Here is a 57,671-nt window from a genome sequence, read left to right on the forward strand (position 1 = left end):
GGCGTACAACGCTTGATACAAGCCCATGGCTGTAGCTCTCCCCGACTTGTCGACATCGCGAATGGCCATGCCGAGCAAAAGCGGCATGTGAAGTCCTTGCGCCAGACCGTTTAAGGCTTGCGTCGCGTAAAGCCATTCGATGGAGGGCGCCATGACCATTGCCGCGGTGCATATGCCGCTGATGATGAAGCCGGCCGCGATCGTCCTCCAGTAACCGAAGCGGGGCACAAGCCAAGCCGGGCTGCTGAACGAAGCAACGGCGTGCGGAAGCATGAAGGAGAACACAAGAATCGTCAGCTCCGTGCCGGTCGCCCCAAATTCTTGCGCTTTGAGCGGGGTAAAGCCGAACATGGTGATAAACAATACGCCATGAGCCAGTACAGACAACAAGGATACCCGCAGCAATGTTGCATTGCGCACTACAGTGGCGATCTGGACGAACGACATCCCCGTTTGTCCATGCCCGCCGGTGTCCGATTCGCGAAGAAGGAAGGCAAGCGCCAGACCGACCGCGGCAACAACGGCGCCAAAAATGAAAGGCGCGGAAGAGCTGAAGCCGTCGTTTAACCAGCCGCTGAGCAGCATGCCCAGCATCTGGCCGGATACGGTCATCAGGCTGATGTTGCCCATCGCCCGGCTCGTGCCGCCGCTACCGAAGTAACCTGCATACATTACCGTAAAGGCGACCCAAGTGGATGCGCACACGCCGGCAATGACACGACCTGCCAGGGGCCACATCCAGGAGCCGGGAACCAGGAACAGGAGACAGCTGGCAATGGCGGTCAGCATTCCGAGCAAAATGAATGGCTTGCGGCGTCCCCAGCGGTCGGAGAGGATGCCCAGCGGGAAACGTACGAGCATCTGCACGAAGCCGTAGCTGCCGAGCACGATGCCGATGAACTGCAGGGAATAGCCGCTGTCCTTTAGATAGGGAGACAGGGTAGGAACATAGATGTACATCGAAGTCCAGTACAGGACAGTAACCGTCATAAATAAGCCGCGTTGCGCGGCGCTAATCGTCGTCATGTCGAAAAGCTCCTCTCTGATATCCAATGGTAGCGGAAGGGAGTCGCATTGGCAATATGCAAGAGTTATGCAAAGGAGGCTGAATCTATGTTTCGCGTGCTGCTTGTCGATGATGAAGCGTACTTCAGGCAAGGGTTGATCGAGCTGATCGGTTGGGAGAAATGCGGGTTTACCGTATGCGGCGAATCCGATAATGGAGAGGATGCTCTAGAGATGATTGTTCAGGATCCGCCGGATCTGGTCATTACGGATATCCGCATGCCAGTCATGGACGGGCTCGCCCTCGTTCAGAAAGCGGTGCAAGTCCATCAACTGCCGACGAAGTTTATTATTGTAAGCGGTTACGATGAATTCAAATACGCCCAGCAAGCCGTCAAATACGGCGTATGCGATTTCATTCTTAAGCCCATCGACGAGACGGTCATGGAAGCGACGCTGCTCGAACTAAAGGAAAAGCTGGAACTGGAAGCCGCCGTCGCTAACCAGCAGCAGCATCGGCTCGGCAGCGAACGAATCGCAGCTTTAATCAAAGGGGAGTGTTCCGTGGAAGAAGCCGAACAGTGGCGAGCGTCGATGGAGCTTCCGAAAGTCGGTCACCTATACTATATGTTTGTGGAAATAAACGATAGCGATTCAGCTCTTTTAAACCCGGGCAGCTCATCCGTCCTGGACGTGCGGCAGCTCACGCTTGCAACGCTGAAGGAGATCGCTCCTTCCATGCCCGCGCTTCACACCTACGAGCATAGGGGGAGATTGGGGGTTGTCGTGGCAGAGGCGTCTCTTCCGGAGTATTGGACCATAGAGAGACTTGCCAAGTCGCTTCAGAGCAGACTGCAAACGGCGGCCGGAAGTCCCGTCTGCGTGTTTGTCGGCCATGCGGTAACGCACCTTTCCGATCTCAAGGAGGCATATATCAGCGCAAGAGAAGCCATGTTGTACAAATACATGGACGAGAGGAGACTCGTGTTCCTGCATGAAGAGCTGCGCTCCAAGCCCCTGCAGTACATGATCATGGATCATACGTTATTCCAAGGTCTAAAGGAAGGCATGGAGGAAAATAACGAAGCGGCGATCCGGCAGGCGGTGGAAGACATCTTCTTGCAGTTCCGGGATCGATGTTATGTACCGGAGGCAGTGAGGACCAGCCTTCATCGGTTCGTATCCGAAGCGTTGTCGACGCTGGAAGGCATGGAAGCCGATGTTGAGACAATGACGTACAGGGAACCGATGATTTCCTGGTATGATCGCAACGTAACGGCGGCGACGCTCAAGTCGCTGATCCAAAGCTTCGTGCTGGAATGCTCGCAGCTTGCCGCGCGTCAACGCAAGGAGATGGCGGGAGGCGGCGTGCAGAAAATAAAAGGTTATATTGATGCGAACTTTGCCACGAACATTAATTTAAAGTCGATCGCGGCGAAATATTATATGAACCCGGTCTATCTCGGACAGCTTTTCAAAAAAACGTACGGCACCTATTTCAACGACTACGTCCTGCAGCTAAGAGTCGGCGAAGCGAAGCGGCTGCTCAGGCTGACTGATCTTCGCGTCTACGAAATCGCGGAACGGGTCGGCTTCAATAATGCCGAATACTTCGTGTCGCAATTCGAGAAGCTCGAACGCATGACGCCGACGGAGTATCGCAACAGCTTGCGCTGAACAGAAGGAGGAGCATGGCGATGATAGCCAAATGGCTAAACGGAAACAAGATCGGCATTCACCATATCAGGCTTCGCAATAAAATGATGATCGTGTACATCTTTTGCGTATTTCTGCCCATCCTCATCACGAACATCGTGTTCTATCAAGTGACGAGCGAAAACGTAAAGAGGCAGAACCTGGAGGATACGACCCGGGCGCTGGAGCAAATAAAAAATCAATTGCTGACGGAGCTGGACGGCGCGATTAACGTCTCTTCCGGATTTTTTACCGACAACAAGCTGAACGAGCTGCTGGAGAACGAATATAAGCGGCCGGCCGACTATATCGAAGCCTACGATTCCTACTTTCGCCGCATATTGAACAGCTACACGCCGATCTACGCTTCGGTGCAGAATATCAAAATCTATCTTGACAACCCGACGCTGCTGCATTCCGGCGGTATCGGGTATTTGTCTCCCGAGATCAAGGAAAGCGAGTGGTACCTCGCATTAGGCGGACCGACATCGAATGCAACCGCTTTCGTTCGTTCGCCGCGCGAGGATCTGTTGATTGCCAGCGGCGAAGGCGTCGCCGTGGACACCTTTAGTCTGGTGAGAAGAATGAATTATTTCGACTCGTTAAACAATTGGGAGAAGGTGCTCAAAATCGAGCTCAAGATGTCTTCGATCCATACGATTTTCTCCAATCTGAACGTGCAGGGAGACGTTTACCTCGTCAACGGGGAAGGCGAAGTAGCCTACTCCAACAATACCGACGCGGATTGGTTCTCCGTTCGTCAACCGTTTGATCAGCTTCAGTTCCCTTCAGAATCGGTGCTTCTTCGGACAAGCTACCCGGCGGGCAGCCTGCTGGGCGATTGGCAGATGATCGCGGTCGTGTCGGAGAAGGACATCTTCAGCGAGCTGCGCAAGTCCCGGGAGTTCGTTTATTGGATGTCCGGCATCAATCTAATCGTGCCTACTCTCATTATCGGCTGGATTGCCAGATCCATTACGGCCAGGCTGGGCAATATTCTCCGTTATATGAAGCGGGTAAAAAATCAGCACTTCGATACGATGCATCAGGAGGAGAGCAACGACGAGATTGGCCAGTTGACGGGCGAATTCAATCGGATGACGCTGCAGATCCGGAGTCTGATCAACGACGTATACGTCGCCGACATCCGGCAGAAGAGCCTGGAGCTGGAGCGGCGAAAGGCGCAGCTGAACGCGCTGCAGAGCCAGATCAACCCGCATTTCCTGTTTAATGCGCTGGAGACGATCCGAATGCGGAGCGTCATCAAAAAAGAAACGGAAACGGCTAAAATCATTCATAACATGGCCAAGCTGTTCCGCAGCGCCTTAACGTGGAAGCGCGATATGGTTACGGTCAGAGAGGAGCTGGAGTTCGTCAATTGCTTCCTGGAAATTCAACAATACAGGTTCGGCGATCGCCTGACCTTCGATTTTGACGTTGACCCAGCTGCCGGAGAGCTGCTTATCCCCAAATTTATTTATTTGCCGTTCGTCGAAAATGCCTGCATTCATGGCGTAGAGCAAGTGAAAAAAGGCGGCCATATCGATCTTCGCATTCATTCGGAAGAGGGGATGGTGCACTTCTCCATCCAGGACAACGGCGGCGGCATGCCTCCAGAGCAGATGGACAAAATACGCTCCTATCTGGCGGAGGAGGAGGAGCTTGGCGAGCGAATCGGCGTTCAAAATGTTATTTATCGGCTTAAGCTCATCTACGGCCAAGAGTTCCAGTTCAACATGGACAGCGAAGCCGGGCATGGAACATCCGTGCGAATCGGTATTCCGGTAGCACGAAAAATGAACCTCTAAGTGCAAGTTCAAAAAGTTCGGTTTTCAGCACCGAAAATTTCTAAGATTTTTATAGTAGGAACTAAAGTTATGGGGGTCATCAACGCTCCCCTTCGAAGTTACAATGAAAGTGCTTTCAAATATTCGTACAGGGGGCAACACGATGAAGAAACGATTTCTCGTATCGGCAGTAAGCGTACTTACGTTAACCTCGCTCGTCGCATCGGCTTGTTCGGACGGCAATTCGAAGTCGGAACCGACCAAAGCGCCGGCAAACAATGCGGGCGGACAGGCAACGGAAACGGAGAAGCCGCTGGATAAGGTGACATTTACGTACTTCAATGGCGCCGGTGCCGCCAAGGACATTAATACGAACGAAACGACGATCGGCAAAATGCTGGAGGATCAGACCGGCGTCAACTTCAAAATCGAAAACTTGGTCGGGGATCTCAATACCAAAATCGGAACGATGATTGCCTCCAACAAATATCCGGACGTCATGATCCCGGATGCCGCGATCGACGAGGTTCTGGGCGCAGGAGCATTTATCGATCTGACGGACTTGATCGAGCAGCACGGACCGAACATTAAGCGCGTATACGGACCTTACTTTAATCAGATGAAAGCGGAAGACGGCAAAATTTATTTCCTGCCTTTCTCCAACGTAGTCGGCGAATACGTGCCGGATCCCAACATTAACCAAGGCGCGTTCTGGGTGCAGCGCAGGGTATTGAAGGAAGCCGGTTACCCGCAGATCAAGACGTTGGACGAATACTTTAATTTGATTCGCGATTACGCGTCCAAGCATAGCGGAGAGGATTTGACGGGATTCGTATCGCTGACGCACGACTGGAGATTTTTTGCAACGTCCAACCCGCCGATGCATCTGCAAGGGTACCCCAATGACGGCGAAGTCATCGTGGACATGAACACGTTCGAGGCCAAAACCTATTCCGCGACGGACGCAACGAAAACCTGGCTCTCCGAGCTGAACAAATTAAATGCGGAAGGTTTGTTCGACAAAGCTTCCTTCGTCGACAATTACGACCAATACCTGGCGAAGCTGTCCTCGGGCAAAGTGCTTGGATTTTTTGATTACGGCTGGCAGATCGGCAACGCTCAGAACGTGCTCAAGGATGCCGCCAAAGCGGATCCGGCCAAAGACGACTTTGTGTACTTCCCGCTGCCGGTTACCTTCGACGGGCAGAAGGATCAATACCTGGATCCGCCTGGCTTCGTAAAAAACCGCGGCATGGGTATTACGGTCAGCGCAAAGGATCCTGAACGAATCATCCAATATCTTGATAATCTGCTTACGGAAGAAAACCAGACGTTGAAAAGCTGGGGGATTCAAGGCGAAACCTATGAGATAGACGCCAACGGAAGATACTACCGTACCGCAGAGCAGATCAAAAAAATCGATGAAGCGTTCCGCGAGAAATTCGGCTTCAAGTACTACGATTGGAACTGGCCGCAATACGGTACGAACTCCACGCTCGCGAACGGCAATGCATTTGCGCCAGGTCTGCAGCCTGAAGTGTTCCAGATGAGCCTCACCGATGAAGATAAAGCCATTTTGGAGAAATACGGCGCTCAGACATATGCGGAAATGTTCGCCGCTCCGGACGACCGTCCATGGTTTCCGGCATGGGGCATTCCGAAGGAACAGGGCTCCGCACCGCAGATTTATGAAACAAAGAAAACTGAGTTGACCAAAAAGTATTTCCCTAAGCTTGTTCTCGCGAAGCCTGCCGAGTTCGAAGGGATTTGGAACGAATATTTGGGCGAATTCGGCAAGCTCGATACGGCCGAATACGAAGGGTTCGTCACGGCTGAAGTGAAAAAGCTGATCGAAGCCGCCAAGTAACCTAACCCGAGATATTTGGGCCGCGATGCATGGAGAGGCCGGCTTGGCGCTTGCCGCGCAGGCTCGGCCTCTCGCGCGTCCGAACACCATGCAAGCCGGAAGGAGAGATACAGGATGGAGAAACACGCAGCGGGCTTGGCGTCCGGTGCGGTGCCGGGCAAAGCGCCGAATGGGTTCAAATCGTTTTTTATAAAGTTAGGAAGGCAACATCCGCTTGTTATGATGTCCGTCCCGTTTCTGATCTGGTTGTTTATCTTCAAATACGTACCGATATGGGGATGGACGATCGCATTTCAGAAGTACAAGCCGGCGCTCGGTTTTTGGGATCAGGAATGGGTTGGGCTCCAGCATTTCCGTTTTCTGTTCGAAGACGAACGTTTTCTTCGCGTCCTTCGCAACACGCTCGCGATGAGCGGCATCAACCTGGTGTTGGGATTCGCCACCGCCATTATACTTGCGCTGCTGTTAAACGAGCTGAGGCAAGTCGCCTTTAAGCGGCTTGTACAAACCGTAAGTTACTTGCCGCACTTTATCTCGTGGGTGGTCGCGGCCGGCATCATCCAGACAACCTTATCGCCGGACGGCATCATTAACGAGCTGCTGATGAAGGCAGGCTGGATCAAGGAAGAAATATTGTTTCTCGGCATTCCGGAATATTTCTGGAGCATCTTCGGCGCCGGGACGGTGTGGAAGGACGTCGGCTGGAATACGATCGTCTATCTAGCCGCGATGACGATGATCGATCCCGCCCAATACGAGGCGGCGGAGATGGACGGTGCGGGCCGCTTCAAGCGGATGTGGCATGTGACGCTTCCGGGCATCAAGCCCGTCATCGTCGTCTTGCTTATTATGAATATCGGCTATCTGATGGAATCCGGGTTCGAGCCGCAATATTTGCTGGGCAACGGAATGAATGTCGACTACTCGGAAAATCTTGATATATTCGTATTGAAATACGGCATCGCGCAAAGCAACTTCTCGCTCTCCATCGCGGCGGGAATGTTTAAGACGATCGTCAGCTTTATCCTGTTGTTCGCTGCGAACAACATCGCAAAGCGGCTTGGCGAAGCCAGATTGTATTAGAAGGAGGGAGCCGGATGGCCGGAATGACAATCAAGAGGTTCAAAAAACGGAGCAGAAGGCCGATGTCGATGGGCGACCGATTGTTCGAATACGGCAACTTCATCTTTCTTACGCTGCTGATGGTCGTGACCTTGTACCCGTTTCTAAATACGCTGGCCGTATCGCTGAACAACGCAAACGATTCTATTCGCGGAGGCATCTATATGCTGCCCCGGATCTGGACGCTGGAAAATTACAAATACGTGCTGGGCGAAGCGACGATCTTCCACGCCACGATGATCTCCGTATTGCGCACCGTCATCGGCACCGTGTTGACGGTATTCTGTTCCGCGATGGTGGCGTATACCGTAAGCAGACAGGAATTCGTGCTTCGGAAATTCGTGACGGTCGCTTTCATACTTACCATGTATATCAACGGCGGTCTTATTCCGAATTTCTTGCTTATCCGGGATCTGGGACTGATCGACAGCTTCTGGGTCTATATCTTCCCCGGCTTGATCGGCGTATTCAATCTTATCATCATTCGATCCTTTATCGAGGGCCTGCCGGAGAGCATTCTGGAATCGGCTCGCATCGACGGAGCGGGCGAGTACCGCAACTTCTTCAGCATTGTGCTGCCGCTTAGCACTCCCGTGCTGGCAACCGTTGCGCTCTTTAGCGGCGTCTATCAATGGAATCAATGGTTCGACGTCTTTCTATATAATTCGTCCAATATCGAGCTAAGCACCTTGCAATATGAACTGCAAAAAATATTGCAAAATTCCAATGCATCGATGACGTCGAAGTCGGCAAGCGACGCGTTCGCCAACGCGGGTCAGCACGGATCAGGCGTTACGCCGTTTTCCATCCGCGCGACGATGACGATCGTGGCTTCGCTGCCGATCATCATGGTATATCCGTTTCTGCAGAAGTACTTTGTAAAAGGCATGATGGTGGGCGGCGTGAAAGGCTGAAGAGGTTATGAGGCTGCAAGCGGAATCCAGCTGCTGCGAACAGGAGGAACTACAGAATGACTGAGGGACAAGGCGCTTATTACACGGGGAAATACCGCAATTTGTTCGATGAATGCGGTTATGGGCCGAATGAGATTGAGAACAGGCTTGCGGATGTCTGGGAAGCGTTGTTCGGCGATAACGAAGAGACGCGTATTTATTACCCCATGGGCGAGACGCAAGGCTATTTGCTGGACACGGGCAATCTGGACGTCCGCTCGGAAGGCATGTCATACGGGATGATGATGGCGGTGCAATACGGACGCAAGGATTTGTTTGACCGAATATGGAATTGGACGTATTCCTTTATGTATATGAAGGAAGGGGTCCACAAGGGGTATTTCGCTTGGTCGTGCAAGCCCGACGGGACGCGTTTGTCGAACGGGCCGGCGCCTGACGGGGAGGAATATTTCGCCTTGGCGCTGCTGTTTGCTTCCCACCGATGGGGGGATGGCGAAGCGCCTTATGATTATGGCAAGCAGGCTCGCGATCTGTTGCGCACATGCATCCATCAAGGCGAGGACGGAATCGGGTATCCGATGTGGAACCAAGACAACAAGCTGATCAAGTTCGTGCCGGAGGTCGAGTTCTCGGATCCGTCCTATCATTTGCCCCACTTTTACGAGCTGTTCGCGTTATGGGCTTACCCCGAAGACCGAAGCTTCTGGGAAGAGGCTGCTTCGGCAAGCCGGGATTATATCCAGCTTGCGAGTCATCCCGAGACGGGACTGACGCCGGAGTATGCCTATTATGACGGAACGCCGAACGATACTCGCGGCTATGGACATTTTTTTAGCGATGCTTACCGCGTCGCGGCGAATATCGGCTTGGACTGGGAGTGGTTTCGGAAGGACGGGAGGCAGCGGAGTCTTGCAAATCGCATACAATCCTTCTTCGCAGGCAAACGGCCGGAGGATTACCGCAGGTACCGGATTAACGGAGAACCTTTCGAGGAGAAGGCGTTGCATCCCGTCGGCTTGCTGGCCTCCAATGCCGCAGCTTCGCTTGCCGCGGACGGACCGCATGCCGAGGACAACGTCAGGCTTCTGTGGGAAACATCCGTAAGAACGGGAGACCGCCGCTATTACGACAATTGTTTGTATCTGTTCGCGATGCTGGCGCTAAGCGGGCGATACCGGATTTGGTTTCCTTCGGGAAACTAACAAATTTAAAAAATGGAAAAAGCAGTCTCCGGCTTGTTGTTGCTTGCCCGGGACTGTTTTTTGTCATTTCCAAACGATAGACCGGCCAGAACAGGAAACTTTCGCCAACGACTTTCGTATAACGTATAGGTTTTGGGCATATTCGCCATATCGCGCAATCATTCGAAACTTGAGGAGAGACATGCAAATGGAAAATAACAAGGAAAAGCTCGAATCCGGTAATCGCGGGTGGACGAGCAATTGGATGAAAGAGCTGAGAGACTGGACTTTATCGTTAGGCGTTGCGATTACTTTGGCCATGTTGTTTCAGACATACGCTTATGCCCAGACGGAAGTACATAACGTGTCCATGCAAAATACGCTCGTCGAAGGAGAACGGCTGATCGAAGATAAGTGGTCGTACCGGGTAAGCGAGCCGAAGCAAGGAGATATCGTCATCATTAACGGACCGGAGCATGAACTTCGTCTTGTAAAGAGAGTCATCGCGCTGGAAGGTCAAACGGTCGACATCGCTGATGGAGCTGTATTCGTGGACGGAATCAGGCTTGAGGAGCCTTATGCGAAAGGAGAGACGTTTCCGGGCAGTCTGGATGTCCCCTTCGTCGTTCCGTCCGGACATGTGCTTGTTTTAGGCGATAATCGCGAAAGAAGCCAGGACAGCCGCGACTTCGGACCTGTCGCGTTATCCAGCTTGGAAGGCAAGGCGGTGTTCCGAATTTGGCCAGTCGACCGGATCGGCAGTTTGAAATAACTTTCGTAACGTAATAAATTTGTAATATTTGATTACAATTTCGTTTAGAATTAGCCTTTATGATAAACGATAGATGAAACATCCTAACCCGGGAACGGAGCGTGATGCATGTCCATTCGCTTGAAACTGTATATGTCTTATCTGGCGATGGCCGTCGTCCCGGTCATCCTGTTAATTCTGTTCATCATGATCATATTCGCCAGCAGCGGCAAGCAGGACATTAGGGATCTGACAGAGGCGAAGCAAGACGAGAACTTCAATCAGGCCTTAGTTTATGGTGAACTCATGTATGTGCTTCGGGAAGATACGGGCCAACTTCAGAATCCGGAATTCCTGACGGATCTGCAGGAGCGGCTTAGCGAGCAGTGGGCGGGCCTCATTATTTCCAAGGATGACAGGGTTACCGATGTTTCTCCCTTTCTGAGCTCGTTATCGGAGGAAGAGGATTGGCAAGAACTTGCGGAAGAGCCCAACGAAAGATTATTTTTCCGCAATTATCGTTTTACCTCTCATGAGCTCGACTTTCAATACCCGGATGGAGGAAAAGGAAAGGCGCTGTTGCTCTATCGGGTAGAACAAATTCCGTTCTTCTGGCATCCCCTGACCATGATTCTAATGTTGTTGTCGATCGTGCTGTCAAGCATGCTGCTCACCTACTTCGTATCCCGAAGCATTATCAAGCCGCTTCAGTCGCTCCGGTCTGCAGCACTGCAGATCAAGGAAGGCAATCTGGCAGAGCCGGTCACTCCGAGAAGAAGGACGTTCAAGAAGAAAGTGGGCAGCGGAGACGAAGTGGCCCAGCTTGGCGCCGCCTTCGAAGAAATGCGGGCGAGGCTGAAGCATTCCATTGACCAAAGCCTTCAATATGAAGAGAACCGCAAGCTGCTGCTGTCCCATATTTCGCATGATCTAAAAACGCCGATATCTGCAATTAAAGGATATGTCGAAGGGATCATGGATGGCATCGCCAATACGGATGAAAAGCGAAGCCGCTATATGGGCACGATCTACCGCAAAGCGTCGGAGATGGATCACTTGATCGACGAGCTGTTCCTATTCTCCAAGCTGGATCTGCAGAAGGTGGTTTACGACTTCAAGACGGTGGATATCGCGAGATATGTGGATGACTATCTCGAGGAGCAGCGCTTCGAGCTCGAGAAGGATGGCATCGTGCTTCGGCTTCATAATAAGGCGATGCAGGCGGGACTGCTGGTGGCAGCCGATCCGGACAAGCTGAACCGGGTGTTTGCCAACATCTTGTCCAATGGGATCAAGTATATGAATCAGCAGTCCGAACGGAGTGAGGCTACTATCGTCGTTACGGTACAAAAGTCCGAAGGAGATGCTCTTATCACCTTCCAGGATACGGGTCCGGGAATCGAAGAAGAGGATTTGCCCCATATATTCGAAGGTTTCTACCGCGCGGAGCAATCCCGTAATTCCGAGACAGGAGGCAACGGGCTTGGACTAGCCATCGTAAAGCAGATCGTAGAAGGACACGGAGGCACTGTATGGGCGGAGAACGCGGCGGAGGGCGGAGCGATATTTTGCCTGAGGCTGCCAGCAATAAAGGCGGTGAACGAAATATGAAGAACATCCTGATTATAGAAGACGAGAAGTCCATTGCCGAATTGGAAAGAGATTACCTGGAAAGCCACGGCTATTCGGTAGAGATCGAAAGCCGCGGCGATGTTGGGCTGCAGCGAGCATTGGAAGGCGGTCATGATCTTATCATCCTGGACGTCATGCTGCCCAAGGTTGACGGCTATGAAATATGTCGTCAAATTCGCGGCAAACATAATATGCCCATCCTGATGGTTACCTCAAAAAAGGAAGACATCGACAAGATTCGAGGGCTTGGACTCGGGGCAGATGATTATATTACGAAACCTTTTAGCCCAAGCGAGCTTGTGGCCAGGGTCAAAGCGCATCTCGCCAGGTTCGACAGGCTGACCGCGGATAAAATCAATCCTGGCAATATCGTTCAGATTAGAGGCTTGATGATCGATAAATCGGCTCGCAGAGTCACTATCCACGAGAAAGAGACCATGCTGACCTCCAAGGAATACGAGCTGCTGCTGCTTCTCGCATCGCATCCCAACCGCGTATTCGAGAAAGAAGAACTGTTCGAACGCATATGGGGACTGGATTCCAACGGCGATGCCGCCACGGTAACCGTCCATATCCGCAGACTTCGCGAGAAGATCGAACATGATCCGTCCAACCCGCAATATATCGAGACGATATGGGGCGTTGGTTATAGATTCAAGATTTGACGATAGACAGAGGAGTGGGAGACGTTGAAGAGTATTATTCAATTTTCGCTGAACAACAAATTCGCATTATGGATCATCACGCTTATCGTGTTGTTCGCAGGCTTACAGGCCGGTACCAGCATGAAGATGGAGACGATTCCGGACATTACGATTCCGATCGTCAGCGTCACGACCGTATATCCGGGAGCAGCGCCGGAAGAAGTAATGGACAAGATAACGAAGCCGATCGAGCAGCGTACGCGGAATATGTCCGGCGTAAACAACGTATCATCGACGTCGTTCGAGAACGCATCGTCCGTCGTGATCGAATTCGATTACGAGACGAACATGGACGAAGCGGAGCAAGAGGTAAAAAGCCTGCTAGGAGAAATCGGGTTCCCGGAAGGCGTACAGTCGCCGTCCGTATCCCGAATCAGCCTCAACGCATTCCCCGTACTATCGCTTAGCATCTCCAACGATTCGCTGGATTTGGCCCAACTGACCAAACAGGTGAACGAAAGCGTCATTCCGAAGCTTCAAGGTCTTGAGGGCGTTGCCGATGTCCAGATCTCCGGACAGAACGTGGTAGAAGGCCAGCTTGCCTTCAAGCCGGAAGTTCTCGCCGAGATCGGCATGACCGAAGAGATGATCAAAGGCATTATTCAAGCTTCCGCCATGTCCGTCCCTCTCGGAATTTTCGAATTCGGCGAATCCGAGAAATCCGTCTTGGTCGACGGCAATATCGTAAGCGAGGATGATCTTCGCAATCTGATCATCGTCCCTGGCGTTAAGCTCAGCGATGTGGCCGACTTGAGTGTCGTGGACAAGGCGGAGTCGATCTCCCGAACGAACGGCAAAGATGCCATTGGCGTCAGCATCGTCAAATCGGCGGATGCCAATACGGTTGACGTCGTCAATCTGGTGAAGGATGAGATGTCGGCCATACAGGCGGACATCGATGGAATGACAGTAGAGCATTCCTTCGACCAAGGCGAGCCGATCGAAGAGTCGGTTCACACGATGCTGAGCAAAGCGATTATCGGAGCGCTTGCCGCTATCGTCATCATCCTGCTGTTCCTGCGCAACATCCGTTCGACGATTATCTCCGTCGTATCGATTCCGCTGTCTATCCTGATGGCGATGCTTGTTCTGAAACAGATGGACATTACACTTAACATTATGACCCTCGGCGCAATTACCGTCGCCATTGGCCGGGTGATCGATGACTCCATTGTCGTCATCGAAAATATTTACAGGCGTATGTCGCTTGCCGGCGAGAAGCTGAGCGGCAAGGCGCTTATCGCGGATGCGACTCGCGAGATGTTCGTTCCGATCATGGCATCGACAATCGTAACGGTTGCGGTATTCCTGCCGCTGGGCTTCGTGTCCGGCATGGTCGGCGAAGTATTTATGCCGTTCGCGCTTACCGTCGTGTTCGCGCTGGTCGCATCCCTCATCGTTGCGATCACGGTCGTGCCTATGATGGCCCATATGATGTTCCGCAATGGTCTCAAGCCGGAGCAAAGACACGAAGATAAGCCAGGTCGTCTGGCACTGTGGTACAAAGGCGTATTGAACTGGTCGCTTAACCACAAACTGGTCACATTCGGCGTCGCGGTTCTGCTGCTTGTGGGCAGCTTCGCGCTTGTTCCCGTCATTGGCACCAGCTTCCTGCCTGCGGACGAACAAAAAGCTGTAATCATTACTTACAACCCGGCTCCTGGCGAAACAAGAGAACAAGTAGAAGAGCTGGCGCTTAAGGCGGAAGCGCTTCTTGTGCCCGAAAAGCGCGAAGGCGTCAAGGTGCTGCAATATGCGGTCGGCGGAGCCAATCCGATGAATCCGGGCGCGTCCAAACAAGCTTTGTTCAACATTAATTACGATAAGGATTTCCAAAACTTCTCCGAAGAGAAAGCAAAAATCCTTCCTATGCTGCAAGAGCTTGGCGGACAGGGCGAGTGGAAGGAGCAAGACTTTACCGGAGGCGGACTCGGCGGATCCGGCGTGACCATGCAAGTTTTCGGTCCCGACATGAAGGCTCTTGAGCCGGTCGTAAGCGAGTTGGTCGCGAAGCTGCAAGAAAATGACGAGTTGACGAAGATCGACTCCAGTCTGGCGCAAACGTACGAACAATACCGTATCGTCGCCGACCGTGACAAGCTGAGCCAGCATGGATTGACAGCAGGTCAGGTTGCGATGGCGCTTAGCCCCGTGAGGAGCAATCCGGTGCTGACGACGATCGAGGTCGACGGCGAGGATGTTAATATCTATGTAAAAACGGAAGAGAAAACGTACACCAGCTTGTCCGATCTTGAAAATGTATCCATCATGACGCCAATGGGAACGGAAGTCGCCCTTAAAGATGTCGTTACGATTGAAGAGGGCGAATCTCCGAATACCATTACGCGTCTCAACGATCGTGTATACACGGAAGTATCTGCAGAGGTAGCTTCCTCCGATGTCGGCGCCGTCTCGAAGGATATTCAGAAGACAATCGACAACATGGACCTTCCAGGCAACATTGAGATTACGATGGGCGGCGTAACGGAACAAATTAACGAAACGTTTACCCAACTGGGCCTTGCGATGCTCGCTGCGGTTGCCATCGTGTACCTGGTGCTTGTATTAACTTTCGGCGGCGGACTAACTCCGCTTACGATTCTGTTCTCCTTGCCGTTTACCATTATCGGCGGCCTGGTCGCTCTGTGGATCGCCGGAGAGACGCTCAGCGCAACGGCAATGATCGGCGCATTGATGCTGATCGGCATCGTCGTAACGAACGCGATCGTATTGATCGACCGCGTTATTCACAAGGAGCGGGAGGGCTTGTCCGTACGCGAAGCTCTGCTGGAGGCCGGCGTTACGCGCCTTCGCCCGATCCTGATGACGGCGATCGCGACGGTAGGCGCTTTGCTTCCTCTGGCACTCGGTTTCGAGTCCGGCGGTCTCATCTCGAAGGGGATGGCGGTGACGGTAATCGGCGGTTTGATCAGCTCGACGCTGCTCACGTTGATCATCGTACCAATCGTTTACGAGGTGCTTAATCGCAAAAAAGCAAAAAAAGGAAAAGCAGCTACAGCAAAATAAATTTCGAGCAGTCCCGCGAGTGAATCATTTGCGGGGCTGTTTTTATTTTGGAAATTTTGCAACCCCAAGACTTGGGGAAGTAAGTAAGCAAGTTTTTTTTCAGATGAAAACGATTGAAAAATCTAACAGATCTTAGCGGCACCTTTTGTCCTTTGATGAAGCATAAAACTATACTTCAATTTGCCACATGGCTGGCTTAAGGAGCCATTGAAACATAAAACTAAGCTTCATTTGCCCGTATAGGTGGCTCGAGTAGCCGATGAAGTATAAAAACTTCATTCGACCACGATACTCACCTGTTCTGCCCCTTGCTCAACCAAAATAAACTGTGAAATAATGAAGTAAATTAAACTGTAAAAACAAATGTGAAAACAAATGGAATAGAGGTAGGGACGCTCCTTGTGGTAAAAAGTTACCGTGTTCCTCGATGTGAAAAGTATCAATAGCTTCGTATTAAATAAGGGGAAAAACTCCATTTAATATTAGCTATTTCATCTCTCTTCGAAGCATTAAAGGGAAATCCTCCCACTAATTCAAGCATAATGATGGGGAAATGCCAATTGGATCGAGAATTGAGGGCGTTAATCCCCTTAAAGTCGGAAAATCTGGTTTAAAAGCAAAATTAGAAGGTGATTTTCCTTTAACATCCTCTATTCTTCTTGAGTGGCAGCATTCACAATGCACTCACAATCATCGTACCGATGTCGACTATCCCGCGTTAAACGTCTCTCCCTCCATACGACGTCCCATTGATGCCCATTGCTCTACAGACACTAAGCCTGCACTCACTTAGCAAACGTCTGCTTCTGGTTAGAGGGCCGCGTCCATTTGGTGATGGGTGGCGCGAAGATTTATGCAAAATACATTGAATCGTTTGGAAATGGGAGTTCTGCGCATAAATTTCCGCAGAAAGGGGTAAGCTGACAACTGCCCGCAAACAGCGGGCAGAAGGCGGGGTGAAACACAGTGCTTCGGAATGTGGTGGTGAAAACCATTCTTCTCCTCATGAGTCTAGCTCAAGGCGAATCCGTTACGGCATTGCACCACGATCCACTATTGCTGCATGCTTCCTCATCCGGTAAGGAAAACTCGGCTATTGTGCAGGCAGCTGCGCCCGCTTATGCCAAGTGGGGGAGGTTAGCCGTGCAAGAAACGGCAAAGGCGTATAACGGAGCCGCCATCGTCGACTACAAATACGAGGGGCGAAGTCAGCTTGGCCAAGGGATAGTCGAAGAAAAATTCCGGTTATGGCTCAATCAGAGCGGTCGGGAGTTCGGCGTCCGGGTCACCGTATCGGTAGAAGTAGCGACGGATACTTCACGCGGCGTGAAATTCGAAGAGCTAACGTATTAAAGACAGAAACAGCGATCTATTCAAAGCCAGGATAAGATAATCTATTCCTGAAGCGTTGAATGAATACGCTGTTTTTTTTAATTTCTATTCCTCTATAAGTTGCGACTTATGCCAACTATCATATTTGGAAGAAATAGCAACTTTTTGGCGTTAAAAACCGTTACAATAGAAAGAGGCAAGGCATGCTTTTAAATGAATGTTGAAAGAAAAGGGGAAGAGGCGTGAGAGGAGAACGTACATATCGACAGCCATTCATGGCGAGAGCGGCGTTGGCCCTAATTGTATTCCTGCTGGCTTGGCCGGCGCTCGCAGTCCATGCGGATGGCGAAGGATCCGGGATTAGTCTTCAGTCAACGATCGGCTTTCAAGGCGGCTACAAGGACGGGCGCTGGTATCCGGCTAGGCTAACCTTGACGAACGATACGGACGATACGTTAAAAGGCGATCTCGTATTATCCTACATTAACGGGGACAATGTCACGACGAATTCCGTCGTTCCATTGGAACTTCCGCCGGGATCGCCGGTGCAAGTGACTGTAGGCGTGCCGGGCGTCATATTGAACAAAGACAGCAACCGAATCGCCTTCTACGAGGGCGGCTACAATGAAAAAGCCAAGGGGAGACAGCTTGGCGAGAGAGGATATCTTGATTCCCGCAATTCGCTAAGCTACATGATCGGAGTTGTATCGCGAGATCCGGATACTTTTAATTTTATGCCGCAGTTGAATCAGAAAGGGTACGATATCGCCGTTTATCCGCTTAAACCCGAAGACTTGCCGGACGAAACGGAGCTATTGGATTCGCTGGACGTTATCGTTATCAACGATATCCCCACGGGAGACTGGAGCGAGAGCCGGATCCAGGCGATTCGGGATTGGGTCATTAGAGGCGGAACGTTAGTCCTCTCCGGCGGCGCCGGCTATGAACAAACGTCAAGAGCATTTGCCGAGCTGGCGCCTGTGGAAGCGGGGGGCACTTCGCAATTAACAAGCGCCCTGGCTCTGGAGTCGGCTGGAGGGGAGAGTCTGGCGCTGCCGAATGGTCTTACGGTATCAAATGGCAAAGCCGTCCGCGGCACGGCTATCGTTGTTGAAGGCGAGGTGCCGCTCGCTGTGTCCGCAGAACAAGGCTTCGGACAAGTCGTATACGCGGCATTTGATCCTTCCCTGGAGCCGATGGCTTCGTGGGCGGGAAGCTCATTGTTGTGGGCCAAGCTTCTGAGCGACACCTTAATGCCGACATCTGTAAATGCGGCAATGGGATCAGGCGGATATTTGAATCAATATTGGCAACTTAACAATATTCTCGATTTGTTCCCATCCATTAAACAGCCCGAGCTGCTGTTGCTTATAGCAATGTTAGGTATTTATATATTAGTAATTGCGCCTATGTTGTATATCGTGCTCGCTAAAGCCGATCGCAGAGAATGGGCATGGTGGCTCATCCCGGTATTATCGATCGTCATGGGGGTCACGGTGTTCTTCATCGGCTCCGGCGATAAGCGGTCCGTTATGTCGCATACGGTGGAGATCGTAGAAATATCCGGTGATGGGCACGCCGTCATATCGGGAGGCACAGGCATCTTTACTCCGGCCGGCGGCACCGTTACGGCGTTGTTCGACGAAGCAAAACCTATTCGTTTCTATGGCGACAACGGAATGAGAAACGGCCTCAATTCAAACGGACACTATCAATTATGGAGTGGCGACGCGGAGACCAAGGCCGTCTGGAAGGGCGTTCCGTACTGGTCCACTCGCAAGCTTTGGACAGATCGGCAAGCAGCCCCTGCAGAAGAGACAGGTACTCTGGATGTGAGCTATAAGGATGACAACGGCACTTCCAAAGCCATCGTCACCAACAATACGACGGTTGATTTGACCAACGTCCATCTACTTGCGCAAGGATCTTCAACGTCGATTGGCGATCTGAAGAAAGGGGAAAGCGGCGAAGCCGTAATGCCGTCCATGCCCGCTCAAGGCTACTTTTATTACGGCGGAAGCGTGTTTCCGCATCCAACGAATAACAGGCAAGTCGATGAGCATCGCAGACAACGCGAGCTTCTTGATATGTACTTCAATCGATTCAATGGCGGAGTGCTGCAGGCACAACAACCTGTTATCGTAGGTTTTAGCGAAGACCATGCGAACCAATACTTGGTCGACGGCGCCAAAGTCCAATCCGATAATTTACGTATGTGGGTCAAGGAGCTGGAGCCCGTTATCCAGACTGGCGGCCGGGTGCACGTCCCCGCAGGAGCCATGTCGCCCATTATGACTTCGAATACGATTCAAAGCTACAGCTCATACGGCGACGGAACGATGCAAATCGGCGAGGGAGAGATGGAGATGGAATATTTATTGCCGAACGGGTTTGGAGTCGCCTACGACAAACTGGATATAAATTTCGTCAATGGAAACAGCAATCCAAACGCGGTGTGGAGCATCTGGCAGGAATCGACCGGCCAATGGGTCGAGCTTGGCGGCAAACTGGAAGCGCCGGCTGCTTACCTGACTCCCGCGCAATCTATACGTCTTAAGATGGTCAGTACATCGGAAGGCACGATCTGGTTGCCGCAGCTGACGTTGGAAGGAGAGGTTTTGCAGCCATGAGCGAAGATAAGGCAACTTTTGTACACGAGAACGAAGCAGAGAGCGGAGCCAATACGGCTGTGGAAGCCGCTGCAGCGCCGATGATCGAAATACGAGGGCTAGCAAGGTCCTTCGGCAGCTTCCATGCGTTGAAGGGCATTGATCTCACGATCGGTAGAGGAACCGTATTCGGATTCGTCGGTCCCAACGGCGCGGGCAAATCGACGACGATGTCCATCCTCGCCACGCTGCTGGCGCCATCCGCAGGAGTGGCGAAAGTAGACGGCTTCGATGTCACCAAACATCCGCATGAGGTTCGCAAACGAATCGGTTATATGCCGGACTTCTTTGGCGTGTACGACCAGTTCAAAGCCGTTGAATACTTGCATTTCTATGGAGCGAGCTATGGCATTCCGAAGGCGGAGCGCGAGGCGCTCATCCCGCAGTTGCTGGAGCTTGTAAACCTGACGGACAAACGGGATGCTTACGTGGACAGCTTGTCCAGAGGGATGAAACAAAGACTGTGCCTCGCGAGATGTCTCGTACATGATCCGGATCTGCTTATTCTCGATGAACCCGCTTCCGGCCTAGATCCCCGCGCCCGGATCGAGATGAGGGAAATATTGAAGGAACTGAAGTTGATGGGCAAAACGATTATTATTTCCTCTCATATTTTGCCCGAGCTGGCGGAGATGGTAGACGAAATCGGCGTCATCGAGCACGGTCAAATGGTTGCGGTAGGCAATGTAGCCGATATTCAGAGCCGGCTGCGCGTTAAACGAATTCTGCATATCCGATTGCTTGACCGCCTGGAGGAAGCCGAAACATACTTGGAAGAACAGCCATTTGTCAATAAACTGCTGCGCGACGATCGCGGCATTGGAATCCATTACGGCGGCGATGACTCCGATCAGGCGGAGCTGTTGTCCGGACTGATGGGGCAGGGCTTCCGTATCGTATCCTTTAGCGAGGCGCAGACGAATCTTGAGGATGTGTTCCTGGAAATTACGAGAGGGGGAGCCGCCGATGAATGAACATGCCGCTGCCGGAAGAGACAAATTCAATTGGCGTTCGAAGCTGATCAACCCGGTGCTAGACAAAGAGTTCCGGCTTCGCATGCGCACGCCGCGTGCCATGTGGACGCTGTTTTTCTACTTATTCGCTCTCGGACTTATGTCGCTGAGCGCCATCTACTTGACGCAAGGAATGTCGGGAAGGGGCGCGGCCTTCAATCCCGAGCAAAGCAAGATATTGTTCTATTTTCTAAGCATGGCGCAGCTTGGCTTGATTGCCTTTATGGCGCCAGGTCTGACGGCAGGCGTCATTAGCGGCGAGAGGGAGAAGCAGACGCTGAATTTGCTGCTCACGACGCAGCAAAGCTCCGCGACGATCGTTCTCAGCAAGCTGGTGTCATCCTTAAGCTTTATGATTCTCATCGTGTTTGCTACGGTACCCGTTTACAGCATGATGTTTCTCTATGGCGGAGTTTCGCCGAAACAGCTTGTGCTCGTATTTGTTTTCTACTTGTTCATGATGATTGTGCTGGGTTCGTTCGGCGTTTTGTTCTCGACCCTGTTGAAGCGCACGATGATATCGGTAATCTCCACCTATGGAGTGACGTTGTTTATGTTCGCGGGAACAGCCATCTTGTTCTTCGTCATGCAAAGCGTCATGGATCAGGCTCGCGCAGCGGGAACGATCTCGGCAACTACTTCCTATTCATGGGTCGGCCATATTATCGCGCTGAATCCTGTAGGCGCCTTGTACAGCATTCTTGACCCTTCCATTTCCGATCAGGCGTTCATGGTCAATCGCTGGAGCGGGAACACGCAGCCGAAAGGCGCGCCGATGGCTTTGTGGCAAGAGTTTATGATTGTGTTCGGCGTTCTTGCAATTTTCGCGAATTGGATGGCAATCCGCAATTTGCGCCCTCGGCTGAGGGGGAGAACGGGACGTAAGTAAGCCAGGGCGAAGGAAGGAACGAGAAAACTGGAGAAACATGACTTTTTAGGGGGGAGGTTCAGGATGAATAAGGATCCATTGCTGCATGACCTAAGCAAAGTGAAAAAGCGCCTGACCTTATTCGCACTGACCCGGATGGGGTTGTACGGCTTGCTCGGGGGGAGCTTAGCGGGCGCGATTATACTTGCGGCCAGCCGGATTTGGCCTTTGCTGCATACGCGGCAGATGCTACTGATCGTTGTAGGCGCTGGCTTGGTTGTTGGCATCGGATTAGGGATCTGGCGGCGCGCAAGCGTACGTGACGCGGCCAGGCAGATGGATCGGGGCGAACCGCAAGATGCCATCTCGACGGCCCTGGAAGGGTTAATGCCGAAGGATCCTGGTTCCGTTAGTTCCGCTAATGAGATTATCGTGCGATTGCAGCGCGAGGAGGCAGAAGAAGCCGCCAGACGTTATACGTCGGATTTGAGAAGATCTTTGCCATGGCCTGTCTGGAAACGGTGGCGACCCCTCGTATTTGGGGCGTTAGCTGCATGGTTGATGATCGTTCTGCTTTTGCTGTTGCCTAATCCGTTGGATGACAGGGCGGAAGCGTTGGCGGAATCCAGAGAGGCGATCCGTCAGATGGAAAAGGAACGCGAGGAGCTCGAGAAAAAGCTTGAGGAGCTTGAGCTGCCTGACGAGGAGAAGGAAAAGCTGCTCAAACCGCTTGACGAGCTGCGCAAGGAGCTCGAAGAGCCGGGCGTAGACTCCGTTAAGGCGCTTAAGGAGCTTGAAGCGGCAATGAAGGAGCTGGAGCTCGCGGCAAAGGAAGCGCAGGCTGCAGCTCAGCGATTGCAGGCTGTAGCGGACGCGATGACGGAGCAGCGCGAGCTTAAAAAGATCGGCGAGGCGATGCAAGCCCGCGCCGCCGAAGCGCTCGCAGACGCGATCGACGAGCTTCGCTCGCGTCTGCGGGAGCTGTCGCCAGCGGAGCGCGAAGCGCTGGCGGAAGCGCTGGAGCGGCTGGCTGGGCAGCAGCCGCAAGAAGGCGCCGCCGGCGAGCTCGCGGCGGCGCTGGATGAGGCGGCGCGGCAGGTGCGCGACGCCGGCGAAGCTTCGGCGGGCGAGGGTGAGCCCGCCGGTGGCGAGGAGGGCGGCGATGGCCTCGCCGCCCTGGAGCAAGCGCTCGCCCGCGGGCTGACGCAGGGCGAGCTGGAGGAGCTGGCCCGGGCGGCTGCAGGCCAGCTCGGGCAAAGCGGCCGCCAGCTGGCGGAGTCGCTGGCCGCGCAAGGCGGCGCTGTGCCGCCGTCTTGGGCGGCTGGCCAAGCGGGCAGCAGCGGGGCGAGCCCTGGCGGCGGCAGCGGAGCAAGCCCTGGCAGCGGGGCGGGCCAAGGCTCTGGCAGCGGAGCGGGCCAAGGCTCTGGCAGCGGAGCGGGCCAAGGCTCCGGAAGCGGGGCGGGCCAAGGCAGTGGCAGCGGAGCGGGCCAAGGCTCCGGAAGCGGGGCGGGCCAAGGCAGTGGCAGCGGAGCAGGTCAAGGCTCTGGTGCCGGATCAGGAGTCGGCGGTCGGGAATTGGTGACAACGCCCAGAAGTATGCAGGGAGAGGGCCAGATCGAGAACGACTTTGGTCCATCGAACGGTGGAACCACACAGAATGGCGGACAATCTCCGATGATCGACGGCACCACTCGTCCATACAACGAAGTGTACGGCGAATACGCCGCAGAAGCGAAGCGGACACTGGGACGAAATCAACTGCCCGCCAGTATGCAGGATAAAGTCAAACAATACTTTGATCAAATACAACCGGACTAACGATTCCGTGATTCCATGTTGCGCGCCGGCCCTCCCGGGTCGGCGTGTTACTGTAGTACGTAACAGAAGGACTTGACTGCACAACGAAAATGATATTTCGTACACAAACGGTCGCGTAAGGAGAATCGGCAAAAACGAGTATGAAAAATCATACACGTCTGCTCAATAAGTAACTTCTGACCACAAATGAGTATGAAATATCATACTCAATAACCCGTCAAAGTGCCGTGCGCCACTATTGTATATGATTTTTCATACACAATCGTATCGCGCAAGGGGAATCAGCAAAAATGTGTATGAAAAATCATACACATCTACTCGAAAAGTAACTTCTGTTCACAATTCAGTATGAAATATCATACTCAATTACCCGTCAAAGTACCGGGAGATTTTTCATACACAATCGTATCTCGCAAGGGGAATCGGCAAAAATGTGTATGAAAAATCATTCGCGTCTGCTCAGAAAGTAACTTCTGTTCACAATTGAGTTTGAATTATCATACTCAATCACTCATCAAAGTGCCGGGCTGAGAAAACAATTGAGAAAAATAAGATTATGAAAACGATGATAAAGAAGAACACGTTTAATAAGAACAAAAGCAAATCCGAATACAACAGGGACCCTCTACGCCCCTGCAACCATAAGAGGAGGCATTAACTATGATAGAGTCGAAGGAGCAGCTTGCGGAGGCTGCGGGCCGGATTGCGGCGCTCAGGGAGGAAGTCGGGAAGGTGATCGTGGGGCAGCGTACGGTTGTGGATCAGCTCCTTTGGTGTCTTGTGGCAGGCGGACATGCTCTGCTGGAGGGGATTCCGGGACTAGGCAAAACGATGCTGGTCCGTACCGTAGCCGACGCCGTGGCGCTGCAATTCTCCCGCATTCAATTTACGCCGGATCTGATGCCGTCGGATATTACGGGGACGACGCTGATCGACTTCGGCGCGGCGGGAGCCGCAGCGCAGCGCTTCCAGCCGGGACCGATCTTTGGCAATCTCGTCCTGGCGGACGAGATTAACCGCGCGACGCCCAAGACGCAGAGCGCGCTGCTGGAAGCGATGCAAGAAGGCACGGTAACGGCAGGCGGCGAGACGCATAAGCTGCCTCGGCCGTTCTTCGTATTGGCTACTCAAAATCCGATCGAGCAGGAGGGTACGTACCCGCTTCCGGAAGCGCAATTGGACCGATTCCTGTTGAAGATCGGAGTGGATTATCCGACGCGGGAAGATCTAAAGGAAATCGTTCGCCGCACGACGACAAGCGCGAAACCAAGCGCGAACACGATCATTAGCGGTAGCGAGCTGCTGGAGCTGCAAGCTGCGGCGAGGGAGCTGCTTGTCTCCGAAGATGTGCTGGATAACGCGGTCAAGCTTGTCATGATGACCCATCCCGGCGAGGCGGACGCGCCGGAAGAGATCAAGCGATATGCAAGATTCGGAGCAGGACCGCGCGCGCTGCAGGCGCTTGTGTCCGTAGCGAAGGTCAAGGCGCTAGCCTCCGCCAGGCTTCATGTGTCATGGGGAGATATCCGCGATGTCGCGTTGCCTGTTCTGCGGCATCGCATCGTGCTCAGCTACGAAGCGCAGGCGCTTGGGATGGATACGGACGCCATGACGATGTCCATTATTCGCGAGATCGAGGCTAAGCGATGACTTCGACGAAGGAGCTCCAGCAGATAAAGGGCGGTGACGAGGCTTTCTCCTATTTGTTCCCGGAGTCTGGACTGCTCGCAAAGCTGGAGCGAATGAGTCTGGCCGGAGGAAGCCGCGTACAAGGGACATTGGCGGGCAAACGACGCTCGACCTCGCTCGGCGGCTCCCAGGAGTTCGCCGATTACAGACCGTACGCGCCTGGCGACGATATTAGACGAATCGACTGGAACGTGTACGGACGAACGGGCAAACCGTTCATTCGCCAATATTGGGATGAGCAGGAGCTGCATGCTACGTTGTATATAGATGTTTCCGTCTCCATGTCGAATTTCGGCGGTGAAGAGGCCAATAAGCTGACATGCGCCCTACGTCTGGCGGCAGCCGTCGGATACGCCGCCTTGTGCGGCGGTGATCGTCTCTCCGTCCGAACGTTCGCCGGACACGGGATGGACGAAGGTGTGCGGCTGGCAGGCGGCCGCGCGTCATCGTTGCATCTGTTTCGGTATCTGGCCGACCAGAAGCCAGCAAACCCGACAGCAGCCCTTCCGCCTGACCCTTCAGAGACGCGGGAAGCAGATGTCAGTATCTCCGATTTGTCTAAGTCATTCCGGCAGCCGGGGAGATTGCCCAGAAGAGCAGGGGTGAGCTGGGTGTTTACGGATGGCTGGTATGAATCGGGGATAGCTGAGACGCTCCTCGCTCTTGCAGCTGCCGGTCAGCATGTCGTGTTCGTCCAATTGTTGTCTCCGCAGGAGCTCGATCCGCGCCTGGATGGGGAATTAAGGTTGATCGACGCGGAGCTCGGCACTGGCAAGGAAGTGGCGTTGTCCGGCGGCTTGCTGCGACAATACCGTCAAACGCTGGCAGAATTTCAGGACGAGCTGAGACGGCAATGCACCGATCGCGGCATCCCGTTTGTCTTCATCGACACATCCAGATCCATTTCCGATATAGTAGCCAGTCTTGCCACAATTCCGAATACGCTGCGGCTTTAGGGGCTGGTTCTCATTCGCATCATGAAGAAAGGGGGACAATATCGGCATGCAGTTCCTATCGGCAGCATCCGCTTGGTTCGCAGTTGCTTTGCCTATTATCGCGCTAATGTACATCCTCAAAAAAAAATATACCGATACCGTCGTTCCCAGCCATATGTTATGGAACCGCCTGCTGCGAGAGCAGGAAGCCAACCGGCCTTGGCAGAAGCTGCGGAGCAGGTGGCTGCTGCTTCTGCAGCTGCTCGCGGCGCTTATTGCAGTGCTTGCGCTTATGCAGCCCGTGAGATGGGGGGCGGCTTCCCCGGATGGACATGCCGTGTTGTTTATCGACCGTTCGGGCAGCATGAGCGCAAGTAGGGGCGACGAAGGACCCGAGAGATTGACTAGGCTGGAGCACGGACTCCGGCAAGCCGAGGCTTGGCTGGCGGAGCAGCCGTCCGGGAGACCGATCTCGCTTGTCGTTTCTGGCGCGGAGCCTGAGGTTCTGGCGTCTCGCGAGAGCGACCATCGACGGCTGGCCGAGATTCTGGGCGGCATCGTTCCGATCTACGGCAGATCAGACAACTCGGCTGCGTTATCCTTTGCGGATTCGCTTCATGGCGGGGAGGATGGCCAGACGATCGTACTGACGGATGGGGAATGGATCGACGCGGAGGAAGCTTCGGAGCTGCTGCTGAACGCGCAAACGGAGCGATGGCATGCTGGACCCTCAGAGGTGGCAGACTCGCCGTTCGAGAATGGCTCAATTCTAAGCTTTGGCCTGCGCGAATCCGGAAGCTCTCCGGGGCATCAAATTGCGACCGTTACGGTGCGCAATGATAGCGAGCATTCTCGAATCTATAACGTGACAATAAGGGCATTCGTGCTGGATGAGGGCGAAGTTTACCGTACGGAAGTGGACATGGAGACGGATGCTCTGAGCTGGCAAAGCGAGGAGACGGACGTTTTGCCTCCGGCCGATTACTATACCGCGGAGCTTCGCGGCGAGCCGGACTTCATTGCGGCGGATAACATGGCATTCCAATTTCCGCAAGGTTCTCAGACAGGCAAAGCGTTGCTTGTCACTAGCGGCAACATGTTCCTGGAAAAAGCACTTGCTCTGGCTGGCGTTCAGATTGTAAAAAGCAGTCCCGATCAACCTCCGCCGACAGGGGAGATCGCCCGCGACCTGGACTGGGTTCTGGTAGATGGGCAGCTAGAACAGCTGAAGGAATCGGCAGGTTGGGCGGATTGGCTTGGCGGCATGCCGGTATGGAATATGGATCATCCGGTAGCGGATGGCGTTGGCACGGTTGTACCGACAAGTACGGAAGCGAAGGCCTTGGAGCACCCCGTTACGGCATACATTACCTTGCAGGACACGCATATCGGGCGTTTGTACGAGCCTGGCGGTCAAGACGCGGCATGGGGAGATCCTGTTCTTACGTATGGGGGATATCCCGCAATTATTGCCGGAACGGAGCAGGGACGTCCTCGCCTTCGTTTTACCTTTAACCTGCAGGACACGGATCTGCCGCTTAGGCCGGAGTTTCCCATTCTTATCGTGCAAGCCGCGGAGTGGATGAACGGCAGCTCGCTGCCCCAGCTGGGATCCGGCGTTGCCGGGTCCTCTATGCCTGTCGCGCTGCAAGCGGAGACGGAGACTGCCCGGTGGGCGAAGCTGGAAGGTCCTGAGCTCATTTCGCGCGAACAAGAAACCGGCAGCTCTGCCTTTGAGGTGGAACGGAACGATAGTCAAATACGCGTTCCCGATGTGCCGGGTCTCTATCGTCTGGAAGAACGCGATGCGACGGGCCAACTGATCGCCTCCCGCTTGCTGGCCGTTTCGCCGGATATGGAGGAACTGAAGGCCGTTCGTGCTACTTCTGGCGAACAGCTTGCGTTTCACTCCGTGCAACAAGATGATGAAGACAATCAAACCGTTAACGCCGGACAAAAGCAAAACAACGGCATGCAGCAATCCTTGATCCATTGGGCAGCCGTCTTGCTGCTGGGCTTGATTATGCTGGAGTGGGAGGTGTACCGCCGTGGGCATATCGGTTGAGCATGCGTTAGCTCTATGGTTGCTTGTGCCATGGGCAGCTTATGTCATTTGGATGTTCCGGACGGCAAGCCGACTGTCAGGCGCGCGCAAAGTCGCGGCGATATCGATTCGTTCCACCATCCTGCTGCTTGTCGTACTTCTTCTCGCGCAAGTACAGCCCTATCGCACGCAAGAGCAACGCAACGTTGTTTTCGTAGCGGATCGTTCGGCCAGCATGAATGAAGATCCGCGCATTGGCCAATGGATCGCGGAGGCTTGGCGCGACAAGGACAAAAGCGATGCCGGTGGCATCGTTTCGTTTGGATTATCCGCTGTCGTAGATCGCGGGTTGACCTCGGAAGCGTTAGCCGAAGAAGATAACTACCGATTCAGGACGGGGCTGTCGGACGGGTATACGGACCTGGCCAAAGGTCTTCAGCTTGCCGCCGCGATGCTTCGGGAACAAGGCGGAGGACGGCTTGTCGTCCTGTCGGACGGCTCGGAGAACAGCGGCGATGCCATTCGCGCAGCCAGAATGCTGAAGGACGGCGGCTTCGCCGTGGACGTGGTACCGATGGCGTCGGCGCTCAAGCGAGACGCCGCTTTGGAAGAGCTCAAGGTGCCCGCCTCCTTGAAGCAAGGCGAAACCTTCGGTTTCGAGATTACAATCAAGAGCACCTTCTCCGGGGAAGCCGAGCTAAGGATTTACCAGAACGATCAACAGCTAAGCATCAGCGACTTACAACTGGAGGTTGGCGATAACAGCTTTATTTTGCAAAGTACGGCGCTTGAACCCGGCTTCCACAGATTCCGCGCCGAAATCCACGTCGATGGAGACGAGCAGGCGGCAAACAACAGCGGATATGCTTTTAGCCGCGTCAATGGTCCTCCCAAAGTGCTCATCGTCGAAGGAGATCCGGGGTCATCCGTCAATCTGGAGGGGGCGCTTGCTTCTTCCTTGATCGGCTTTGACACGATTGAGCCCGAGCAGTTGTCCCAGGAGCTGGCGGAATACGCGGCATATGACAGCATTATTTTAAATAATGTCCCTGCAACCCGAATTGCGGAGAAACCTATGGAGTGGCTGGGCTCCGCGGTTTCCGATTACGGAGTAGGCCTAATGATGCTTGGCGGCGAGCAGTCCTACGGGCTTGGCGGTTACTTCAAAACCCCTATCGAGGATGCGCTTCCCGTCCGTATGGATCTTGAGGGGAGGAAAAAGATTCCTTCGCTTGGTCTTGTTCTTGTGATCGACCGTTCGGGAAGCATGTCGGACGGCAAGCTGGAGCTTGCCAAGGAAGCTGCCATTCGCACCGTGGAGCTGATGAGGGACGAGGATACGGTAGGCGTCGTCGCCTTCGACTCCGCGCCTTGGTGGGTCGTCGAGCCGACTAAGCTGTCGAACCGGGAAGACGTCATCGAGAACATTCAGGGAATTCAGCCTGAAGGCGGCACGGAAATCTATACGGCCCTTGAATCGGGTTATCAAGGGTTGCTTGAGTTGGAAGCGGAACGGAAGCATATGATTCTTCTGACGGACGGACAGTCCGGAAGCGCGGGGAATTACTCCGTCATCACGGATGCCATGAACGATCATCTGATGACGCTGTCCACTGTGGCGGTTGGAGACGGCGCGGATCAGGCGCTCCTCCAGCGTCTGGCGAATGATGCGAAGGGCCGATATTATTTTACGCGGGATCAAAGCACGCTTCCTGCCATATTTAGCCGCGAGACGGTCCTGATGACCAGAACGTATGTGGTAGACGGCGAGTTCTTCCCGGCAATCGGCAGCAGCGGAGAATGGGCGTCGCTATGGAAGGAAGGCGTACCGCCCCTTCAGGCATATATCGCGACAACCGCCAAGGAACTTGCCGAGGTGGCGCTATGGTCGCCGGAGGGAGATCCCGTGCTGGCAAGATGGCAATACGGCTCCGGGCGGACCGTTGCATGGACGAGCGACGTCACAGGCAAGTGGTCTCCGCAATGGATGCAGTGGGAGTCATTTCCGAAGCTGTTCGCAGAATGGGTGAAATGGACGTTCCCGCAATTCGATAGCACGCCTTACCGGGTATCGGCCGAGATGACGGGCGGAGCCGGGTTGTTAAAGGTAGAAAGCAGCAGCGAGGCTGGCGCAGGCGGCAACACGAAGCTTGGTGCGACAATCGAAGGATTGGCTAAGGGCGGTTCCGCCGAACCGACGGAGCTGATGCCCGTTGCGCCGGGGCAATACGAGGCGTCGATCGGAAGTTTGCAGCCTGGCGCCTATCTCGCAAAAGTGGGGGAATTGTCGAAGGAAGGCCAATACGTATCGGAAGGCGGACAGACGGCGGGTCTTGTCATCCCTTATTCGCCGGAATATCGCATACAGGATGACAAAGGCGGAGAAACGCTTGCGCGGATAGCATCCCTTACAGGCGGGCGAGAGCTGGGGCTGGAGGATGCGCTATTAGCCTTCCGCGGCGATAAGACGATTCGAAGGGAAGCGTATGACTGGACGCGAGAGATGCTGATTACGATTTTATTATTATGGCTGTTGGACATCGCCGTGCGCCGATTATCGATTCCATGGAGGCTGCTGGTTGGCCAGGCGATAGCTCGGCTTCAAATGCGAAGCAAGGTCGCGGGGCGAGCGGACGGTAGAGTCGCTCCGCCAACAGCAACCGCCCTTCAGCAGTTGAAACGAAAGGCGGCAGCCAGCTCCCGATTTTATGGAGCGGATGATAACGGGAAGGCTGCCGGCGTGGAACTTACGAAGAAACAGTTGGAGGGACAAGCCAAAGTTCCAACCGGGATGGGGCAAACGACCGAGCCGAAGTTTTCCTCGCAAAGCGAATCGGTTCTGGAGCGTTCCGGTACTCGGTCGACAGCGCCTCCCGTTCAATCGCCTAGCTCTCCTGGCTCCGTGCCTAAGCCGGTTGCGCAGCATGAACTATCTCAACAAGAACAATCGCGGCAAAGCGATTCGTCGAACAAGCCACGGCCACCCGCATCTCAGTCGGCGAATCCGAGTTCATCACGGCAGCCAGATGATGCCGGAACGATGAACCGGCTGCTCGCTGCCAAAAATAGATCCAATAACCGAGGCGGAAAGTAGCTTTGTTGCGCTGGATTGGACATAGACGGTCCAGCCGCGTTACAATGCTAGGAAAGCTTAATTTCCAAGGTGAAGGGTGATGGAACGATGTACCGCGAAATGACGACCGACGAACTGCAGGAGCAGTTGAACCAAGGCATAGCTTTAAATCTGATCGATGTCCGCGAGCCTGACGAATGGGAAGAGGGACATATCAGCTCAGCGCGAAGCATACCGCTTTCTCAATTCCAAGCGCGCGCTCACGAAGTGCATGACGTTGAGGGCGAAGTTGTCTTTATTTGCCGCAGCGGCGGACGCAGCGGACGCGTATGCGAATTTTTGACGCTCCAGGGCTTTGACGTCGTTAATGTCGCTGGCGGCATGCTGGCGTGGCAAGGCGAAATTGTCGAAGGGAAGTAGCAGCTGTTTGAACGATGGGCAACATCTGGTATAAAAAACGGTATCTTTGGGACTTGAACTTTGTCCTAGAGATACCTTTTTTTATTGATGTGGCTTTGTGAATGTAAATGTGCATGCATCAAACAAGTCAATAAAATGCAAACGCTCACTAAAGGATGGGACTATCATAAGAATACGAGCGAACAAGAAACAATAAGATTTGCAAAGACGCTGCCATATTCCCTCTGTAAACTTAGAGTAACAAAGGCGGGAAGCGGGGACGTGCGATAAATTAGATAATATAAGAAATGAAAACGTTGCCAACATTCCGGGTCGCACAATTTTGATGCAGAAATAACAGAATTAGCAGGGTTAGCTTATCACAGGATAAATAGGCTTGCGGGCAATGGCTTTGAAAGCTTTGCGGACAAGCTGAGGGGAGGCGCTTTTAGAACTATGGGAAATGTGGTGTTTCAACATGTATACAAACATTACAAGGGTGAGCCCAATCCCGCGGTAAACGATTTTCATCTCGATGTGGCGGAAGGGGAGTTTCTCGTCATGGTTGGACCGTCTGGCTGCGGCAAGTCTACAACACTGCGAATGCTTGCCGGACTCGAGGATGTATCTAAAGGGAATATTTACATCGACGGCAAATTTACAAACTATGTATCGCCAAAGGATCGGGATATTGCGATGGTGTTTCAAAATTATGCGCTATATCCGAACTTGTCGGTCTATGAAAATATGGCACTTGGCTTGCAACTGCGCAAGGTGGCTAAGCATGAGGTGGAGCTGCGCGTCAGCCGGGCGGCCAAAATGCTTGAAATCTCACACCTATTAACGAAGCGGCCCGCCCAACTGTCCGGAGGGCAGAAGCAGCGGGTAGCATTGGGACGCGCATTAGTGCGCGAGCCAAAAGCATTCCTGATGGATGAGCCACTCTCGAACCTCGATGCCAAGCTTCGGGCGCAGACGCGTGCAGAAATTATTAAAATTCACAGTCAATTACAGACCACTTTCGTCTATGTGACGCATGATCAGACAGAAGCGATGACAATGGGCACCCGAATCGTGGTCATGCGCGATGGCAGAATTCAGCAGGTGGCCGCTCCGCAGATTCTCTATGATGAACCGTCAAATAAATTTGTAGCGAGTTTTATTGGATCACCTCAAATGAATTTCATTGACGGGATAATTGCATTACATGAGAATGGTTTTTATTTTGAAAATAGACGTTTGAGGCTGCCTTTGCCGAAGGCATATGCACGTCACTTGCAAGGGATGGGTCAAGGGCTGCCGAAAAGCAGGCGGCAGGTTGTGCTCGGGCTGCGCCCGGAGCATGTGCTATGTAACGCTGATGCCTTGCAAGCCGAGCCGTATGGCGAGTGGCAGGTTCAAGTAACCGTTGCAATGAAAGAGCCCATGGGTTCTGATACTTATATACATACCGATCTGGGGGGGACTACCATCGTATCGAGGGCGGATGCCCATATACCCGTGCGCATAGGAGAGACGATCAAGTTGGTGCTGCGAATGGATAAAGTGCATCTATTTGAGCGGGAGAGCGGGGAATCGCTTTTGCTCCGGGGGGCTTCCGTATGAGGAGAGGATACTCGATGCGGAAAATAATCAGCTGGTGCTTTATCCTGTTTCTAATCCTTATGCTGTGGATATCAAAAGGTCAATTTAAGGAAGAACAGTTGTTTCCCAAGTATCAAGCCAGCTCGATCCATTTGGGAGCTGTTCTTGCGGAGCCTTCCGATCCTAAAGCACAACCGTTACCGGTGTATGCGGAGTGGCTACGCGGCAATCAGGCTGAGGAGATGAAGCATGAAAAAATTATGATCCAAGCGGTGGATTATTCAGCCATCTCGCATGACAGCCAGATCCAAGCACGCAACGATGAGCAAAAGGGAAACGTCATCGACTGGACGAGTTCTGAAGGCTGGATTGAGTGGACGATGGAGGTTCCGCAGGAGGGTTTGTATGCGCTTACGATTGAATATTTACCAATAAAGGGCAGCTATGCGAGTGTCGCACGCGGTATCCAGATTAACGAGCGTTATCCATATCAGGAAGCGGAGCGAATCATACTCGAGAGGCATTGGAAGGACGGCCAATATCCGTATGAGCGCAACGGGCTCGGCAACGAAATTCGTCCGGTGCAGACCGAAATAACCAAATGGAGCACGTTGCAGGTCGTAGATTATGCGGTGTCGTCGGAGCCGCTTTTGTGGCCGCTCAAGAAGGGAAAAAACACGATTCGGATGACAGGGGGACGTGAGCCAGTAGCGCTGGCTTCTTTAATTTTTGCCGCTCCCCAACGGATTCCGTCGTATGCCGACTATGTAGCAGCTAACTTTACCCCAGCCGAATTACCAGGCAGCAACTGGTATACGGTTATCGAGGCTGAGCAGTATGCTGCCAAATCTGCGATAGGGATTCAGACACAGAGCCTGGCGGAGCCTTATATTTCACCCGATCCCAAAGGAAGGCTTGTTTATAATACGATTGGCGGAGAACGCTGGCAGCAGGCCGGGGACTGGATTGAGTGGGCATTTACCGTACCTTCAAGCGGTTGGTATGTAATTGACATGAAGTATTTGCAGGCCTATAACGGCAAGGCAGCTGTATATCGCACTGTGCTGCTGGACGGGAAGGTGCCATTCCGCGAGCTGCTGCATTATGCCTTGCCGGCTCAAGCGGATATGACGATCAAGCCATTCATGGATGACTTGGGACAACCTTACCTCTTCTGGCTGGAAGAAGGAGATCATCAGCTCAGGCTTATCGCCGATAGCGCTTTGATTGCCCCTGCTGTGCAGTCCTTGCGGGACGCACTGACGGATCTAAGCGTTGTGGAGCGGGATATTCGTCTGATTTCCGGCAATTACGGCAGCGGGAGCGGCTCAAATCTGGATACAGGAAGGAACTGGCAGTTAAAGACGTATGATCCGCACATCGAGACCAAGCTATCCGACGTTATCGAACGACTTAGGACGGTTCGGGATTATGCCAATGGCCTGAATCAGCATGTGACCGATCCGACTACGGCCATTTCTGCGGCCATGAACAGCCTCGAAGAGCTGCTTGAGAATGTCAATGATATTCCGAATCAAATCAAGGTATTTGCGGATATTCAAACGAGCATCAATACATGGCTTAAGCCGTTGGAAAGCCAGGCGCTTCTGCTGGACTTTCTGGTCGTACGCGAGCGGGAAGCTGAGCCGGAGCTGGAGCTGCCGGGTCTCTGGGACAGAATCAGCTACGGTACGCATAATTTTGTGCGAACCTTTTTTCAACAATATGATTTAAAGGATTTGAATGAGGACGAAGCGCTTACCATTTGGGTGCAACGGGGGCGGGATTATGTCGATTTGCTGCAAAAAATGATTGAGGCTGATTTCACTCCTCGTACTGGCATACAGGTTAACGTGAATCTGATGCCAAGCACCAATGTGCTTATGCTGGGTAATGCAGCCGGAGATCAACCGGATATTGCGCTGGGCATAGGAATGGAAACACCGGTTGACTATGCGATGCGCGGAGCAGCAGCGGACTTATCCGTGCAGCCGGGTTTCGAGCAAATTGTGCAGCGGTTTAGCCCAGGTGTGATGCGTTCCTACGCGTATGACGGGGGCATTTATGGCTTGCCGGAAACTCAATCTTTTGCCGTGATGTTTTATCGGACCGATGTCTTTGAACGGCTTGGCCTTCATCCGCCGGATACTTGGGACGAGATGCTGGACCTAATGCCAACGCTGCAGGAGAACGGCATGGAGCTTTATTACCCCGCGAAAGAATTTATTATGCCCTTCTATCAGGAGGGGGTTGAGTTTTATACCGAAGATGGGATGCGGACGAATATCGATAGCGAGGCGGCACAGACTGCATTTCGGAGATGGACGGACTTGTTCAGCATCTACAACGTGCCGAAGGAGGTTCCGGCCTTTTTTAACCATTTCCGTTTCGGTGATATTCCCATCGGCATTGCTGATTACAATACGTATATCCAGCTTAGTGTAGCGGCACCGGAAATTAGCGGCAAGTGGAAAATGGCGCCGCTGCCGGGGCGGTTAAAGGAGGATGGAACGGTTGTTCGCTGGTCGGCTCAGAGCACGACAGCCGCAATGGTGATGGAGAAAAGCGAGCGAAAGGATGAGGCGTGGAAGTTCCTTGAATGGTGGACCTCGCGGGACACGCAAGCCAGCTATGCTAATGATATAGAATCGTTCGCGGGGATTGAATACCGTTGGAATTCGGCCAATCTGGAGGCTTTGCAGGATGTGCCATGGCCCGAGGAGGATATGCGGGTGCTTACCGAGCAGGCAAGCTGGGGGCGAAATATGCCATACGTGCCGGGTTATTACTTTCTGGGAAGGGAAATGGATTTTGCCTGGAATAACACAGTGCTGAGCGGCATGCCGCCCAATGAAGCGCTTCGCAAGGCAGCGATATCGCTGCAGCGGGAAATGACGCGCAAGCAGAAGGAGTTTGGCATTGGACCGGATACGAATCTGAATATAACGCGCAGTGAAGAAAAATTTAGCAAAAGCTTGAAAGAAGGAGGCGCTGCGAATGAACAATAAAAGTCTGACTCTTCCAGCTGAGGGATCGCCTTCCTCGCCTGGGGGAGCCCGCTTCGTTCGGCGGTTCCGCCGATTCTTTAGGGAATGCTGGGATAGCCGGCTGTCCTATTTGTTTTTGGCGCCGTTTCTTATCGCTTTTTGCGGTTTTATATTAATTCCAGTGCTCATGGCCCTGTTGCTCAGCGTTACCTCGTTTAATGGTTTTTCGTTTCCGGCATTTATCGGCGTCCATAATTTTATCGCCCTGCTGACGCAAGACATTGTATTTATGAAGCACACGCTGCCCAATACGTTCAAATTTGCACTAATCGTAGGGCCAGGGGGCTACGCGCTGTCCTTTGTTTTTGCCTGGCTCATTCATCAGTTGCCCCGGAATATTCGCGACTACTTTACACTGGCTCTGTATGCGCCTTCGATGGCAGGGGGAGTAGCGCTGTCCGTTATTTGGATCGCTACCTTCAGCGGAGATCGTGTAGGCTATTTGAACAATATCCTGCTTAAACTTGGGCTGATTGAGACATCGCAGCTGTGGCTGCAGGATCCGAAATATTTGATGAACATTATGATTATCGTAACGTTATGGACAAGTATGGGCGTAGGTTTTCTCGCTATGCTGGGCGGGTTGCAGACCGTAAATACGGAGCTGTACGAGGCTGGGCGAATTGACGGAATCAAGAATGTGCTGCAAGAAGCGTACTACATTACAATACCGTCAATGAAACCGCAGATGCTGTTTAGTGCGGTGATGGCCATAGTAGGAACTCTTAAGGCAGGCGCTATCTCGACCCAGTTGACAGGCCTAGCCATTACGCCGAGCTATTCTGGCCATTTGATGACGAATCATATCGATGATTACGCATTTTTACGTTATGAATGGGGTTATGCCTCGGCAGTTTCGGTAGTTCTATTAGTTATCTCGTATCTGGTTATGCGGTTTTGCTATCGTTTATTTGCTGCAAAGGAGGGGGAATAGTCGATGACCCAATTGCCGCCTCCAAAGCTTTCACAGTTGTCCAGGACTTTGGAGCTCTTCAGGAGCTTCCAAAAACCTTTATTCTTAAGGCTCTCCAAGCTCAAACGGGTTTCCATATCTAGATCCCTGCTTATTGTTTGCTTTATCGGCCTGGCATTCTTTATGCTGCTGCCCATTATTTTTTTGTTCAACAATGCCTTTAAACCGATGAATGAGCTATTCTTGTTCCCGCCTACGATTTGGGTGAAGGAGCCGACGATGCGCAATTTCGAGCAGCTATTTTTGCATGCGGGAGCAGCTGTCGTGCCATTTACCCGTTATTTATTCAACAGCGTCATTGTCGTTTTTCTTTCGCTTGTTGTTGTCATTCTGGTCAGCACGATGGCGGGATATGTACTCTCCAAGCACCGATTCCACTTCAAAGGCCTCATACTATCGATGATTATGCTGTCGCTTATGTTTGCGCCCGAGACTGTAGCGATCCCCCGATATCTGATCGTAAGCAGCCTCGGTATTACAAATACGTACCTGGCTCATATATTGCCGTTTATTGCTTCGCCGGTAGCGGTGTTTCTGATGAAGCAATTTATTGATCAGATTCCGGATGCGCTAATAGAAGCCGCAAAACTCGATGGAGCGAATGATTTGTATATTTTTACGCGTATTATGATACCGCTTGCGGCCCCTGCGGTAGCAACAATATCGATTATAACGTTCCAAGCGGTTTACCTGGATATAGAAGGCTCAACACTATACACGACGAAGGAAACGATGAAGACGATCGGCTTTTATGTGTCGAGCCTGACGATCAATCTTCAGAACAGCGTGGCCGGTCAAAGTATGGCGGCAGCGGCGGCGCTGTTGATGTTTATTCCAAACCTCATCATGTTTCTCCTGTTTCAGCGCAAAATGATTCAGACGATGCTGCATTCGGGGGTGAAATAAATGAAAGGACGAATCTCATTGAAGCTGCTAGTTGCTTGCTTTGCAGGGCTGCAGCTTGCTATGGCGACATTATTTCCGCCGAAGGCTTCGGCCAGTCTGCCTTATTCAACCTGGTTTATGGATCAAGAGACAAATCGGGCGATCAGGATTCAACCGATTTATGTACCCGGACAAGTAATCGGTTACACAGATATCGATGTGCCCTTATCGGAGCCAAGCGATCTATATATCACCGCCGATGATCTGGTTTATGTCGCGGATACCGGGAACAACCGTATAGTGGTGTTCGATCAACAGGGGCGCTACCTCCGTTCGATTGGTGAGGAGGGAAGTGAAAGCGAGGGCAGCCTGAATGCGCCGGAAGGTGTATTTGTTACCGGAGATGGTATGATCTACGTGGCCGATACGGGCAATAAACGGGTGGTCGTATACGAAGCGGAGGGGCAATTTGTTCGCGCCTTCAATAAGCCGCAATCGTCTCTGCTGCCTGAGGGATACTTTTATGTGCCAACCAAGCTGGTTGTGGATCATAGGGGCGTCATGTACATCGTGAATAAAGATTCCTATCAGGGGCTGCTGAGGATGAACGGGGAAGGCCAGTTCACAGGCTTCTTTGGCGTTAATAAAACCCAAATTGATTGGCTGACACGGTTGAAGCGGTCGATTCTTAATCAGCATCAGCTCGATCAAGAAGTGGCCAAACGTCCCGGGGCGATTTCTAATGTGACGTATTCTACCGATCGCTTTCTACTGACGACCAGCTTCGGCGTTGACAAAGGCCAAATTAAAAAGCTGAATGCCGGCGGTGTGGATGCTTTTTTTAATAAATCCTTTTACGAAAGCAAGCTGGTGGATACCGCAATTGATTCGGATCGTTTTTTGTATAGCATGAACAGCGAGTCGGGAGAAATATCAGTCTATGATCCTTATGGCCAAGTGCTTCTGTACTTCGGGGCTTCGGATAAATTGGCACATCAGCATGGCATTGTCAATTATCCGACAAGTCTGGGGGTGAACAGCAAGAAGGAGCTTTGGGTTGCCGACAGCAGTTTGAATGTCTTGCAAGTTTTTAAACGGACTGCTTTCGGAGATAGCTTTCTGACAGCAGTGAAGCTGTATACGGAAGGCAGCTACGAGCAAAGCAAACCCTATTGGGAAGAAGTGGTGGAGCAGAATGGCATGATGAACCTGCCCTACAAAGGTATTGGGGAAATTGCCATGCATGAGAAGCGGTATAAGGAAGCAATGGACCACTTTCGGGATTCATTCGACGCTGCCGGCTACTCCGAAGCTTTCTGGAACATCCGCTACAACTGGATACAAAACAACTTATTGTTTGCTGTAGTACTACTAGCTATATTCGCTCTACTTTTACGTTATTTTTTCAAGCGTATCAGGAGGTTTGTCAAGGGGCGGGCGTGGCCGGCCTTTGCCATTCAGTATGGAAGGGAAGCCAGGGACGCTTGGTATCTGCTGCTGCATCCGTATGAGGGCTTCTACCGTCTAAAAGAGCGCACCATATCATGGGCTATGATTTTGACGATCGTGCTGCTTGCAATAGCCGTCCGCTTGCTTTCTATCTTCAAAATGGGGTTTATCTTTCATCCCTATGATTTGAGCAAGGTGAACTTGCTGCTGGAGGTTTGTCTGCTGCTCGTGCCATGGACAACTTGGATTATAGCCAATTATCTCGTCAGCGCCGTGAAAGGCGGCGAAGGACGGTTTCGAGAGGTGCTACAGGCAAGCGTCTACGCCCTGGTGCCTTATATCGTACTAATGCTGCCAGCTATCATTCTATCGAACATCGTAGTACTGGAAGAACGAATTCTGGTCGATGCGATCACTCAGGTCATGTGGATATGGATCGCGGTCCAATTTTTTATTATGAATCAGGTCATTCATAACTTTGATTTCTTCGAAGCACTGAAAATTGCGTTTATTACTTTGCTTACTATTGCAATCATCTGGATATTCACTGTTATTTTATCGGGCCTGAGTTTTAACCTGTTTGACTTTTTGAAGCAAATATACCGGGAGGTGACGTTCTATGGCTGATCCGAATGTTAATCGGTATGTTGAAAACGTGCATCGTCCACAGAAATGGTTGCAGCTATGGCCACGGAAGCCTAGGCAGCGGTTATTTGTCGTACTGCTTCTACTGGCCGCTACTTTGGCGGGCGTAATCGCCTGGGGGAATCGGGATACTTTGCCAAGGCTGCGGGAGATGGGCATCTCTGAGCGTATGGAACACTTTATTCCGCTGGCGCAGGGCGAAGCCTGGCTGCCGAAGCAGCTTAATGAGAATGGCTTTGCGACCGTTACTGAAAATTCTAGTTTTACGCTATTCTTTGCGCCTGACACAACCCAGATTGCTGTGCTGGATAAAACCAGCGGTTTTCTGTGGCGCAGCAATCCCTCCAAGGATCAACTAGCCGCAGAAACGGTTAAGGGCATGATTCTTTCGAATCTGGAATCGCCCTTTGTACTGGAATATGTGAGCGCGGGCAAGGCGCAACGAAATATGACGAACGCCTTGGAGGAGAATTTGGACAAAACAGCGATTCTGACGGAGCAGGGGGTTGAGATTACCTATCACTATCCCAAGCTCTTTTTAACGCTTGCCATACGTTATGAGCTAACGGAACATGGACTGGAGGTGACCGTTCCGACGCAGGGAATTAAAGAAAATGGCGACAATTATTTATTCTCCTTGCAGCTGCTGCCTTATTTCGGGGCGGTCTCGGGCACAGAAGAGGAAGGGTACCTGTTTGTTCCGGACGGTCCGGGCGGACTTGTCTACTATAACGGCATTCGACCTCCTTCCGGCAACCGCTATGATTATATGATTTATGACGATGACCCGGCCAATCTACAGGAGAAGAAGGTTCCGCAGGAGGCGATTGCTTACCCCGTATTCGGCATCAAGCGCGGGGATCAGGCGTATGCGGCTATTGTCAAGGACGGCAAATATACGACGCGTATTACTGCAATGCCTGCCGGCGTTCAGACTAGCTACCACTCCATCGGGGCGAAGTTTGCTTATCGAGAGGAGTATTGGCGCAAGGTCAGTATGATGGCCCAGCCGGTCAATTCCGTGCAGAAGGAGCGTATCCGCCAAGATCGGGTTATTGAATACCGGCTGCTATCCGGGGAGAAGGCCGATTATAGCGGGATGGCGGCTGCCTATCGCGATTATTTGCTTCAGACGCATCAGCTGCCTAAAGAAGTGACAACCTTTGAGCATATTCCGCTTCAATTAGGTCTTGTGGGCGGAGGTACAAAGGATGCGTTCGGCGGCAGAAGCTATGTACCGACGACAACCTTCGTGCAGGCCGAGCAGATGATAGCTGAGCTAGTCTCCGAGGGAGTCGCCAATATGACTATTGTCTATGAAGGTTGGCAGGCGGGCGGCACCGGGGAAACGGATCGGCGCTTTCCTGTACAGCAAAAGCTGGGAGGAGCAAAGGGGTTACGGCAATTTACGACTGGCATGCAGCAGCGGGGATTTCCAGTTCTGTTGAAGGATTCTCTCGCTTCAATGAAAATCGACGCGACACAGCTTTCCATGAAAACGGAAGGCATCCGCAGCATCGATACCACGGTATTTCAGACGCGCGGAGGCACCTTCCTGCTGAAACCCGAAACAGCTGTCCGAACAGCCAAGGATACGATTGATAAGCTGGAGAAGCTGGGGGTGAACGGACTTCTATTTGATGGAGCGGGCAGTACTGTTTTCCGCGACTATGCCGATGGAGGAGTCCAACGGGAGGACACGGCTCATCTGTACAAGTCGCTGTTGGCATATACGCAAGAGCGGCTCGGTTTATCCTCCACTGGGCGCGGCAACGATTATAGTTTGGTTGCGAGCGATTTGCTCACCAATTTCCCACTGGAATCGAGCTACGATTATTTCGTGGATGAGACAGTTCCTTTTTATCCGATGGCGGTACACGGTTATGTCTTGTATTCCGGCAAAGAAGGCAATTTCCGCAACGAGTACGACAAAGAGATGCTTAAAGCGATCGAATATGGAGCGATTCCATTCTTCAGGTTAACGTATACTCGCAGCCGCGAGCTTAAAGGAACGCATTATGAACATGTGTACAGTAGTGAGTACGGGGTTTGGAAGGAGCGAGTCATCGAGGAGTATAAGAAGTTCGATCAGTTGGCGCCACTGCTCCATCTTCAGATGGTGAAACATGTCAAGCAGGCAGAGGGCGTCTATACGATGACCTATGATGATGGGAGCCGGGTGACTGTCGATTATAACAGCAGCACATTCAAGGTGGAGAAAGGAGGGGCTTACAGTGAGTAGGCAAAAGGGATATTGGAGCTTCCGCTTGAAAGATTACGGTACCGGATACCTGTTTATGCTGCCATGGGCGATAGGTTTTTCGGCGTTTGTTGGCTTTCCGGTGGGCTGGTCATTATTCAACAGCTTTAATAACGTTCGTTTGACCAATGACGGTTTTAAATATGAATGGGTTGGGCTCGAAAATTTCCGGCGAGTGCTAACGGAGGATAACATCTATCCGATCCAACTTCTTACCTATTTTCAAGAAATGTTGCTAATCATACCGCTTATCCTCATATTCTCATTTTTTGTATCACTGCTGCTGAATCAGAGACTTCCCGGCAGGTCGCTGATCCGGGCCATCTTTTTCCTTCCGGTTATTTTCGCCACGGGACAGGTATTGATGGAATTGTTCGGTCAGGGGGCAGGTAAGCTGCCGTTTATTGCACAGTATAATCTCGACGGGGTGATCCGGGAATTCGTGGGGCCGAGAATCGCCGAGCCGTTGCTGAATGTGCTTAGCAAGGCAGTTATTATTTTATGGTATTCGGGCGTGCAGATTCTAATCTTTATTGCGGGCTATCAAACCATCTCCCGTTCCGTATACGAAGCCATCCGCATTGACGGCGCAACGCCATGGGAAAGCTTCTGGAAAATAACACTGCCGGGGATGGTTCCATTTATTGGGCTTAATGCCATATTCACAGTCGTAGATTTATTCACCTTTCCTTTCAATCCGGTGATGTATACGGTAAGAGATAATATGTTTCGCCCTCAAACGGGATACGGTTACGCAAGCGCGCAGGCTTGGATGTATTTCCTTCTCATTCTATTCCTGCTGGGTGCGGTGCTCTGGATAACATACCGTTCGGTTATAAAGCGAGGAGGCTTCCGATGAGAATTACAGAGGGCTATTACCAGGTTAAAATGAATATCAGGCAGTATATGCAAAGCCGGCAGGCGGGGCGAGTGAAAAAAGTGCTCCTAGGACAAAATCTGAACGACGGTTGGCTGGCAAAAGCGCTCATCTATTTTTTGCTGGCTGTCATTGCTTTTTTATATTTACAGCCTCTATTTTATATGATGTCTACTATGGTTAAATCGGTGAGCGATCTGATTGATCCGGTCGTCCAATGGATTCCGCGCAAGCTCCATGGCCAAAATCTGGCCGATGCGTGGCGAGGACTTCACTACCCTGAGGCGTTCACGAACACGCTTGTTATCGCTCTGTCGTGCTCGCTATTGCAAGTTATATCTTGTGCAATCACGGGCTACGCGTTGGCGAGGCTGCGTTTCCCGGGGAAGGCGGCGGCTTTTGTTTTGATTATCATCACATTTATGGTTCCGCCGCAAATTACGATCATCCCGATGTACACGATTTTCGGTAAGCTCGGCTGGCTGAACACCCCGCTGGTATTCATTATTCCGGCTATGTTTGCCCAGGGGCTGCGAGGAGCGTTATTCATCATTATATTTCGCCAGTTTTTCCTGACCCAGCCGAAAGCGTTGGAGGAGGCTGCCAAAATGGATGGGGCGAGCGCATATCGTCTGTTTTTTCGCATTATGCTGCCGCTGGCTCGCCCGGCCATCATTGTCGTTTTTCTGTTTTCATTTATCTGGTACTGGAATATGTATTATGAACCTTCGATGTTTCTTAATAAGGAGTTTTTACCTTTGTCGTTAAGGCTTAACCTGATGCAGCAGGAGCTTATGGGCAACAGCGCGATTAACTTCAATGCAGGCGTAGGGAAAGATCCGATTTCGGAAGGACCGAAGATGGCCGCGGCCTTTCTCATTATTTTGCCTCCCCTTATTATCTATACATTTACACAACGCTGGTTTTCCGAGGGAATTGAGCGTACCGGGCTTGTAGAGTAAAAAACGATTACCACGCTGGCATCCTGAGGAATACAATCGATTATAAACAATCCAAACCATATGAAACGGCTGCCGGGCTTGCTTTTTTGCCCTCGGCAGCCGTTTGCACCTTACAGCCTTGGATGCTTGCTTACGGATTTTTAGAGGCGGATAAGGACGTTGAAGCGAGGAAAAATGTATGTAAAAAGGAAAAGGAAGTCAATAAAATGCAAACGCTTTCTTACGGAAGGGGTTTTCAGTAGAGAAGTGAGCGTATAAAAACAATAGGATTTGCAAAGACGTTGCCAGGCTCTCTCTGTAGACTAAAGTTATAAAGGAGAGGGGGCGTAAGTTATTAAACCGAACAAACATTAAGGAGGATGCGCGCATGAATAATGAAGAGGGACAAACAAGCAAGGCCATCAGCAGACGAAAGTTGCTGACCGCGCTTGGAGCGGGGGGATTGGTTTTTATGGCGGGTGGTTGTATACCTTTGTCATCTGGTGCTTCGTTATCGACGTCAACCTATTTAAAGCTGAATCAATCAGATCCGCTGACACCTAATGATGTCAATGGGAATTTCGACCGTATTGATTCTGAATTTGGCGGTCGGGCCGTAACGCCCGATTTTTACAAGTTGGGCACTGGTCCTGATGATACGGAAGCTGTACAGGCGGCATTTGATTCTGGCAAAACCGTAATTTTTACTCGGAATTATTATGTTAGATCCGTAGAAATGAAGGGGGATGTGCAAACGATTGATTTTAACGGGTATTTTCTGATCGGAATTTCGCAAGGCAGCCATTCGGAGTCCGATAAAGATGCGATCTTGAAAATAACCGGCATTTATTTGCATTTGCATAATCTTAAAATTGAAGGCCAATTTAATACCAACTACAAAGCAGCCATTCATTGGTATTCGCGACCTGGCCATGCGCATTCTGGTTATGTAAATATATTCGGCTTGTTTATTCGGAACATCCTGGTTGGAATTCAGTATGGAGCCTGGCTTGACGATCCCAACCCATATGATACTTCGCAAAGTGAAAATTATTTGTATGGGTATGTCACAAGAGGCACACAGAACTGCCTAATCAGCAACCAACCCAACGGATTTTTGAAAATTTCAGGGAGCACGCTGGACTGCCATGAGCGAGAGTGGTCGCTGATGGAAGGCAATCCTTTTCAAAAAGCAGAATCTTATTTGATTTATTGTAAAATTGGTCAGGTTTCCGTGGAAGATAGTGAGCTTCTGAAAGTGATAGATTTGGAAGGCTGCGGGATCAAGGGGAAAAACATTATCATAACGAACTGTGTGATGGAAATGCCTTGTACATGGGTAGTGGCCGAAGGCGATGTATCGATTGATGGCGTTCACGGCGGATTTATGGGGGGCGATTCCGGGTTGCCTATGTTTGAAATCGCTGCCAATGCAGAAGGTTCCTTACGCCTCAATCATATTAGAATGATCAGAAGCGCTGGCGTAGGCGGTTATCTTACCAATTATATGATTTCTGGTTTGAACGGGGCGCCGCTTTACCACGTCAGCATTGGTGGGTGCGATTTCGGGGATTGGAATCCGCAGAAGATTGCCATACCTAAGGAAAGAAGCCGGATTTTTGTGACCGATTCCCACTTTACTTATACGCAGGGTAATCAATTGAAACGATATACGATTCATGACAAGCGAGAATATGCTAATCTTCTCTCCTCCGTAGACACAACTGGAGAGAATATGGCTACAACGCATAATACGGATGAAAAATCGGGCTGGATCTGGACGAATGTGCTTGGCTTTGGAACATACTTTTGCAAATCGAATTCCGATCTTCCCGAGGGGTATAGCAGTTCTATCGAGGTTTGTGCATCCGGTGAGGCATATATTCTTTCGAAGCCTTTTACTTTGGCTGCCAATGCAGAGGCAGTCTTTCAGGCAAAAGCGAGAATTAGTAATGGTTCTGGGCAAGCAGGCATCCGAATCGTCTGGTCAAAAGCCGATGGTACAGCTTCTTCCACATTAGAAACTAGATTGATCGGAACAGATGACATGACTGCGGGCTGGTCGGATTTCATGGTCCATGTAAATATTCCGCCAGACGCTGCTTATGGGAGGATTAAAATAACGGCTGAGGCGGGATCCACCTTTGTTACAGGAATGGAGATGTACACGAGAGTAGACAATCATTACCGGAATTCATTGATTAATGAATTAAATAGGTCGCTTGATGTAGCAGGAGAAGGTATTATTCTCAGGGCGCCCAATGGCACCCGTTATAAAGTGACGATCGACAATGGCGGCAATTTGGTGGCAGAAAGTTATTAATCCACTATTCAAAAGGGGTGTTAAGTATGAAGAGGAAGGTTTTGATTTGCCAGTTACTGACGGCAGCGTTAGTATGTCTAATGGTTATGACGGCCTGTTCGAAAACAGATTCCAATATAAATAACACAAATCCTAAAGAAACTGAACAAACCGGACAAACGAATCAAGAAGAAGTTGATGTTGATCCTCCCAAAGAGGAAGAAGAGCACGAGCCGGTCACTTTGAAATTGCTGGCTTGGCATGTAGGGGCTCATCAAGAATTATTTGATATGTTTCATGAAAAGTATCCATGGATTACAATCGAAGTGGAGGAGTGGGGCATTGATAAAGCTATAGCCATGCAGGCGGCCGGCGAACCCGCGGATTTAGTGTGGATAACAGGGTTGAGTCCTTGGCTGAAGGACGGCATGTTGGAAGATCTGACTCCCTATATTGCGAATGACCCCACCATTCAAAATGCAAAGATTATAGATGGCTTCCTAGAGGCATTTAAAACACCGGATGACAAGCTTTGGGCGGTTCCGTATACCGCGATATCGGAATGGATTATTGTCAATAAAGATTTGTTGAAAAAACATGGCATGGAAATGCCTCCCTATGACTGGACTTATGACGATATGCTGGAAATGGCCAAGAAGGCTACAGATCCTGCGGCAAATGAATACGGCATTTCTTATGACTCCTTGATGGCCTCTCATTTTAATTGGATTTTGCCTGTTGCTAACGGTCATGCACCTAATTTGCGGTTCTTCAATGAGGATTTGTCTCAAAATTTATTGAACACGCCTGATGTGTTGGCCGATATGAAGTGGCTGCAAGAGTTAACGACTAAGTGGCATGTTCGGCCTAGCGATGAAGAGGCAGAAAAGCTTGGTTGGGAGAAAGCGAATAACTTCCTAACCGGAAAAGTATTGTTTACTCTGGGTGCGGACTGGGTTATTCCAGGCTACAATGAGCTGGCCACTTTCGATTGGGATGTGTTGCCGTTGCCAAGAGGCAAAGAGAAACAGGTAACCGTTCAGCTTCTTGGACCGATCGCGATGCTAAGTGCATCCAAGAATAAGGACGCTGCGTTTAAATGGATCAGCTTTCAATTTGAACTAGAAGCACAAAAGTGGAATGTGAAAAATGGCTCCAATACGTTTGTCATTCATCCTGATATTGATGATGAAATTGACCGGACTCCGACATGGAAAGGAAAGAACACCGAAGTTATCAAAATGACCAAAGAAATGTGCTGTTACTTGCCGGGACCGACTATTCCAGACTTTGATGAATTCCAAAACATTGATGCGGCATTGTTTGAAAGCATGTACAAAGAATTCGATATTACATCCCTTGTTTCACGGGTAGATAAATTTAATGAAAGCACAATGAAGCTGAGAAAAGAAATGGGCTGGTAGGCGAATGGATTTCAGCTCTTGCATCGCCTTTATATGCTGGGGTGCAAGAGCTGCTTTTTGATGCTCGGTTCCTGTCATGATGAGGGGATTTTATGCTCTATTCGCCATTGGGAGGGGCTTTTGCCATACGTTTGTTTAAATAATCGGCTAAAATAATGAATGCTTTGGTATCCGATCGTATAAGAAATTTCTTCCACAGTCAAATTGCTGTTGGCCAGATAGCTTATCGCAGCTTTCATTCGCAAGCGGTTTAGAAATTGAAAAGGGGTTTCCCCTTGATACCTTCTAAACATTCGAACTAAATAGGAAGAATTAAAATGGACTCTTTCGGCGAGAGTTTGCAGGGTGATATTATCCCAGTAGCTTTCTTCCATCCAACGGACTAACATTTCTACCGTTTCTTTGGTTGAAGCGATCCGCTTATTAGCGGATACGGTTATATTGTCACCGAGCTTATCATAAGAACTCAGCACATGTCGGGTTAAAGACAATATGGTTGTAAGATCAGCATGCGCCATTTCATGAATAATATCTGGATGTTGCTGCACCCAATTTGCGCTAAGCAATGCAACCAATGCATTCATACGCTGAAATAGATTTTCAATCAGAGGTGCGGTTTGGTCTGTTGAGCACTGAAGAGTATTCCAAATCGTACATTGACGGGGCTGTGGGAATGACTCATGTGCATGATCCTCAAGCTCCCAATAAGCATAGCTGTAATGCTTGGAAATATGTATCAACTGATGAAACGTATTCAGTGGAATTAAAATTAAAGCAGGACCAGTGACTTCATAACTATGATCAATACTGTTAAGCTGCACTTTTCCTTCAATTATATATAGCATCTCATGGTGATCCGGGTGGATAAGCAGCGGGGAAAATTCGGGAGCCTGTACATGTTGGGCGGAAAGGCTTAGGTCGCTGACGAAATTGTACATACGGATGTGCACTTAATCATCTCCCTAGAGTGGTTGTTGAATTTGTTCGAAATTATACCATGCGAGTCTTCAAGTAGCTACTACCAAATTTAAGATTCAAAGGAACACTCGCTATTCAAGAAGTGGAGGTTATAAGATGGCTGGTATTGGTGTTTCCGGTATTGTATTGCTTGCGTTGATCTTGTTGTTGTTCTTCGGGCCGAATAAACTTCCTGAACTGGCCAAAGCGTTCGGGCGCACGATGCGCGAATTCAAGAAAGGCGCCAACGAATTGTTGGACGATCAGAAGCAGGCAAGCCGTGTAGACGTTTCCCTGGAACAACAGGAGCAGTTGAAAGCAGAACGGCGATTGCCGGATTAAGTGAAATTGCCATGATCCCATTTAATAAATAAAAAGAAGCAAGGAGCGTTATGGATGAAAAAAGATGGATATACCGGCCCATGGGATGTTGATCGGTTAATGCAAACGCCGGAGATCACTTGGGGGGTGACGGAGGAGCATCCCGGGTTTATAGTGCGTCAGTTTTGTTATAACAACGAGATTTATGAAGGGAAAACGACAAAAGTGTTCGCTTATTATGCTGTTCCTAACCGCGCAAGAGATAGTCTTGTTCCGGGAGTCGTTCTTGTACACGGCGGAGGAGGCAAAGCATTCTCCGAATGGGCAGAGCAGTGGGCAGAGCGCGGTTATGCGGCGATTGCAATGGATCTAACAGGCAGAGGCGCCGATGAAACAAGGATGCCGGAAGGCGGTCCAGACATGACCGACGACACCATGTTTCACGATATTTCCAAATCCGAGAGCAAATTAACGGACATGTGGAGCTACCATGCAGTAGCGGCGGCCGTACGAGCCGTCAGTTTTTTGGCTAATCAGTGTAATGTCGATCCTGCCTGTATCGGAATGATGGGGATTTCATGGGGAGGTTACGTCACGGAAATCGTCGCGGGGATCGAGTCTAGGTTGGCTTTTGCCATGCCTGTCTACGCTGCGGGATATTACATGGAAGGGTCTTGCTGGCAAGAAATTTTGCGGGGGATGAATATAGAACATCAGCAAAGATGGAATGCCGCTTTCGATGTTAGCCAATACATAGGGCAATCCGAGCTTCCGATGCTTTGGGCAACCGGCACGAATGACCCAGCCTTTTATTTGAATGGCTGGCAGAAGACATATCGGGAGGCTAAAGGAACGCGAACGCTCAGACTTCTCCCCAATTGGAAGCATGATTATAACACGCCTTGGTCGACCCAAGAGTTCTTCGTCTATGCGGATTCGTTCGTGAAGGATGAACCCCCGCTTTTACGGGCGACTTCATCCGGCCAATCGGGAACTGAGGCTTGGGCGTATTATGAAGGGAACCGCACTGTACAGAGCGTACATCTTCTTTATACAACCGAATCCGGGCCGTATACTTCAAGAAATTGGGATCTTATGCCAGCTAAGTTTGAAGCTCGCGAAATGAAATTGTTTTGTTCTATTCCGGATCATTCTACTGCATACTGTTTCGTTATCGAAGATTCGAATGGATTAAAGACCAGTTCCGATCTCGTTGAAACTGATGGAAATGTACACTTTTAAGCGCGGAATCTTTTTCAAAACGCTGTTGGGATTCATCTTGATCCTTGTCCCTTTTTTTATTATCAATGCTTTCATTCATCGATCCGGCGTCAATATTATACGCCAACAAATAACAGCAGTCATGCAACAAAAGGTCGATTATTTGGCCAGCTCCCTGGATGCGGAGTTGAATCGTATCGTTCAACTGCAGATGCAGTTCAATAATGATTCCGATCTTCAGGATTTAAGCATACGTTCCGACTCGCTTCGAGATTACGAAAAGATCAAGCTGATCAACGATGTGTATTCTAAAATATCCGCGTTAGCTTCATCCAGCCGCTATATATCCGAAGTGTTCGTGTTGATGCCGAATTTCCAAAAACGTCTGTCCTCTACTTCTGTATTAACGAATCTGAACACTGGTGAATATGAACGATATAAGGATCTCGCCGCAGGCAATTCGAATGTGAAGAAGGACGGTCAACATTATTACTTATTGAGCGGATATCCGGCTGGAACAAAAACGCAATATTTGATCGTGGTCGAGCTGTCTCCATCGATGATCGGCACCAGTTTAGGGGAAAGATCCTTGATCGTGGATACTGTAAGCAGCTATCAGTTCCCCTCGATTGAGGGGAACTCCTTTGTTCGCGAAGAATTGGGAAATGATCCGACTTTAATTTCGATCGAGAAGACGCTTTCCTTCACGAACTGGTCGCTGATCGTCTATGATCGGCAAGATCAGTTGTTACAGCCGCTTCGCAAGTTTACAGTATGGAATTACATATTGTGGGGTTTGGCATTGATCGTCATCGTTTCGTTTTCCTATTTGTTGATCAAGTTTATTCATCAACCGTTAAGAAAGCTCGTTCAAGCTTTCAGGATGGTTGAGAATGGTAATTTCAACTTGAATCTCCAGTATCGAAAGAAGGATGAGTTCGAGTTTCTATATACCAGATTTAATAGCATGGTAGGAAAGCTTAAGGTGCTCGTTCACGAAGTCTATGAACAAACGATTTACAGGCAATTGGCGGAGCTTAGACAATTGCAATCTCAGATCAACCCGCACTTTCTGTACAATAGTTTATATATTCTATATCGAATGTCGCAGGATAAAGACTTTCAAGGCGTCTCACACCTGTCGAGACATCTGGGAGATTACTTTAAATATATTACGCAGAATAATCACGACGACCTTATCACGTTGGACAAGGAAATCAAACATGCAAGCAGCTATGCATCGATACAACAAATGCGCTTCGGAAATCGAATATCTTTCCAATGGGAATTACCGGATGATGCGGATCAGGCAGACTCGATTCTTCATCGGAAAGTACCGAGATTGTTCATTCAACCGTTGATCGAGAATGCGGTTGAGCATGGCCACAAACATACTGTCAAAGAGGGATGGGTTCGAATTATCTGTAAGGACTATGGGAATTACATGGAACTCCATGTGGCGGACAACGGGATGGGCGGGGGAGCGGAACATATCGCTGAGCTTCAAAAAAAGATTCATGCGGGACAGTGCGATACTAGCCATGCCTTAATTAATGTGCATAAGCGGCTAGAGATATTATTCGGACCGGAAAGCGGGCTTCAATTGCAAAGCAACGAGTACGGTGGTTTGACGAATGTTATTACGATCTATTGGGAAGGAGCGATATCATGATTCAATTCATGCTGGTTGATGATGAATCGATTATCGTGGATAGCTTGCATCGCTTGTTAGAAGGGCAGGAGAATTTGCCGCTAAAAGTATGGAAAGCTTACTCGGCCGATGAAGCAGTCGATTTGATCAACATAATCGAAAAGACGGAGGAGCAAGGAATCGACATTCTTATGACGGATGTCATGATGCCCGGCATGAACGGCTTGGATTTGTCCGCAATGATCAAGAGCCGATTTCCGGAACTGAAAACGTTGTTTCTCTCCGGATATTCCGACTACACATACTTGCAGACCGCTCTGCACCAAGAAGCCTTCGATTATTTACTTAAGCCTGTGGACGACGAGACCGTGATCGAAGCCGTGCGCAAGCTATGCGGGATTATTGAAGAGGAACGTCGATTGAAGGAACAGGAAAAGCAGATCGGGATGAGGTTGAAACAAGCTCAGCGTATGTTGAACGACGAATTGCTGAAGGAGCTTCTGGAGAAGCCGTTGACGCCGCAACAGCTGGCTGACAAGGAAGAAGCGTATGTACAGGCTTCGTTGAGCGTAGATCAATGCTTCATTCTGTTGAATGGAAAAGTCGATCAATGGCCGCTAACATATACCGAGATCGAGAAGATGCGGCAGCGGGAGATGATCATGGAATTGATGGTATCCATGCTCCAACCCCAATGCAGCATTGTTCCCTATAACGGTTCTCGACATCTGGTATGGCTGCTCCAAGTGAAGAGGATGGATCATGACAGCGTAACCGATGATTTGTCGCAGCTCCACTGGTATTTAAGCGAAGAGCTGGAACGAGTGCAGTCCGTCATTCAAGAGCGAATGGGGCTGTCGTGTTCATTTGTAATATCCGGCCATGAAGTCGAATGGCTGCAAATTGGCGATGTGAATCGAAAGATGGGGGAGCTGCTGGATCGAGCCATCGGATTGAAGAGCGAAATTATGCAGGTGGAGCAAGCGGGAGAAGCTATGTCCCGCTATCAGGATATCCAGTTGCAGTCTCAGGAGATAAAGAAGCAGCTGCTTGCGTTAACAGGATTGCTTGAAGCGGGTGAGTTCCTGGCCTTCATGAACGAATTGCGCAGTTTTTTCGAGACGATTCGGAAATCCGTATTTCTGACGTTCGAAAGGCAATCGGAAATATTCATCACGTTGGCCGGCCTATATCTTTCCTATATGAACTCCCGGCAAATGACAACCGAAGTCGGAATGAAACTGGACTTAACCTATTTAACCAACTTCAACAAACATACGGATTGGCAGTCCTTCGCGGACTACTGTGTGCGGCTTGCTGAAATATTATTTCTAATCGTCGGAGATGACGCCAAGGAGCAAAAGCAGGAGATCGCAGAGAAAGTCGACAACTACATTATCCAAAATTTAAGTCGGAATCTAACTTTGCAGCAGCTCGCTGATCATGTACATCTAAGCAAATTCTACTTATCCAGACTGTATCATTCTCAAAGAGGATATCCAATCTATCAGAAAATCAAAGAGCAAAAGCTGAATCGCGCAAAGGAATTGCTGTTGCAGGACGACATCAAAATCAAGGATGTAGCAGCCGAATTAGGCTTTGAGAATGTCCCCTACTTCACGACTTTCTTCAGGAACAGCCTGGGGATGTCACCCAAGGAGTATAAGCAAAGCTATCAGTCATAGGATTCTCGGCAATAAATTATAAAGAGTGCAAGGGATTGCCGTAGTTGCGGCCATATTGCCATATTACAATAATAACAAGCTTGGATGCCCAATGTTTGTTATTTTTCTACTTGAGGAGGGAAAAAGGATGTCGAATAAAATGTGTAAAGGTGAGAGTGTCGTATTCGTTGGGCAAACACCGCAGAAGCTTCGCCATGGAAACGTGGTTCGTTGTTTAAGCGTCAGTACCGGTCAAGGGTCGGATCATCCGAAAGATGTGACCTATATGGAACAGGAAGACTTCGTGATTAATTATGAAGCCGGGACGATTGCACGAACGGAGAATAGTTCCATTCCAGATTGGCGTGGTCATGTCGTATATGGCAAGGAAAGTTTTGACCATCGGGATTACGCGGATTGCAGCAACCGAAAGTTCACTGTTTACGTGGATTATGAATATATCGAGGAGGCCGAAGAAGCGCAAGCGGATTGCGCGGATGCGGCGGGCGAACAACTGCGGCGGGTTCGAACAAAAATAGCGGCGGGCGAAGGCATTCGTTATGTTGTTTTCGGTGACAGTATAAGCGCTGGCGGCGATGCAAGCCGCGATGAATATGCGTTCTATCAATTGTTTGCCGGCGAACTGAGAAAGCGGTTCGAGGGGATGGAGCTTGAGGTGGTCAATCGTGCGATCGGCGGCGAAACCAGCGTGGACGGATTAAAGAGGTTTGAAGATGACGTGATCGCGCTTCGACCGGATATTGTCAGTATCGGATATGGGATGAACGATCAGTGCACGATGAGCGAGCAGATCAGGAATGGAGTTCCTCCAGGTGAATTCGAACGAAATATTCGGCAGATGGTTACTCGTATCCAGGAAGCAACGGGGGCAGACATCATATTGGTTACGCCGTGTGAATCGAATCCGCTGTGGAAGCATTCCAGCGGAGATTTAGCGATCTATGCGGATATCCTCAAACGGATTGGCAAGGAATGCAACGTTGCGGTTGCAGATGTACATCGGTTATGGAACGAAGAGCTGCGTGCCGGTAAGACGCATGAAAGTCTGCTGCTCAACAATATCAATCATCCAAATGATTATGGGCATCGCATTTATTATGAAGCTTTCGTTCCACTGATTCCAGCTGTACCTTCAAATAGTCGCTAGGATTCAAAGGCAGAATAAACGATCCGCACTTCAACAACGCCAGTTTTCTAAATAAGAGGGGGACGAGCATGTGATAAGAATCGCTGTAATCGGTTACGGCAATCAGGTGAGCAGATTAATAGGAATTTTACAGGAAAGGCATCCCGACTGCCGCATCGCTGCGATCGCGGATATGCGGAGCTCGGCTATTCGGCAGTCGATGCTCGAAGCAGGGACTGACTGCTCGGTGATTCGTTTCTTCGATGATGCCGACGAGATGTTGCAGCAAGGAGAATACGATGGCATATTCATCGGCACCCGCTGTTCGCAGCATGCAAAGATGGCGTTAAAGGTGATGGACAGAGGGATTCCTCTTTATCTGGAGAAACCTGTTGCCACATCGATAGATGATTTGATGCGTCTACGGGATGCGCATCGGAGAATGAATAGTCCGGTCGTCGTTTCCTTTCCACTGCGCGTTACATATCATACGCAGCTTGTCAAGGAAATTATCGCATCGGGAAAAATCGGTACGGTCGAACATGTTCAGGCCGTCAACAACGTTTCGTATGGATCTATCTATTTCCATCATTGGTACAGGGATGAGCTTGAGACACAAGGGTTGTTTCTCCAGAAAGCGACTCATGATTTTGACTACATCAATGATGTGTTGGGTCTGAAACCTATCCAAGTATGCGCGATGAAATCGAAGCAAATTTTCAAGGGTAATAAACCTGCAGGGTTGAAATGTGTCGATTGCGAAGAACAGGTGACTTGCCCCGAGAGTCCGCAAAACTTGCTGCGTTCTGGCGAAGGTCGACATGGGGAATATTGCGGGTTCGCGATCGATACCGGCAATGAGGATTCGGGCAGCGCTCTGGTTCAATATGAATCCGGCATGCATGTCAGCTATTCGCAGAACTTCTTTATTCGCAAGCAAGCTGCCAGGCGCGGAGCGCGATTCATGGGCTACAAAGGCACGGTGGAATTTGATTGGACCTCGAATGAGGTGAAGCTGTTTATGCATCATACGCCTCGTGTCGAGACGTATACCATTGATACGGCTGCATTCGCAGGTGGCCATGGCGGCGGGGATTCGGTACTTATGGACAACTTTGCAGCCATTATGAGGGGAGAAACCATGGAATCCGTCGCCCCGCTAGAGGCGGGATTATCGAGCGCATTGATCTGTCTGAAAGCGAAGGAATCCGCGGAGACGGGCACCTTCCAGCAGATTGAATGGCCTGATGAACGGTTAGTTGCAAATGCGTTGGAAGTGAGCAATAAATGAGAACTTTGACAATCGAATAGCGTTGTTGGAAGTTGAGACAACGCTTACAATTATGAATAACGGGACAGATTTTATGATGGTGGCCACTGATCATAACCCGGCGTTTACCGGACGCATAAATAACATAACATGCCTGGGGGTATTCAATTGTCAAAGGGTAGAAGACATGTTTTAACAGGAATGGTTGCTTTGCTCGCCGTAACGTTAACCTTAAGCGCCTGTTCGACGAATAATACGTCGTCCAATGGAGAATCCGTTTCTCCTCCAGCGACTGGGCAGAATAACCCAGTTAATGGTGAAAGCTCGGCTGCAGATGAAACAATCGATCCGTTGGGCAAATACGATCCGCCCATCGACCTGTCCGTAGTGCGATCGACAGAATGGTTGACTTTCGACGATGAGAACACGATCGACGATAACATCTGGTATGACGCTTACTTACGTGACTTGGGTATTAAAGTCAGCAATATGTGGACCGTGCCAAGCGGCGAGGCCTTTCAAAGCAAATTAAACGTATCGATTTCCTCCAATGATATTCCGGATCTCTTGAACGTCAACGCAATTCAGCTTAAGACGCTTGTAGAGGCCGGTATGATCGAGGATTTAACGGAGATTTACGAGAAGTATGCAAGCGAAGAGCTCAAGGAAATTATGGGTCAGGATAACAATCAGGCTATCCATGCATCAAGCTTCGATGGCAAGATGTATGCTATACCGGCACTGACACCGGCGATCGGAACGCTTAAGATGTTATGGATTCGCCAGGATTGGCTGGATAAATTGAAATTGCAGCCGCCTCAGACTACAGAAGAAGTATTACAGATTGCGCGAGCATTCACGAATGATGATCCTGATGGAAACAACAAAAAGGATACGTATGGTTTAAGCGTTAACAAGGATATCACGAGCATGTGGAACGCACCTGGCGTGGACGGATTATTCCAAGGGTTCGGCGCTTACCCCGGCTCATGGATTCAAGATTCAAGCGGCAAAGTTGTATATGGAAGCATCCTTCCGGAGATGAAGCCGGCCCTGCAGATGCTGAATCAGATGTACAAGGAAGGGCTGATAGACAAAGAGTTCGGCGTACAAGATTCGACGAAGGTATTTGAGTCGCTGAACGCCGGCAAAACGGGTATGTTCTACGGAGACTTCGCCTCTCCTATCTATGCGAACAAGGATACGATTCTTAACGTGGACGGTGCGGTTTGGAATGCCTATCCATTGCCATCGGTCGACGGGACACCGGCGAATGCCTATCTTGGATCGACAGCGAGCTCGTTCTTTGTGGTCAAGAAAGGTTACAAAAACCCGGAGGCTGCCGTAAAGCTGGCAAATTATTGGGTGCATACTCAGTATGTGGATGTTGATCGGAGTCTTGGACAGAATGCCGAGACCGGCGTTGCTTATTACCCTTATGCGATATTGTCTTTCTCGCCTCCGCTTATTCATCTGAATATATACAACGAAGTGATTCAGGCACTCAAGGACGGCGATACGTCTACGA

39 protein-coding genes (2 of these 39 running past the window's edge) are annotated in these 57,671 nt (G+C 50.8%); 37 read left to right on the plus strand and 2 right to left on the minus strand.

Annotation, left to right across the window (positions count from 1 at the left end):
* A protein-coding gene (locus H7F31_RS19590; RefSeq protein WP_187100140.1) for an MFS transporter crosses the window boundary here: on the minus strand, positions 1 to 1,026 show its 5' portion. It extends 180 nt beyond the left edge of the window; only the first 1,026 of its 1,206 coding nucleotides appear in the window; it begins with the start codon at positions 1,024 to 1,026; its stop codon lies off the left edge, out of view.
* Positions 1,027 to 1,113: 87 nt separating this feature from the next.
* Here H7F31_RS19590 and H7F31_RS19595 point away from each other — a divergent pair, with 87 nt between their 5' ends.
* The 30 genes from H7F31_RS19595 to H7F31_RS19740 all read left to right on the plus strand — a co-directional run bounded on the left by H7F31_RS19595 (position 1,114) and on the right by H7F31_RS19740 (position 47,912).
* Entirely contained in the window at positions 1,114 to 2,682 is a 1,569-nt protein-coding gene (locus H7F31_RS19595; protein ID WP_187100141.1) for a response regulator, read from the plus strand.
* Between the two features lie 20 nt (positions 2,683 to 2,702).
* Positions 2,703 to 4,508, plus strand: a complete 1,806-nt coding sequence (locus H7F31_RS19600; RefSeq protein WP_187100142.1) for a sensor histidine kinase — start codon at positions 2,703 to 2,705, stop codon at positions 4,506 to 4,508.
* 142 nt (positions 4,509 to 4,650) lie between these two features.
* On the plus strand, positions 4,651 to 6,354 hold the full coding sequence (locus H7F31_RS19605) for a type 2 periplasmic-binding domain-containing protein (protein WP_187100143.1): 1,704 nt from the start codon (positions 4,651 to 4,653) through the stop codon (positions 6,352 to 6,354).
* A 114-nt stretch (positions 6,355 to 6,468) separates the two neighbouring features.
* Positions 6,469 to 7,437: an ABC transporter permease gene (locus tag H7F31_RS19610; protein ID WP_187100144.1), complete on the plus strand. Its 969-nt coding sequence runs from the start codon at positions 6,469 to 6,471 to the stop codon at positions 7,435 to 7,437.
* Positions 7,438 to 7,451: 14 nt separating this feature from the next.
* Entirely contained in the window at positions 7,452 to 8,390 is a 939-nt protein-coding gene (locus tag H7F31_RS19615) for a carbohydrate ABC transporter permease (protein ID WP_187100145.1), read from the plus strand.
* A 56-nt stretch (positions 8,391 to 8,446) separates the two neighbouring features.
* Positions 8,447 to 9,592 (plus strand): family 8 glycosyl hydrolase, encoded by a 1,146-nt coding sequence (locus H7F31_RS19620; RefSeq protein WP_187100146.1) that lies wholly within the window; start codon positions 8,447 to 8,449, stop codon positions 9,590 to 9,592.
* Between the two features lie 187 nt (positions 9,593 to 9,779).
* Positions 9,780 to 10,343 carry a signal peptidase I gene (lepB, locus tag H7F31_RS19625; RefSeq protein WP_187100147.1) on the plus strand — a complete coding sequence of 188 codons (564 nt, stop codon included), beginning with the start codon at positions 9,780 to 9,782 and terminating at the stop codon, positions 10,341 to 10,343.
* A 108-nt stretch (positions 10,344 to 10,451) separates the two neighbouring features.
* Entirely contained in the window at positions 10,452 to 11,933 is a 1,482-nt protein-coding gene (locus H7F31_RS19630) for a sensor histidine kinase (RefSeq protein WP_187100148.1), read from the plus strand.
* Positions 11,930 to 12,619 carry a response regulator transcription factor gene (locus H7F31_RS19635; RefSeq protein ID WP_187100149.1) on the plus strand — a complete coding sequence of 230 codons (690 nt, stop codon included), beginning with the start codon at positions 11,930 to 11,932 and terminating at the stop codon, positions 12,617 to 12,619. Before H7F31_RS19630 ends, H7F31_RS19635 begins: the two co-directional genes overlap by 4 nt.
* Positions 12,620 to 12,643: 24 nt before the next feature.
* Complete coding sequence (locus H7F31_RS19640) at positions 12,644 to 15,685, plus strand: efflux RND transporter permease subunit (protein WP_187100150.1); 3,042 nt, start codon at positions 12,644 to 12,646, stop codon at positions 15,683 to 15,685.
* A 966-nt stretch (positions 15,686 to 16,651) separates the two neighbouring features.
* Entirely contained in the window at positions 16,652 to 17,038 is a 387-nt protein-coding gene (locus H7F31_RS19645) for a DUF3889 domain-containing protein (protein ID WP_187100151.1), read from the plus strand.
* A gap of 221 nt (positions 17,039 to 17,259) precedes the next feature.
* Positions 17,260 to 19,647 (plus strand): DUF7408 domain-containing protein, encoded by a 2,388-nt coding sequence (locus H7F31_RS19650; protein WP_187100152.1) that lies wholly within the window; start codon positions 17,260 to 17,262, stop codon positions 19,645 to 19,647.
* 80 nt (positions 19,648 to 19,727) lie between these two features.
* Positions 19,728 to 20,660 (plus strand): ABC transporter ATP-binding protein, encoded by a 933-nt coding sequence (locus H7F31_RS19655; protein WP_187105434.1) that lies wholly within the window; start codon positions 19,728 to 19,730, stop codon positions 20,658 to 20,660.
* Complete coding sequence (locus H7F31_RS19660) at positions 20,653 to 21,588, plus strand: ABC transporter permease (protein WP_187100153.1); 936 nt, start codon at positions 20,653 to 20,655, stop codon at positions 21,586 to 21,588. Before H7F31_RS19655 ends, H7F31_RS19660 begins: the two co-directional genes overlap by 8 nt.
* A gap of 63 nt (positions 21,589 to 21,651) precedes the next feature.
* Entirely contained in the window at positions 21,652 to 23,385 is a 1,734-nt protein-coding gene (locus tag H7F31_RS19665) for a hypothetical protein (protein ID WP_187100154.1), read from the plus strand.
* Positions 23,386 to 24,045: 660 nt separating this feature from the next.
* A complete protein-coding gene (locus H7F31_RS19670) occupies positions 24,046 to 25,035 on the plus strand; it encodes an AAA family ATPase (protein WP_187100155.1) in 990 nt (329 codons plus the stop codon).
* The gene (locus H7F31_RS19675) at positions 25,032 to 26,030 is read left to right on the plus strand and encodes a DUF58 domain-containing protein (protein WP_187100156.1); all 999 of its coding nucleotides are present in this window, start codon (positions 25,032 to 25,034) and stop codon (positions 26,028 to 26,030) included. Before H7F31_RS19670 ends, H7F31_RS19675 begins: the two co-directional genes overlap by 4 nt.
* Before the next feature lie 46 nt (positions 26,031 to 26,076).
* Positions 26,077 to 28,074, plus strand: coding sequence for a vWA domain-containing protein (locus H7F31_RS19680; RefSeq protein ID WP_187100157.1), 1,998 nt, complete (start codon positions 26,077 to 26,079; stop codon positions 28,072 to 28,074).
* A complete protein-coding gene (locus tag H7F31_RS19685; RefSeq protein WP_187100158.1) occupies positions 28,058 to 31,147 on the plus strand; it encodes a VWA domain-containing protein in 3,090 nt (1,029 codons plus the stop codon). Before H7F31_RS19680 ends, H7F31_RS19685 begins: the two co-directional genes overlap by 17 nt.
* 87 nt (positions 31,148 to 31,234) lie before the next feature.
* Positions 31,235 to 31,546 carry a rhodanese-like domain-containing protein gene (locus tag H7F31_RS19690; RefSeq protein ID WP_187100159.1) on the plus strand — a complete coding sequence of 104 codons (312 nt, stop codon included), beginning with the start codon at positions 31,235 to 31,237 and terminating at the stop codon, positions 31,544 to 31,546.
* A gap of 435 nt (positions 31,547 to 31,981) precedes the next feature.
* Complete coding sequence (locus H7F31_RS19695; protein ID WP_187100160.1) at positions 31,982 to 33,130, plus strand: ABC transporter ATP-binding protein; 1,149 nt, start codon at positions 31,982 to 31,984, stop codon at positions 33,128 to 33,130.
* A gap of 14 nt (positions 33,131 to 33,144) precedes the next feature.
* Complete coding sequence (locus H7F31_RS19700; RefSeq protein ID WP_187100161.1) at positions 33,145 to 36,117, plus strand: extracellular solute-binding protein; 2,973 nt, start codon at positions 33,145 to 33,147, stop codon at positions 36,115 to 36,117.
* Entirely contained in the window at positions 36,107 to 37,090 is a 984-nt protein-coding gene (locus H7F31_RS19705; protein WP_187100162.1) for a carbohydrate ABC transporter permease, read from the plus strand. Before H7F31_RS19700 ends, H7F31_RS19705 begins: the two co-directional genes overlap by 11 nt.
* Positions 37,091 to 37,093: 3 nt before the next feature.
* Entirely contained in the window at positions 37,094 to 38,035 is a 942-nt protein-coding gene (locus H7F31_RS19710) for a carbohydrate ABC transporter permease (protein ID WP_187100163.1), read from the plus strand.
* Positions 38,036 to 40,090 (plus strand): YIP1 family protein, encoded by a 2,055-nt coding sequence (locus tag H7F31_RS19715; protein ID WP_187100164.1) that lies wholly within the window; start codon positions 38,036 to 38,038, stop codon positions 40,088 to 40,090.
* On the plus strand, positions 40,083 to 42,350 hold the full coding sequence (locus tag H7F31_RS19720) for a DUF5696 domain-containing protein (protein ID WP_187100165.1): 2,268 nt from the start codon (positions 40,083 to 40,085) through the stop codon (positions 42,348 to 42,350). The genes H7F31_RS19715 and H7F31_RS19720 overlap by 8 nt, the downstream gene beginning before the upstream one ends.
* The gene (locus H7F31_RS19725) at positions 42,343 to 43,227 is read left to right on the plus strand and encodes a carbohydrate ABC transporter permease (RefSeq protein ID WP_187100166.1); all 885 of its coding nucleotides are present in this window, start codon (positions 42,343 to 42,345) and stop codon (positions 43,225 to 43,227) included. Before H7F31_RS19720 ends, H7F31_RS19725 begins: the two co-directional genes overlap by 8 nt.
* The gene (locus H7F31_RS19730) at positions 43,224 to 44,207 is read left to right on the plus strand and encodes a carbohydrate ABC transporter permease (RefSeq protein ID WP_187100167.1); all 984 of its coding nucleotides are present in this window, start codon (positions 43,224 to 43,226) and stop codon (positions 44,205 to 44,207) included. Before H7F31_RS19725 ends, H7F31_RS19730 begins: the two co-directional genes overlap by 4 nt.
* 367 nt (positions 44,208 to 44,574) lie before the next feature.
* The gene (locus H7F31_RS19735) at positions 44,575 to 46,509 is read left to right on the plus strand and encodes a hypothetical protein (RefSeq protein ID WP_187100168.1); all 1,935 of its coding nucleotides are present in this window, start codon (positions 44,575 to 44,577) and stop codon (positions 46,507 to 46,509) included.
* Between the two features lie 26 nt (positions 46,510 to 46,535).
* On the plus strand, positions 46,536 to 47,912 hold the full coding sequence (locus H7F31_RS19740) for an extracellular solute-binding protein (protein ID WP_187100169.1): 1,377 nt from the start codon (positions 46,536 to 46,538) through the stop codon (positions 47,910 to 47,912).
* Between the two features lie 74 nt (positions 47,913 to 47,986).
* On the opposite strand, the gene H7F31_RS19745 is transcribed toward H7F31_RS19740, so the two are convergent.
* On the minus strand, positions 47,987 to 48,862 hold the full coding sequence (locus tag H7F31_RS19745; protein ID WP_187100170.1) for a helix-turn-helix transcriptional regulator: 876 nt from the start codon (positions 48,860 to 48,862) through the stop codon (positions 47,987 to 47,989).
* A 124-nt stretch (positions 48,863 to 48,986) separates the two neighbouring features.
* On the opposite strand from H7F31_RS19745, the gene tatA reads away from it, so the two are divergent.
* The 7 genes from tatA to H7F31_RS19780 form a co-directional block, all read left to right on the plus strand.
* On the plus strand, positions 48,987 to 49,211 hold the full coding sequence (gene tatA, locus H7F31_RS19750; protein WP_187100171.1) for a twin-arginine translocase TatA/TatE family subunit: 225 nt from the start codon (positions 48,987 to 48,989) through the stop codon (positions 49,209 to 49,211).
* Between the two features lie 54 nt (positions 49,212 to 49,265).
* Positions 49,266 to 50,432 carry an alpha/beta hydrolase family protein gene (locus H7F31_RS19755; protein WP_187100172.1) on the plus strand — a complete coding sequence of 389 codons (1,167 nt, stop codon included), beginning with the start codon at positions 49,266 to 49,268 and terminating at the stop codon, positions 50,430 to 50,432.
* A 121-nt stretch (positions 50,433 to 50,553) separates the two neighbouring features.
* Complete coding sequence (locus H7F31_RS19760; protein WP_187100173.1) at positions 50,554 to 52,083, plus strand: sensor histidine kinase; 1,530 nt, start codon at positions 50,554 to 50,556, stop codon at positions 52,081 to 52,083.
* Positions 52,080 to 53,747 carry a response regulator transcription factor gene (locus tag H7F31_RS19765; protein ID WP_187100174.1) on the plus strand — a complete coding sequence of 556 codons (1,668 nt, stop codon included), beginning with the start codon at positions 52,080 to 52,082 and terminating at the stop codon, positions 53,745 to 53,747. The genes H7F31_RS19760 and H7F31_RS19765 overlap by 4 nt, the downstream gene beginning before the upstream one ends.
* Positions 53,748 to 53,874: 127 nt before the next feature.
* Positions 53,875 to 54,894 (plus strand): SGNH/GDSL hydrolase family protein, encoded by a 1,020-nt coding sequence (locus H7F31_RS19770; RefSeq protein WP_187100175.1) that lies wholly within the window; start codon positions 53,875 to 53,877, stop codon positions 54,892 to 54,894.
* A gap of 70 nt (positions 54,895 to 54,964) precedes the next feature.
* Complete coding sequence (locus H7F31_RS19775) at positions 54,965 to 56,164, plus strand: Gfo/Idh/MocA family protein (protein ID WP_261800057.1); 1,200 nt, start codon at positions 54,965 to 54,967, stop codon at positions 56,162 to 56,164.
* A gap of 147 nt (positions 56,165 to 56,311) precedes the next feature.
* On the plus strand, positions 56,312 to 57,671 hold the 5' portion of the coding sequence (locus H7F31_RS19780; protein WP_187100176.1) for an extracellular solute-binding protein. It continues 344 nt past the right edge of the window; only the first 1,360 of its 1,704 coding nucleotides appear in the window; its start codon is at positions 56,312 to 56,314; its stop codon lies off the right edge, out of view.

This window comes from Paenibacillus sp. PAMC21692 (genome assembly GCF_014303795.1).
Taxonomy (GTDB): Bacteria; Bacillota; Bacilli; order Paenibacillales; family Paenibacillaceae; genus Pristimantibacillus; species Pristimantibacillus agaridevorans.

What these genes read in the sequence shown, in the direction of transcription:
- H7F31_RS19660 (WP_187100153.1), top strand. Translation starts at nt 20,653, where the DNA reads ATGAATGAACATGCCGCTGCCGGAAGAGACAAATTCAATTGGCGTTCG.
- H7F31_RS19715 (WP_187100164.1), top strand. Translation starts at nt 38,036, where the DNA reads ATGAAAGGACGAATCTCATTGAAGCTGCTAGTTGCTTGCTTTGCAGGG.
- H7F31_RS19665 (WP_187100154.1), top strand. Translation starts at nt 21,652, where the DNA reads ATGAATAAGGATCCATTGCTGCATGACCTAAGCAAAGTGAAAAAGCGC.
- H7F31_RS19695 (WP_187100160.1), top strand. Translation starts at nt 31,982, where the DNA reads ATGGGAAATGTGGTGTTTCAACATGTATACAAACATTACAAGGGTGAG.
- H7F31_RS19680 (WP_187100157.1), top strand. Translation starts at nt 26,077, where the DNA reads ATGCAGTTCCTATCGGCAGCATCCGCTTGGTTCGCAGTTGCTTTGCCT.
- H7F31_RS19690 (WP_187100159.1), top strand. Translation starts at nt 31,235, where the DNA reads ATGTACCGCGAAATGACGACCGACGAACTGCAGGAGCAGTTGAACCAA.
- H7F31_RS19630 (WP_187100148.1), top strand. Translation starts at nt 10,452, where the DNA reads ATGTCCATTCGCTTGAAACTGTATATGTCTTATCTGGCGATGGCCGTC.
- H7F31_RS19635 (WP_187100149.1), top strand. Translation starts at nt 11,930, where the DNA reads ATGAAGAACATCCTGATTATAGAAGACGAGAAGTCCATTGCCGAATTG.
- H7F31_RS19755 (WP_187100172.1), top strand. Translation starts at nt 49,266, where the DNA reads ATGAAAAAAGATGGATATACCGGCCCATGGGATGTTGATCGGTTAATG.
- H7F31_RS19610 (WP_187100144.1), top strand. Translation starts at nt 6,469, where the DNA reads ATGGAGAAACACGCAGCGGGCTTGGCGTCCGGTGCGGTGCCGGGCAAA.
- H7F31_RS19670 (WP_187100155.1), top strand. Translation starts at nt 24,046, where the DNA reads ATGATAGAGTCGAAGGAGCAGCTTGCGGAGGCTGCGGGCCGGATTGCG.
- H7F31_RS19700 (WP_187100161.1), top strand. Translation starts at nt 33,145, where the DNA reads ATGCGGAAAATAATCAGCTGGTGCTTTATCCTGTTTCTAATCCTTATG.
- H7F31_RS19760 (WP_187100173.1), top strand. Translation starts at nt 50,554, where the DNA reads ATGCAACAAAAGGTCGATTATTTGGCCAGCTCCCTGGATGCGGAGTTG.
- H7F31_RS19600 (WP_187100142.1), top strand. Translation starts at nt 2,703, where the DNA reads ATGATAGCCAAATGGCTAAACGGAAACAAGATCGGCATTCACCATATC.
- H7F31_RS19770 (WP_187100175.1), top strand. Translation starts at nt 53,875, where the DNA reads ATGTCGAATAAAATGTGTAAAGGTGAGAGTGTCGTATTCGTTGGGCAA.
- H7F31_RS19765 (WP_187100174.1), top strand. Translation starts at nt 52,080, where the DNA reads ATGATTCAATTCATGCTGGTTGATGATGAATCGATTATCGTGGATAGC.
- H7F31_RS19620 (WP_187100146.1), top strand. Translation starts at nt 8,447, where the DNA reads ATGACTGAGGGACAAGGCGCTTATTACACGGGGAAATACCGCAATTTG.
- H7F31_RS19675 (WP_187100156.1), top strand. Translation starts at nt 25,032, where the DNA reads ATGACTTCGACGAAGGAGCTCCAGCAGATAAAGGGCGGTGACGAGGCT.
- H7F31_RS19735 (WP_187100168.1), top strand. Translation starts at nt 44,575, where the DNA reads ATGAATAATGAAGAGGGACAAACAAGCAAGGCCATCAGCAGACGAAAG.
- H7F31_RS19615 (WP_187100145.1), top strand. Translation starts at nt 7,452, where the DNA reads ATGGCCGGAATGACAATCAAGAGGTTCAAAAAACGGAGCAGAAGGCCG.
- H7F31_RS19710 (WP_187100163.1), top strand. Translation starts at nt 37,094, where the DNA reads ATGACCCAATTGCCGCCTCCAAAGCTTTCACAGTTGTCCAGGACTTTG.
- H7F31_RS19595 (WP_187100141.1), top strand. Translation starts at nt 1,114, where the DNA reads ATGTTTCGCGTGCTGCTTGTCGATGATGAAGCGTACTTCAGGCAAGGG.
- H7F31_RS19605 (WP_187100143.1), top strand. Translation starts at nt 4,651, where the DNA reads ATGAAGAAACGATTTCTCGTATCGGCAGTAAGCGTACTTACGTTAACC.
- H7F31_RS19730 (WP_187100167.1), top strand. Translation starts at nt 43,224, where the DNA reads ATGAGAATTACAGAGGGCTATTACCAGGTTAAAATGAATATCAGGCAG.
- H7F31_RS19705 (WP_187100162.1), top strand. Translation starts at nt 36,107, where the DNA reads ATGAACAATAAAAGTCTGACTCTTCCAGCTGAGGGATCGCCTTCCTCG.
- H7F31_RS19740 (WP_187100169.1), top strand. Translation starts at nt 46,536, where the DNA reads ATGAAGAGGAAGGTTTTGATTTGCCAGTTACTGACGGCAGCGTTAGTA.
- lepB (WP_187100147.1), top strand. Translation starts at nt 9,780, where the DNA reads ATGGAAAATAACAAGGAAAAGCTCGAATCCGGTAATCGCGGGTGGACG.
- tatA (WP_187100171.1), top strand. Translation starts at nt 48,987, where the DNA reads ATGGCTGGTATTGGTGTTTCCGGTATTGTATTGCTTGCGTTGATCTTG.
- H7F31_RS19655 (WP_187105434.1), top strand. Translation starts at nt 19,728, where the DNA reads ATGATCGAAATACGAGGGCTAGCAAGGTCCTTCGGCAGCTTCCATGCG.
- H7F31_RS19720 (WP_187100165.1), top strand. Translation starts at nt 40,083, where the DNA reads ATGGCTGATCCGAATGTTAATCGGTATGTTGAAAACGTGCATCGTCCA.